55 protein-coding genes (2 of these 55 only partly in view) are annotated in these 56,796 nt (G+C 70.9%); 27 read left to right on the forward strand and 28 right to left on the reverse strand.

What is annotated here, in order from left to right:
- Nucleotides 1-61: the final stretch of a PspC domain-containing protein gene (locus QWU11_RS31510; protein ID WP_290118106.1), read on the forward strand. 1,796 nt of this gene lie to the left of the window's left edge; the window shows 61 of its 1,857 coding nt (coding positions 1,797-1,857); its start codon lies beyond the left edge, outside the window; its stop codon occupies nucleotides 59-61.
- Complete coding sequence (locus tag QWU11_RS31515) at nucleotides 48-242, forward strand: hypothetical protein (RefSeq protein WP_290118107.1); 195 nt, start codon at nucleotides 48-50, stop codon at nucleotides 240-242. Before QWU11_RS31510 ends, QWU11_RS31515 begins: the two co-directional genes overlap by 14 nt.
- On the opposite strand, the gene QWU11_RS31520 is transcribed toward QWU11_RS31515, so the two are convergent.
- The 3 genes from QWU11_RS31520 to QWU11_RS31530 form a co-directional block, all read right to left on the reverse strand.
- Nucleotides 196-1,629, reverse strand: a complete 1,434-nt coding sequence (locus QWU11_RS31520) for a hypothetical protein (RefSeq protein WP_290118108.1) — start codon at nucleotides 1,627-1,629, stop codon at nucleotides 196-198. The two genes, QWU11_RS31515 and QWU11_RS31520, sit on opposite strands and share 47 nt — an antisense overlap.
- A 65-nt stretch (nucleotides 1,630-1,694) precedes the next feature.
- The gene (locus tag QWU11_RS31525) at nucleotides 1,695-2,084 is read right to left on the reverse strand and encodes a cysteine dioxygenase (RefSeq protein WP_290118109.1); all 390 of its coding nucleotides are present in this window, start codon (nucleotides 2,082-2,084) and stop codon (nucleotides 1,695-1,697) included.
- A gap of 227 nt (nucleotides 2,085-2,311) precedes the next feature.
- Nucleotides 2,312-2,443 (reverse strand): hypothetical protein, encoded by a 132-nt coding sequence (locus QWU11_RS31530; RefSeq protein ID WP_290118110.1) that lies wholly within the window; start codon nucleotides 2,441-2,443, stop codon nucleotides 2,312-2,314.
- Between the two features lie 233 nt (nucleotides 2,444-2,676).
- Between QWU11_RS31530 and QWU11_RS31535 the strand changes: the two genes are divergently transcribed.
- The 5 genes from QWU11_RS31535 (at nucleotide 2,677) to QWU11_RS31555 (ending at nucleotide 9,430) form a co-directional block, all read left to right on the forward strand.
- Nucleotides 2,677-4,215: an alkaline phosphatase D family protein gene (locus QWU11_RS31535; protein ID WP_290118111.1), complete on the forward strand. Its 1,539-nt coding sequence runs from the start codon at nucleotides 2,677-2,679 to the stop codon at nucleotides 4,213-4,215.
- Between the two features lie 518 nt (nucleotides 4,216-4,733).
- Nucleotides 4,734-5,228 carry a (2Fe-2S)-binding protein gene (locus QWU11_RS31540; RefSeq protein WP_290118112.1) on the forward strand — a complete coding sequence of 165 codons (495 nt, stop codon included), beginning with the start codon at nucleotides 4,734-4,736 and terminating at the stop codon, nucleotides 5,226-5,228.
- A complete protein-coding gene (locus QWU11_RS31545) occupies nucleotides 5,225-7,654 on the forward strand; it encodes a xanthine dehydrogenase family protein molybdopterin-binding subunit (protein WP_290118113.1) in 2,430 nt (809 codons plus the stop codon). Before QWU11_RS31540 ends, QWU11_RS31545 begins: the two co-directional genes overlap by 4 nt.
- Nucleotides 7,651-8,496, forward strand: a complete 846-nt coding sequence (locus QWU11_RS31550) for a xanthine dehydrogenase family protein subunit M (RefSeq protein WP_290118114.1) — start codon at nucleotides 7,651-7,653, stop codon at nucleotides 8,494-8,496. Before QWU11_RS31545 ends, QWU11_RS31550 begins: the two co-directional genes overlap by 4 nt.
- A 121-nt stretch (nucleotides 8,497-8,617) precedes the next feature.
- Entirely contained in the window at nucleotides 8,618-9,430 is an 813-nt protein-coding gene (locus tag QWU11_RS31555; protein ID WP_290118115.1) for an SRPBCC domain-containing protein, read from the forward strand.
- Here the strand turns inward: QWU11_RS31555 and QWU11_RS31560 are convergent.
- A complete protein-coding gene (locus tag QWU11_RS31560) occupies nucleotides 9,419-9,991 on the reverse strand; it encodes a TetR/AcrR family transcriptional regulator (protein WP_290118116.1) in 573 nt (190 codons plus the stop codon). The two genes, QWU11_RS31555 and QWU11_RS31560, sit on opposite strands and share 12 nt — an antisense overlap.
- Nucleotides 9,992-10,062: 71 nt before the next feature.
- On the opposite strand from QWU11_RS31560, the gene QWU11_RS31565 reads away from it, so the two are divergent.
- Entirely contained in the window at nucleotides 10,063-10,869 is an 807-nt protein-coding gene (locus QWU11_RS31565) for an NAD(P)H-binding protein (protein ID WP_290118117.1), read from the forward strand.
- Between the two features lie 83 nt (nucleotides 10,870-10,952).
- Entirely contained in the window at nucleotides 10,953-12,203 is a 1,251-nt protein-coding gene (gene kynU / locus QWU11_RS31570) for a kynureninase (protein ID WP_290118118.1), read from the forward strand.
- 12 nt (nucleotides 12,204-12,215) lie between these two features.
- On the opposite strand, the gene guaA is transcribed toward kynU, so the two are convergent.
- The gene (gene guaA, locus QWU11_RS31575) at nucleotides 12,216-13,787 is read right to left on the reverse strand and encodes a glutamine-hydrolyzing GMP synthase (protein WP_290118119.1); all 1,572 of its coding nucleotides are present in this window, start codon (nucleotides 13,785-13,787) and stop codon (nucleotides 12,216-12,218) included.
- A gap of 87 nt (nucleotides 13,788-13,874) precedes the next feature.
- On the opposite strand from guaA, the gene QWU11_RS31580 reads away from it, so the two are divergent.
- A complete protein-coding gene (locus QWU11_RS31580) occupies nucleotides 13,875-14,576 on the forward strand; it encodes a DNA alkylation repair protein (protein ID WP_290118120.1) in 702 nt (233 codons plus the stop codon).
- Here the strand turns inward: QWU11_RS31580 and QWU11_RS31585 are convergent.
- From QWU11_RS31585 to QWU11_RS31595, 3 genes are all read right to left on the reverse strand, one after another.
- Nucleotides 14,561-15,739: an MFS transporter gene (locus QWU11_RS31585; protein ID WP_290118121.1), complete on the reverse strand. Its 1,179-nt coding sequence runs from the start codon at nucleotides 15,737-15,739 to the stop codon at nucleotides 14,561-14,563. The two genes, QWU11_RS31580 and QWU11_RS31585, sit on opposite strands and share 16 nt — an antisense overlap.
- Before the next feature lie 197 nt (nucleotides 15,740-15,936).
- The gene (locus QWU11_RS31590) at nucleotides 15,937-17,658 is read right to left on the reverse strand and encodes a GMC family oxidoreductase (RefSeq protein WP_290118122.1); all 1,722 of its coding nucleotides are present in this window, start codon (nucleotides 17,656-17,658) and stop codon (nucleotides 15,937-15,939) included.
- 8 nt (nucleotides 17,659-17,666) lie between these two features.
- A complete protein-coding gene (locus QWU11_RS31595) occupies nucleotides 17,667-19,241 on the reverse strand; it encodes a succinic semialdehyde dehydrogenase (RefSeq protein WP_290118123.1) in 1,575 nt (524 codons plus the stop codon).
- A 210-nt stretch (nucleotides 19,242-19,451) separates the two neighbouring features.
- Here QWU11_RS31595 and QWU11_RS31600 point away from each other — a divergent pair, with 210 nt between their 5' ends.
- Nucleotides 19,452-20,087, forward strand: coding sequence for a TetR/AcrR family transcriptional regulator (locus QWU11_RS31600; RefSeq protein ID WP_290118124.1), 636 nt, complete (start codon nucleotides 19,452-19,454; stop codon nucleotides 20,085-20,087).
- Between the two features lies 1 nt (nucleotide 20,088).
- On the opposite strand, the gene QWU11_RS31605 is transcribed toward QWU11_RS31600, so the two are convergent.
- The 4 genes from QWU11_RS31605 to guaB form a co-directional block, all read right to left on the reverse strand.
- Nucleotides 20,089-21,273, reverse strand: a complete 1,185-nt coding sequence (locus tag QWU11_RS31605; RefSeq protein WP_290118125.1) for a phospholipase D-like domain-containing protein — start codon at nucleotides 21,271-21,273, stop codon at nucleotides 20,089-20,091.
- 267 nt (nucleotides 21,274-21,540) lie between these two features.
- On the reverse strand, nucleotides 21,541-23,283 hold the full coding sequence (locus QWU11_RS31610) for a glycerol-3-phosphate dehydrogenase/oxidase (RefSeq protein ID WP_290118126.1): 1,743 nt from the start codon (nucleotides 23,281-23,283) through the stop codon (nucleotides 21,541-21,543).
- Between the two features lie 134 nt (nucleotides 23,284-23,417).
- A complete protein-coding gene (locus QWU11_RS31615; protein ID WP_290118127.1) occupies nucleotides 23,418-24,530 on the reverse strand; it encodes a GuaB3 family IMP dehydrogenase-related protein in 1,113 nt (370 codons plus the stop codon).
- A 60-nt stretch (nucleotides 24,531-24,590) separates the two neighbouring features.
- Nucleotides 24,591-26,087, reverse strand: coding sequence for an IMP dehydrogenase (gene guaB / locus QWU11_RS31620; protein WP_290118128.1), 1,497 nt, complete (start codon nucleotides 26,085-26,087; stop codon nucleotides 24,591-24,593).
- Between the two features lie 197 nt (nucleotides 26,088-26,284).
- Here guaB and QWU11_RS31625 point away from each other — a divergent pair, with 197 nt between their 5' ends.
- Nucleotides 26,285-26,671 (forward strand): DUF5319 domain-containing protein, encoded by a 387-nt coding sequence (locus tag QWU11_RS31625; protein ID WP_290118129.1) that lies wholly within the window; start codon nucleotides 26,285-26,287, stop codon nucleotides 26,669-26,671.
- 1,472 nt (nucleotides 26,672-28,143) lie between these two features.
- On the opposite strand, the gene QWU11_RS31630 is transcribed toward QWU11_RS31625, so the two are convergent.
- From QWU11_RS31630 to groES, 4 genes are all read right to left on the reverse strand, one after another.
- Nucleotides 28,144-28,809 carry a hypothetical protein gene (locus QWU11_RS31630; RefSeq protein WP_290118130.1) on the reverse strand — a complete coding sequence of 222 codons (666 nt, stop codon included), beginning with the start codon at nucleotides 28,807-28,809 and terminating at the stop codon, nucleotides 28,144-28,146.
- Nucleotides 28,806-29,387 carry a sigma-70 family RNA polymerase sigma factor gene (locus QWU11_RS31635; protein ID WP_290118131.1) on the reverse strand — a complete coding sequence of 194 codons (582 nt, stop codon included), beginning with the start codon at nucleotides 29,385-29,387 and terminating at the stop codon, nucleotides 28,806-28,808. The genes QWU11_RS31630 and QWU11_RS31635 overlap by 4 nt, the downstream gene beginning before the upstream one ends.
- Before the next feature lie 349 nt (nucleotides 29,388-29,736).
- Nucleotides 29,737-31,359, reverse strand: a complete 1,623-nt coding sequence (gene groL / locus QWU11_RS31640) for a chaperonin GroEL (protein WP_290118132.1) — start codon at nucleotides 31,357-31,359, stop codon at nucleotides 29,737-29,739.
- A 108-nt stretch (nucleotides 31,360-31,467) separates the two neighbouring features.
- Nucleotides 31,468-31,782, reverse strand: a complete 315-nt coding sequence (groES, locus tag QWU11_RS31645; protein WP_221640436.1) for a co-chaperone GroES — start codon at nucleotides 31,780-31,782, stop codon at nucleotides 31,468-31,470.
- Nucleotides 31,783-32,078: 296 nt separating this feature from the next.
- On the opposite strand from groES, the gene QWU11_RS31650 reads away from it, so the two are divergent.
- The 4 genes from QWU11_RS31650 (at nucleotide 32,079) to QWU11_RS31665 (ending at nucleotide 36,191) form a co-directional block, all read left to right on the forward strand.
- The gene (locus tag QWU11_RS31650; protein ID WP_290118133.1) at nucleotides 32,079-33,320 is read left to right on the forward strand and encodes an SAM-dependent methyltransferase; all 1,242 of its coding nucleotides are present in this window, start codon (nucleotides 32,079-32,081) and stop codon (nucleotides 33,318-33,320) included.
- 123 nt (nucleotides 33,321-33,443) lie between these two features.
- Complete coding sequence (locus QWU11_RS31655; protein WP_290118134.1) at nucleotides 33,444-33,659, forward strand: zf-TFIIB domain-containing protein; 216 nt, start codon at nucleotides 33,444-33,446, stop codon at nucleotides 33,657-33,659.
- 162 nt (nucleotides 33,660-33,821) lie between these two features.
- On the forward strand, nucleotides 33,822-35,066 hold the full coding sequence (locus tag QWU11_RS31660) for a hypothetical protein (RefSeq protein WP_290118135.1): 1,245 nt from the start codon (nucleotides 33,822-33,824) through the stop codon (nucleotides 35,064-35,066).
- A 201-nt stretch (nucleotides 35,067-35,267) separates the two neighbouring features.
- A complete protein-coding gene (locus QWU11_RS31665) occupies nucleotides 35,268-36,191 on the forward strand; it encodes an aminoglycoside phosphotransferase family protein (RefSeq protein WP_290118136.1) in 924 nt (307 codons plus the stop codon).
- A 4-nt stretch (nucleotides 36,192-36,195) separates the two neighbouring features.
- Here the strand turns inward: QWU11_RS31665 and tsaD are convergent, their stop codons facing one another.
- From tsaD to QWU11_RS31715, 10 genes are all read right to left on the reverse strand, one after another.
- Nucleotides 36,196-37,227 carry a tRNA (adenosine(37)-N6)-threonylcarbamoyltransferase complex transferase subunit TsaD gene (tsaD, locus tag QWU11_RS31670; protein ID WP_290118137.1) on the reverse strand — a complete coding sequence of 344 codons (1,032 nt, stop codon included), beginning with the start codon at nucleotides 37,225-37,227 and terminating at the stop codon, nucleotides 36,196-36,198.
- A gap of 4 nt (nucleotides 37,228-37,231) precedes the next feature.
- Nucleotides 37,232-37,678 carry a ribosomal protein S18-alanine N-acetyltransferase gene (rimI, locus tag QWU11_RS31675; RefSeq protein WP_290118138.1) on the reverse strand — a complete coding sequence of 149 codons (447 nt, stop codon included), beginning with the start codon at nucleotides 37,676-37,678 and terminating at the stop codon, nucleotides 37,232-37,234.
- A gap of 11 nt (nucleotides 37,679-37,689) precedes the next feature.
- Complete coding sequence (gene tsaB / locus QWU11_RS31680; protein WP_290118139.1) at nucleotides 37,690-38,352, reverse strand: tRNA (adenosine(37)-N6)-threonylcarbamoyltransferase complex dimerization subunit type 1 TsaB; 663 nt, start codon at nucleotides 38,350-38,352, stop codon at nucleotides 37,690-37,692.
- Nucleotides 38,353-38,387: 35 nt separating this feature from the next.
- On the reverse strand, nucleotides 38,388-39,113 hold the full coding sequence (locus QWU11_RS31685) for a hypothetical protein (RefSeq protein ID WP_290118140.1): 726 nt from the start codon (nucleotides 39,111-39,113) through the stop codon (nucleotides 38,388-38,390).
- Nucleotides 39,114-39,255: 142 nt separating this feature from the next.
- A complete protein-coding gene (gene tsaE / locus QWU11_RS31690) occupies nucleotides 39,256-39,702 on the reverse strand; it encodes a tRNA (adenosine(37)-N6)-threonylcarbamoyltransferase complex ATPase subunit type 1 TsaE (protein WP_290118141.1) in 447 nt (148 codons plus the stop codon).
- Nucleotides 39,699-40,769: an alpha/beta hydrolase gene (locus QWU11_RS31695; RefSeq protein ID WP_290118142.1), complete on the reverse strand. Its 1,071-nt coding sequence runs from the start codon at nucleotides 40,767-40,769 to the stop codon at nucleotides 39,699-39,701. The genes tsaE and QWU11_RS31695 overlap by 4 nt, the downstream gene beginning before the upstream one ends.
- Entirely contained in the window at nucleotides 40,766-41,899 is a 1,134-nt protein-coding gene (gene alr, locus QWU11_RS31700; protein ID WP_290118143.1) for an alanine racemase, read from the reverse strand. Before alr ends, QWU11_RS31695 begins: the two co-directional genes overlap by 4 nt.
- A gap of 46 nt (nucleotides 41,900-41,945) precedes the next feature.
- Nucleotides 41,946-43,490 carry an NAD(P)H-hydrate dehydratase gene (locus QWU11_RS31705; RefSeq protein WP_290118144.1) on the reverse strand — a complete coding sequence of 515 codons (1,545 nt, stop codon included), beginning with the start codon at nucleotides 43,488-43,490 and terminating at the stop codon, nucleotides 41,946-41,948.
- Nucleotides 43,491-43,504: 14 nt separating this feature from the next.
- Nucleotides 43,505-43,861, reverse strand: coding sequence for a holo-ACP synthase (locus QWU11_RS31710; RefSeq protein ID WP_290118145.1), 357 nt, complete (start codon nucleotides 43,859-43,861; stop codon nucleotides 43,505-43,507).
- A 41-nt stretch (nucleotides 43,862-43,902) separates the two neighbouring features.
- Complete coding sequence (locus tag QWU11_RS31715; RefSeq protein ID WP_290118146.1) at nucleotides 43,903-44,772, reverse strand: helix-turn-helix transcriptional regulator; 870 nt, start codon at nucleotides 44,770-44,772, stop codon at nucleotides 43,903-43,905.
- Between the two features lie 102 nt (nucleotides 44,773-44,874).
- On the opposite strand from QWU11_RS31715, the gene QWU11_RS31720 reads away from it, so the two are divergent.
- Nucleotides 44,875-46,260, forward strand: coding sequence for an MFS transporter (locus tag QWU11_RS31720; protein ID WP_290118147.1), 1,386 nt, complete (start codon nucleotides 44,875-44,877; stop codon nucleotides 46,258-46,260).
- Here QWU11_RS31720 and coaA read toward each other — a convergent pair.
- Nucleotides 46,257-47,195 carry a type I pantothenate kinase gene (gene coaA / locus QWU11_RS31725; RefSeq protein WP_290118148.1) on the reverse strand — a complete coding sequence of 313 codons (939 nt, stop codon included), beginning with the start codon at nucleotides 47,193-47,195 and terminating at the stop codon, nucleotides 46,257-46,259. The two genes, QWU11_RS31720 and coaA, sit on opposite strands and share 4 nt — an antisense overlap.
- Before the next feature lie 176 nt (nucleotides 47,196-47,371).
- Between coaA and glmS the strand changes: the two genes are divergently transcribed.
- The 6 genes from glmS (at nucleotide 47,372) to QWU11_RS31755 (ending at nucleotide 52,868) form a co-directional block, all read left to right on the forward strand.
- A complete protein-coding gene (gene glmS, locus QWU11_RS31730) occupies nucleotides 47,372-49,240 on the forward strand; it encodes a glutamine--fructose-6-phosphate transaminase (isomerizing) (protein ID WP_290118149.1) in 1,869 nt (622 codons plus the stop codon).
- A 4-nt stretch (nucleotides 49,241-49,244) separates the two neighbouring features.
- On the forward strand, nucleotides 49,245-49,775 hold the full coding sequence (locus tag QWU11_RS31735) for a DUF1697 domain-containing protein (protein WP_290118150.1): 531 nt from the start codon (nucleotides 49,245-49,247) through the stop codon (nucleotides 49,773-49,775).
- 240 nt (nucleotides 49,776-50,015) lie between these two features.
- Nucleotides 50,016-51,194 carry a poly-gamma-glutamate synthase PgsB gene (gene pgsB / locus QWU11_RS31740; RefSeq protein WP_290118151.1) on the forward strand — a complete coding sequence of 393 codons (1,179 nt, stop codon included), beginning with the start codon at nucleotides 50,016-50,018 and terminating at the stop codon, nucleotides 51,192-51,194.
- Nucleotides 51,195-51,204: 10 nt separating this feature from the next.
- Nucleotides 51,205-51,687, forward strand: a complete 483-nt coding sequence (locus tag QWU11_RS31745) for a poly-gamma-glutamate biosynthesis protein PgsC/CapC (RefSeq protein WP_290118152.1) — start codon at nucleotides 51,205-51,207, stop codon at nucleotides 51,685-51,687.
- The gene (locus tag QWU11_RS31750; RefSeq protein WP_290118153.1) at nucleotides 51,684-52,637 is read left to right on the forward strand and encodes an NlpC/P60 family protein; all 954 of its coding nucleotides are present in this window, start codon (nucleotides 51,684-51,686) and stop codon (nucleotides 52,635-52,637) included. Before QWU11_RS31745 ends, QWU11_RS31750 begins: the two co-directional genes overlap by 4 nt.
- An 87-nt stretch (nucleotides 52,638-52,724) precedes the next feature.
- A complete protein-coding gene (locus tag QWU11_RS31755) occupies nucleotides 52,725-52,868 on the forward strand; it encodes a hypothetical protein (protein ID WP_290118154.1) in 144 nt (47 codons plus the stop codon).
- A gap of 52 nt (nucleotides 52,869-52,920) precedes the next feature.
- On the opposite strand, the gene QWU11_RS31760 is transcribed toward QWU11_RS31755, so the two are convergent.
- Nucleotides 52,921-53,574, reverse strand: coding sequence for an HNH endonuclease family protein (locus QWU11_RS31760; protein ID WP_290118155.1), 654 nt, complete (start codon nucleotides 53,572-53,574; stop codon nucleotides 52,921-52,923).
- Between the two features lie 250 nt (nucleotides 53,575-53,824).
- Here QWU11_RS31760 and QWU11_RS31765 point away from each other — a divergent pair, with 250 nt between their 5' ends.
- The 4 genes in view from QWU11_RS31765 to QWU11_RS31780 are tightly spaced (at most 31 nt apart) and all read left to right on the forward strand, a layout consistent with a single transcriptional unit that may run on beyond the window.
- Nucleotides 53,825-54,727, forward strand: coding sequence for an ABC transporter ATP-binding protein (locus QWU11_RS31765; protein ID WP_290118156.1), 903 nt, complete (start codon nucleotides 53,825-53,827; stop codon nucleotides 54,725-54,727).
- Entirely contained in the window at nucleotides 54,724-55,614 is an 891-nt protein-coding gene (locus QWU11_RS31770; protein WP_290118157.1) for an ABC transporter permease, read from the forward strand. The genes QWU11_RS31765 and QWU11_RS31770 overlap by 4 nt, the downstream gene beginning before the upstream one ends.
- A 31-nt stretch (nucleotides 55,615-55,645) precedes the next feature.
- Nucleotides 55,646-56,557 (forward strand): ABC transporter ATP-binding protein, encoded by a 912-nt coding sequence (locus tag QWU11_RS31775; protein ID WP_290118158.1) that lies wholly within the window; start codon nucleotides 55,646-55,648, stop codon nucleotides 56,555-56,557.
- A protein-coding gene (locus tag QWU11_RS31780) for an ABC transporter permease (protein WP_290118159.1) crosses the window boundary here: on the forward strand, nucleotides 56,554-56,796 show its 5' portion. It continues 474 nt past the right edge of the window; the window shows 243 of its 717 coding nt (coding positions 1-243); its start codon is at nucleotides 56,554-56,556; its stop codon lies off the right edge, out of view. Before QWU11_RS31775 ends, QWU11_RS31780 begins: the two co-directional genes overlap by 4 nt.

Here is a 56,796-nt window from a genome sequence, read left to right on the forward strand (position 1 = left end):
GATCGTCCTGCACCTGCGGAGCAAGGTCGGCGACATGGAGGTCACGCGTGTACCGGCATAAGTTCGACCCGTCGTCGCTCGTCGCGGCGCTCGTGTTCCTCGGCGTCGCCATCCGCTATCTGGTCGAGGGCACCGGCGGCCACCGGGTCTCCTACGACTGGGCGATGCCCTCGGTCCTCGTCTCGATCGGCCTGATCATCGTTCTCCGGCTGGTCTTCCGCTCCCGCCGCCGCCCACGCTGACCAGGCCGGGGGCGGCGACGACAGGCGGCGTCGACCGCGGGCGCGAGCATCGCCACACCGCGACGACGAAGACGGCCAGCCAGGCGAGGTCGACCCAGCGCACGCCCAGGTGCTGGTACCCGCTCACCCGCACGCCGGGCAGCGTCATCACCCCCAGCACCACCCCTCGGATGACAACGAACCCGTCCAGCCGCTCGTACGGGACCAGCGCCAGCAGCGGCAGGAGCATCGCGTCGTACCAGGGGTACTGCAGCGGGGAGACCAGCGTCGTGCCGAACGCCACCGCCACGACCGGCAGCGGGCCGGCGGAGGCACGCTGCCAGATCGCGAACGGCAGGCCCGAACGCCACCACAGGAACGCCACCAGCGCGACCGCCAGCAACAGCATCCACACCCCGTAGAAGTGATTCAGGACGTAGTCCGGCACGGGCAGGTACCGATCCTCCTTCCGGCCCAGCCGGGTGCTCAGCGAGTGGATCGCCGACGGGCCCGCCAGCAGGTACCCGCCGCCCGCGACGAGCAGCACGCCGAGCGCCGCCGAGCCCGCCCGCCGTACGCGGGAAACGCCGAACCAGGCGACCAGCACCAGGGCGGCGGCCGGGAACAGGAACGACGCCTTGACCGCCGCGGCCGCGCCGCCGGACAGGCCGGCCAGGAACGCCGAGCGGCGCATCGCCCACAGCGCCAGCACCAGGAAGAAGACCGCGTACACGTCGGCGTGGCCGCTGCCCACCATCCAGAACAGCATGATCGGGTTCAGCGTCCAGAGCAGGCAGGCACGGACCCGGTGCCGAGCGCCCACCAGCCGGTCCAGGACCACGCCGGTGGCGACGAACGCGACGGCGTTGCCCCACTTCAGCAGGAACAGGATGTGCGCCATCGAGTTGCCGCCGAGGTGCGCGGCGCCCCACTGGACGGCCGTGGTGATCGGCCCGTACACGGTCGGGACGCGCTGCCAGCCGCTCGGCAGCAGGACGCCCACCGGGTCCCCCGTACGGGACAGCAGGAACGGAGTCGTGGAGTACGGGTCGCGCCCGAGATCGGTGATCCGCCCGTAGATCGCGTAGTTGAGCATGTCCACCGAGCCCGCCGGCGGCAGCAGCGCGAGAACGAGGGCCGCGACGGCGCCGGCGAGGAGCAGCCGGACGGGGCTCACGAAACGCTCGCGGCGCGCGGCGTGCAGGCCGGTCAGGGTGCCCGCCCCGCCGCTGATCGCCGCGAACCAGGTCAGGAAGACCACCGTCGCGTGGGACGGCGAGCCGCCGAAGGTCAGGAACGGGCTGGTCGAGCCGAAGTACGGGACGGCGTCCGAGGTACCGAGCACCATGGCAGCGCTCGTCGCGACGAGGCTCACACCCAGCATGACCAGGGAGAAGACGCGGGACATGTGATGCGACGCTACGGCGGGAGCCCCCGCTTCACGGGGCCTGTGACGCGGAGTTCACCCAACGATCACGCGGTGGTCGCGTGCAGGCTCAGCGCGTACCCGGGGCCGAGATTGACCACCTCACGGGGGTGATCGGCGCCGTACACCCGGATGCGGTTGGCCCGCAGCGTCCGCTCCGCGACCCCCTGGTCGGTGATCGTGCGCTCGGAGAGTTCGCCCGCGAGAACGGTGAGGACGCCCGGTCCGGCCGGTACGGCGCGGTGGCCCGGCGGCCAGCCCCACAGCCACAGGTCGTCCGCCACCGGGACCGGCGTGCCGTCGAAGCGCGCGAGGTGCCACCAGTACGCCGGGCGCGCGGCCATCTCGCGTACGACGCCGGCCAGGCGGCCGATCGTGACCGTCCCCGACTCGGGACGGGCCTGCAGCGTGATGTCGGGAATGACCGAGAAGTTCATTGAAAGGGTCCTTCGGACAGCGGCGAGGAGCGCCGCGGGCTGACGAGACGGGAAGGTCAGGTCAGCGACAACACGAAGGACACAGCACGATGACCGCGTGGCGGGAGTCCACGTCGGCGGGAAGCGTACGCGCTGGCATGGGAAGAAGTCTGCGGGCCGCGACTCCGCGCTGTCAAGCCGGACTAACGCCCCGACCAGCACTAAAGACCACAATCACCCCACGGGCTTCACCGGCGACGGCGCGCCACGAGGAGCCCCGCCCAGGCCAGGGCGGCGACGAGAAGCGGCATGAAGAGCAGCAAGGAATCCAGTCTTCCGATGACGACCATCGGACCGTCGTCGGCGATTCGCTTCGCCACGACGGCCGAGTCGCCGATCGCACAGGCCGGCACGCGCTCTCCGGCGAAGAAAGTGCCGAGTCTCCCGGACAGGTCACGGTGACGGCGGCGCCGCCGACCTGCCAGCTCGACCCGTCACAGGAGATGTCTCCCTCACCGCCGAGCAAGGAGTTCACCGGTTGGCCACTTTCGGGCCTGGTGCCGTACTTCACGGCACGCCACCATCGGTCCGGCTTACGAGACGGGAGTGGGACATGGGTCTGGACCGGCGTTCTTTCCTTCGCAACGGCCTTGTCGCGGGCGGGGGTGCCGCCCTGCTCGGCACCGGCCCGCACGCCGCGGCGCTCGTGCGTTCCGGACGTCCGCAGCTCACGCACGGCGTGCAGAGCGGTGACATGTCCGCGCGCGGCGCCGTCGTGTGGACGCGCGCCGACCGGCCGTCGCGGATGCTCGTCGACGTCAGCACCCGGCCCGACTTCCGGCGCTTCTCCACCGTGCGCGGCCCGCTGCTCACCCCGGACACGGACCTGACCGGTAAGGTACGGCTGGACGGGCTGCCGTCCGGCGAGCGCGTCTACTACCGCGTACGCGCCGCGGACCTCAACGACGCGTCCCTCGTTTCGGCGCCGGTGCCGGGCGGTTTCCGTACGGCCCCGCGGACGCGGCGCGACGTCGGCTTCGTGTGGTCGGGCGACCTCGCCGGGCAGGGCTTCGGCATCAACCCCGACATCGGCGGCTACCGGATCTTCAAGGCGATGCAGGCCGTCGACCCGGACTTCTTCCTGTGCAACGGCGACCACTGGTACGCCGACAACCCGATCCAGGCGACGGTCACGCTCCCGGACGGCCGGATCTACCGCAACCTCACCTCGCCGGAGAAGTCCAAGGTCGCCGAGACGCTCGCGGAGTACCGCGGGCAGCATCGGTACAACCTGATGGACGACAACCTGCGCGCCTTCGCCGCGGCCGTCCCGCAGATCAACCAGTGGGACGACCACGAGACCCACAACAACTGGTACCCCGGCGAGATCCTTGACGACGCGAACTACACCGAGAAGCGGACCGACGTGCTGTCCGCCCGCGCCAAGCAGGCGTTCTTCGAGTACCTGCCGATCACCCAGCAGCCCCACGACGACGGCCGGATCTACCGGAAGATCTCCTACGGCCCGCTGCTCGACGTGTTCGTGCTCGACATGCGGACCTATCGCAACGCCAACGGGCCCGACGACCAGACCACGGACCGGCAGGGCATCCTCGGCGCGCGGCAGGCCGAGTGGCTGAAGCGGTCCCTCGCCGCGTCCCGCGCCACCTGGAAGATCGTCGCCTCCGACATGCCGATCTCGCTGGTCGTGCCGGACGCCGACCGCATCGAGGCCGTCTCCCAGGGCGACAACGGCGGCCCGCTCGGCCGCGAGCTGCAGATCGCCGGCGTGCTGTCCTCGATCAAGAAGCACCGGGTGAGGAACGTCGTGTGGATCACCACCGACGTGCACTACACGGCCGCGCACCACTACGACCCGGCCAAGGCGGCGTTCCAGGACTTCGACCCGTTCTGGGAGTTCGTGTCCGGGCCACTCAACGCCGGCGCCTTCGGCCCCAACACGCTCGACCTGACCTACGGCCCGACGGTGCGGTTCCAGGCGGTCCCGCCGCGCGCCAACACCTCGCCGCTGGAGGGCTCCCAGTTCTTCGGTGAGATCGCGATCGACGGCCACTCCGGCGAACTCACCACCCGCCTGCGCGACTACAGCGGCAAGGTCCTCTACACCGTCGACCTTCCCGCCCAGCGCTGAGCCCCGCAGAAAAGAGGAAGAAGGGGCGAAAGGCCACGCTTCTGCGATGAGACCGGCCGCTTTCGGGTGGGCAAACACCCAGGTCGTACGGGTGGGGCCCCGCGTGACTCCAGAGGCGATCAGGTCTGGCCTCCCTGGGGCATTGAGGCTTACGTTGGCATCGAGCAGCCTCCTCGCAGGGAGATCGTGATGGCGCGCAGCCGCACCAAACGCATTCGCCGAGCATCCGCGCGGTTACGCCGTAAGCACCGCTCGGCTTTGCGTAGGACGCACAAAGTCGAAATGCCTGAAAAATCCGATAAGGGTTAATTTCAGATAAGCAGACGGAAGAGAGCGCACCAGAAATGGCTCTGGTGCGGCGATACGTCATGGGCGCAGCACGCCCACTCAGCCCACAGAGCCGCTTCCTTCGACGAAGAAGGCACCCCGATGTGGCCAGCGGAAGTTCTCTTCACGGTCCGCGGACCTCCCTGTGATCCGGCACGTTCCGATCCGCATCACCCCATCTGGGAGGACGAATGCCGCGTGTGTCCGTAGAGGTCGACGGAGTCAAGTACGACGATGACGTCGAGCCACGTCTTCTGCTCGCCCACTATCTGCGCGACCGTCTCGGCAAGGTGGGCACGCCCATCGGCTGCGACACGTCGAACTGCGGCGCCTGCACCGTCCTTCTGGACGGACTGAGCGTCAAGAGCTGTTCCGTCCTCGCCGTACAGGCCGATGGCAAGGACGTCACCACCATCGAGGGTCTCGGCGACGGGCAGGGGCTGCACCCGCTGCAGAAGGCGTTCCACGAGGAGCACGCCCTGCAGTGCGGCTACTGCACACCGGGCATGATCATGGCCTCGCTGGACCTGATCAGGGAGAACGCCGACCCGTCCGACGAGGAGATCCGCGAGGGCCTCGAAGGGAACCTGTGCCGCTGCACCGGTTACCAGAACATCGTGCGCGCCGTGCACCGGGCCGCCGGTGACATGCGGCAGAGCCCGGCGCACGAGGAGGCCACCCGATGACGGCCGCGCCGGAGATCGGCAGCGCACGGCTGCGCTCCGAGGACGCCCGGCTGATCACCGGGCAGACCAACTGGACCGACAACATCCAGCTCCCCGGCCTGCTGCACGCCGCGTTCCTGCGCAGCCCGGTCGGCCACGCCCGCATCACGAACGTCGACGCGAGCGCCGCCCGCGAGCGGCCCGGCGTGATCGCCGTCTTCACCGGCGCCGACCTCGCCGACGAGCAGGGCAGCCTGCCGTGCGCGTGGCCGGTCACCGAGGACATGGTGCTGCCGGACCACCCGCCGATCGCGGTCGAGGAGGTGCGCTACGCCGGCGAGCCGGTGGCCGTCGTCGTCGCCCGCGACCGGTACGCCGCCGCGGACGCGCTGGAGTTCATCGACGTCGACTACGACCCGCTGCCGCCCGTCCTCGACATGGAGGAGGCGATCAAGGAGGGCGCCGACCTGGTCCACTCCTCCAAGGGCACCAACACGTCCTATGAGTGGACCTTCGAGGGCGGCGACGTCGACGCCGCCTTCCGCGACGCCCCCGTCGTCATCGAGCGCCGGTACGTCCAGCAACGCCTCATCCCGACCGCGATGGAGCCCCGTGCGGTGGTCTGCTCCGTGGTGGGCGATGAGTTCACCATGTGGTCGGCCACGCAGATCCCGCACATCCTGCGGCTCATGCTCGCCACCGTGACCGGCATCCCCGAGCACCGGCTCCGCGTCATCGCGCCCGACGTGGGCGGCGGGTTCGGCTCGAAACTGCAGGTGTACGGAGAGGAGGTCGCCTGCCTGCTGATCACCAGGCGGCTCGGCCGGCCGGTCAAGTGGACCGAGTCGCGCAGCGAGGGCAACGCGTCCGTGCACCACGGCCGCGACCAGATCCAGCGGCTGTCCCTGGCCGCCGAGGCCGACGGCCGCATCCGGGGGCTCAAGGTCGACCTGCTCGCCGACATGGGCGCGTACCTCATGCTCGTCACGCCCGGCGTCCCGCTGCTCGGCGCGTTCATGTTCAACGGCATCTACAAGATGGACGCCTACCACTTCACGTGCGCCGGGATCTTCACCACCAAGACCCCGACCGACGCCTACCGCGGGGCCGGGCGTCCCGAGGCGACGTTCGGGATCGAGCGGCTGATGGACGAGCTGGCCGCCGAGCTGTCGCTGGACCCGCTGGAGGTGCGGCGCCGCAACTGGATCACTCATGAGGAGTTCCCCTACGACACGATCGCCGGGCTCACCTACGACTCGGGCAACTACGAGGCGGCGACCGAGAAGGCCCGTCAGCTCTTCGAGTACGACAAGCTGCGCGCCGAGCAGGCCGACCGGCGCGACCGCGGCGACCCCGTACAGCTCGGCATCGGCGTCTCGACCTTCACCGAGATGTGCGGCCTCGCGCCGTCGCGGGTGCTGGGCTCGCTGGCGTACGGCGCCGGCGGCTGGGAGCACGCGTCCGTACGGATGCTGCCGTCCGGCAAGGTCGAGGTGGTGACCGGTTCGTCCGCGCACGGGCAGGGCCACGAGACCGCGTGGGCGCAGATCACCGCCGACCGGCTCGGCGTGCCGTTCGAGGACGTACGCGTGCTGCACGGCGACACGAGCATCTCGCCCAAGGGCATGGACACCTACGGCTCGCGGTCGCTCGCGGTCGGCGGCGTGGCGCTCTACAACGCCTGCGACAAGGTCATCGACAAGGCCCGCCGGATGGCGGCGCACATGCTGGAGGCCGACGAGCAGGACGTGGAGTTCGCCAACGGCGCCTTCTCCGTACGCGGCGTGCCCGACCAGTCCCGGACGATCCAAGAGATCTCGACCGCCACGTTCGCGGCGCACGACCTGCCCGACGGCTTCGAGCCGTCGCTGGACTCCGACGCCACCCACGACCCGGACAACTTCTCCTTCCCGCACGGCACGCACCTGTGCGCCACGGAGGTGGACACCGAGACCGGGTTCGTGAAGATCCGCTCCTACGTCGCCGTGGACGACGTCGGCAAGGTCGTGAACCCGCTGATCGTCGAGGGCCAGGTGCACGGCGGTCTCGCCCAGGGCATCGCGCAGGCCCTGTACGAGGAGGCGGTCTACGACAGCGATGGCAACCTGACCACGACGACGATGGCCGACTACCTGGTGCCCTCGGCATCGGACCTGCCGACCTTCACCACCGACCGCACCGAGACGCCGGCCACCACCAACCCGCTGGGCGTCAAGGGCGTCGGCGAGGCGGGCACGATCGCCTCGACGCCGGCCGTGGTCAACGCGATCGTCGACGCGCTGCGGCCGTACGGCGTCGCCGACGTGCCCATGCCCTGCACGCCCGAGCGGGTGTGGCGGGCATGTCGTGCCGGAGGCGCGCAGGAAGCAGGGCGGGGCGGTGGGCCGGAACACTCTGCGCAGCCCGGAGCGGGCGGCGGGCTCGGCTCGGCCGGAGGTGAGGCATGATTCCCGGATCGTTCGACTACGTACGGCCGTCGTCGCTGGACGAGGCCGTCTCGGCGCTGCGCGACGCGGGCGACGAGGGCAAGGTGATCGCCGGTGGGCAGAGCCTGCTGCCGCTGCTGCGGCTCCGGCTCGCCTACCCGGAGACGCTGATCGACCTCGGCTCGCTGCCGGAGCTGCGCGGCGTACGCGACGAGGGCACCTCGCTGCTGGTGGGCGCCATGACCTCGCACTACGAGGTGCTGCGCGACCCGCTGATCCGCGAGTACGCCCCCCTGGTCGCGGCGGCCACCTCGACCGTCGCCGACCCGGCCGTACGCCACCGGGGCACGTTCGGCGGCGCCCTCGCGCACGCGGACCCGGCGGGCGACCTGCCGGCGGTCGCGCTCGCGATGGACGCGGTGTTCGTGACGTCGTCGCGGGAGATCCCGGCGAGTGAGTTCTTCGCCGACTACCTCACCTCGGCGCTCGAACCCGACGAGGTCCTCGTGGGCGTCCGCCTGCCCAAGGCGTACGCCGGCTGGGGCTTCCACTACGAGAAGTTCCACCGCACCGCGCAGGCCTGGGCGATCGTCGGGGTCGCCTGCCTCGTGAACCGCTCGAACGGAGAGATCACCGGCGCCCGGGTCGGGCTCACCAACATGGGCTCGGCCCCCGTACGCGCGTCGGCGGTGGAGGAGGCGGTCACGGGCGGCGCGGCCGACCGCGAGGCGTTCCGCGGCGCGGCGTCCCACGCCGCCGAGGGCACCAGCCCGCCCAGCGATCTGCACGGGTCCGCCGAGTACCGGCAGCACCTCGCGCAGGTCCTGACCGCTCGTGCCCTGGCCACGGCGGCGAGCGTGTAGGTCGATGTTCGCTTCGCCGACGCGGGGCGGGGAGGGCGTCTTGTGCCTTCCCCACTCCGCGTCGGCGGAGAACCCGGGTGCTTCGTATGCTGCTTCCTAAGGAGGCACCAAGAGGAGGGCCATGGAACTCGATCACGAATTCACCGTTCCGGTACCGGTCGACCAGGCGTGGCCGGTCCTGCTCGACGTCGAGCGGATCGCACCCTGCATGCCGGGCGCGACACTGGACTCGGTCGACGGCGACGAATTCACCGGCCGCCTCAAGGTGAAGCTCGGGGCGATGACGATCACGTACAAGGGCTCGGCCCGGATCGCCTCGCAGGACGCCGGTACCCACACCGTGTCCATCGAGGGCACCGGCAAGGAGGCACGCGGTTCGGGCACGGCCAGCGCGACCGTACAGGCGCAGATGCACGACGAGGGCGAGCGGACCCGCGTCACGGTGCACACGAAGCTCAACGTGACCGGCCGGCCCGCGCAGTTCGGGCGGAACATCATGTCCGAGGTGGGCGGCAAGCTGGTCAACCGGTTCGCCGGCAACCTCGCCGACGAGATCACCCGGCCGGTCGAACCGGCTCCTGAGGTCGCTCCCGAGGCGAGCGCGCCCGCGCCGCAGGCGACTCAGGCCGAGACCGCGGCTCCTGCTCCGGCACCCGCCGAGGCAGTGCCGGGCGGGGAGGGCGCTCCGCAGGCCGCGGAGGCCGTGACCGAGCCTCAGGTCGCGCCGGTGGAGGCCGAGCCCGCCGTCGAACCCGCACCTGAGGCCCCGCGGCGGCCCGCCACCGCTCGTCCCGCCGACGACGAGGCCATCGACCTGCTGGAGTTCGCGGGTCCCTCGATCGCCAAACGGCTGGCCCCGGTGGTCGCCGGGCTGGCGGCGGCGTGGATGCTCCGGCGTCTCGTCAGGCGGCGTGGCCGGCGCTCAGGCGAGTGAGTCGATCCAGCGTTCGAGGCGGCGTCCTTCTACGGCCATGAGCTCGGGGTCGCGGAAGGTGTTCGTGAGCAGGGAGATGCCCTGGTAGGCGGCGAACAGGGCGACCGCGAGCTCGCGTGAGTCGGCGCGGCCCATCGCCGCGAACTGCTCCTCGATCCAGTCGAGCAGGCGCCGCATCACCCCGGCGATCACCTGGTCGAGGCCGTCGTCGCGCTTGTCGAGCTCGGCGGCGAGAGTCCCGGTGGGACAGCCGTAGCGTGCGGTGACCTCGCTCTGGCCGACCCAGCCGCGTACGAGGGCCTTCAGCCGCTCCTGCGGCACGGGCAGCGCGCCGAGGGACTCGATCGTCTCCTGGAGGCCGCGCGCCTGGGTGTCGATCGCCGCCTCGACCAGCTGGTCCTTGGTCTTGAAGTAGTAGTAGACGTTGCCCACGGGAACGTCGGCCGCCTGCGCGATGTCCGCGAGCGTGGTCCTCTCGGCCCCCTGCTCGTGGAGCACCCGGGCGGCGGCGTCGGCCAGCCGCTCCCGTTTGCCGGCCTGCCGGACCTTCGAGTCAGTCACCCCACTAACTGTAGACGCGACTCCCTTGATCGGCTAGCGTCTTAGTTAGTCAACTAACTCGGGAGTGAGAAATGATCGTGGTGACAGGCGCGACCGGAAACGTCGGACGCGAGCTCGTACGGACGCTGACCGCCTCGGGCGAACGGGTACGGACGGTCTCACGGAACCCCGCGAAGGCGTCCGGGCACTGGGCGGCCGACCTCGCCGAACCCGCCGGACTGAAGACCGTTCTGGAAGGGGCCGACGCGCTGTTCCTGCTCGTCGCCGGGGAGGATCCACGCGGCGTGCTGGAGGTCGCCGCGCAGGCCGGAGTACGACGGGTGGTGCTGCTGTCCTCCCAGGGCGCGGGCTTCCGGCCGGCCGACTACCGCCACCCGGTGACCTTCGAGCAGGCCGTACGCGCGTCGGGCCTCGACTGGACGATCCTGCGTCCGGGCGGCTTCGCCTCGAACGCCTACCGCTGGGCCGAGACGATCCGCACGCACCGGACGGCCGCCGCACCGTTCGCGGACGTCGGCCTGCCGAGCGTCGACCCGGCCGACCTCGCCGAGGTCGCCGCCGCGGTCCTGCGGGAGCCGGGCCACACGGGCCGGACCTACGACCTGACCGGCCCGGCCGTGATCACCCCGCGCGAACAGGCGGCGGCGATCGGCGCGGCGCTGGGCGAGCCGGTGCGATTCGTCGAGCAGACCCGCGAGGAGGCGCGCACAGCGATGCTGCGCTTCATGCCCGAGCCGGTCGTCGAGGGCACGCTCGCCATCCTCGGCACCCCGACCCTCGCCGAACGGCAGATCAGCCCGGCCGTCGAGCAGATCCTCGGCCGCCCGCCCCGTACGTTCGCCACCTGGGCGGAACGCAGCGCCCCGGCGTTCCGCTGAGCCGGAGGACTCCCTCCCCCGGCCGCACCCTGACACCCCTGCGACCCGACCTGATCGCCGTGGTCTCGATCTAGAGTGAGCCCATGACCGACCTGTCCAGGGCGTACGCCGCCCTGCTCGACGCCGAGGATCCGATCGCCTCGCTGCGGGACGCCTTCGTGAACGACGACCCCGAGCTGATCTATCTCGACGGCAACTCGCTCGGGCGGCTGCCGAAGGCGACCACCGAGCGGGTCGCGCGGGTCGTACGGGAGGAGTGGGGCGCCGACCTGATCCGGTCGTGGGACCACTGGGTCGACCTGCCGGCCCGCGCCGGCGACCTGATCGGCGAGGCGCTCCTGGGCGCGGCGGCGGGTCAGGTCGCCGTCTCGGACTCGACCACGGTCAACCTCTACAAGCTGGCCGTCGCCGCCCTGGACGCCCGCCCGGACCGTACGGTGATCGTCACCGACGACGACAACTTTCCCACCGACCGGTACGTCCTCGAAGGGCTCGCGGCGCAGCGCGGCCTCGAACTCAGGGTCGTGCGCACCGACATCGACAAGGGCCTCGACCTGGACGTGCTGCGCGACGCCGTGGGCGAGGACACCGCGCTCGTCAGCCTCTCCCACGTCGCCTACCGCTCCGGGGCGCTGCTGGACATGGCGGCCGTCAATGAGATCGTCCACGGCGCGGGCGCGCTCGTGCTGTGGGACCTGTGCCACTCGGCCGGCGCCGTGCCCGTACGGCTCGACGCCACCGGCGCGGACCTGGCGATCGGCTGCACCTACAAGTATCTGGGCGGCGGGCCCGGCGCCCCCGCGTTCCTCTACGTACGCCAGGAGCTGCAAAGACGGCTGCGGCAGCCGATCTGGGGCTGGTTCGGGCAGCGCGACCAGTTCGCGATGGGACCCTCGTACGACCCGGTGCCCGGGATCGACCGCTTCCTCGTCGGCACGCCCGCGGTGCTGGGGATCGCGGCCGTCGAGGAGGGCGTGCGGCTGCTCGCCGAGGCGGGCATCGAGCGGCTGCGGGCCAAGGGCGTCGCCCTCACCGGCTACGTCATCGACCTGGCCCGGGAGTGGCTGCCGGAACTGGACCTCGCGACCCCGGCGGACCCGGAGCGGCGCGGCTCGCACGTGTCGCTGCGCCACCCCGAGGCCTGGCGTCTCACCCAGGCGCTGATCGCGGCGAAGGTGATCCCGGACTACCGGACCCCCGAACGGCTGCGCCTCGGGCCCGCGCCGATCAGCACGAGCTTCACCGACGTCTGGGACGGCCTCGACCGGCTGCGCCGCATCGTGGCGGACCGGTCCTACGAGGGCTTCTCCTCCGAGCCCTCGCGCGTCACCTGAGCCCGAGCGGGGTCACTCCCACTCGATCGTGCCCGGCGGCTTGCTCGTGATGTCGACGACCACGCGATTGACGTCGGCGACCTCGTTGGTGATGCGGGTGGAGATCCGCTGCAGGACGTCGTACGGGAGCCGCGCCCAGTCGGCGGTCATGGCGTCCTCGCTGGTCACCGGGCGCAGCACGATCGGATGCCCGTACGTGCGGCCGTCGCCCTGCACGCCGACCGAGCGTACGTCGGCGAGCAGCACGACCGGGAACTGCCAGATGTCGCGGTCGAGGCCGGCCCGGGTGAGCTCCTCGCGGGCGATCGCGTCGGCCTCGCGCAGCAGGTCGAGGCGGTCGCGCGTCACCGCGCCGATGATCCGGATGCCGAGGCCGGGCCCGGGGAACGGCTGGCGCCAGACGATCTCCGACGGGAGCCCGAGCTCCTCGCCCAGCCGGCGTACCTCATCCTTGAACAGCGTCCGCAACGGCTCGACCAGGGAGAACTGGAGATCGTCGGGCAGGCCGCCGACGTTGTGGTGGGACTTGATGTTGGCCGCGCCGGTGCCGCCGCCGGACTCGACCACGTCGGGGTAGAGCGTGCCCTGGACGAGGAACTCCACCGCGTCGCCGCGGGAGTCGACGATCTCGCGGGCCGCCTGCTCGAAGACCCGGATGAACTCTCGGCCGATGATCTTGCGCTTGGTCTCGGGGTCGGTGACGCCGTCGAGCGCCTCCAGGAACCGGTCGGCGGCGTCGACGACCTTGAGGTCGACGCCCGTCGCGGCGACGAAGTCCTTTTCGACCTGTTCGGCCTCGCCCTTGCGCAGCAGCCCGTGATCGACGAACACGCAGGTCAGCTGGCTTCCGATGGCGCGCTGGACGAGCGCGGCGGCCACCGCGGAGTCGACGCCACCGGACAGCCCGCAGATCGCGCGCTTGTCGCCGACCTGGGCGCGGACCGCCTCGACGGACTCCTCGGCGATGTTGACCATGGTCCAGGACGGACGGCAGCCGGCCGCGGTGAGGAAGTGGCGCAGCACGGCCAGGCCGTGCTCGGTGTGCATGACCTCGGGGTGGAACTGCACGCCGTACAGGCCGCGCTCGGTGTCCTCCATCGCGGCGACCGGGGCGCTCGCGGTGCTCGCGGTCACGACGAACCCGGCCGGCGGCACGCTGCAGGTGACCCGGTGCGACATCCACACCGACTGCTCGACGGGCAGCCCGGCGAGGAGCGCGCCCTCCTCGACCACGATCAGGTCCGTACGGCCGTACTCGGCGATGTCGGAGTCGGCGACCGTGCCGCCCAGCTCACGCGCCATCGCCTGGAACCCGTAGCAGATGCCCAGCGTCGGCACCCCGGCCTCGAACAGGCCGTCCGGCACCGCGGGCGCACCGGGTTCGTACACCGACGCGGGACCGCCGGACAAGATGATCGCCTTGGGCCGCTTGGCGAGCATCTCGGCGACCGGCATGGTCGAGGGCACGATCTCGCTGAACACGTGGCACTCGCGTACGCGACGGGCGATGAGCTGCGCGTACTGCGCCCCGAAGTCGACAACGAGGACCGTGTCGAAGGACTGCTCGACTGACTCGACGGACACCAAGAACGCCTTTCGGAGTCGCGGGATGGCCACAGTCTAGGGCCTGGCCGGGACGTGTTTTTCCTCGTGGGGGGCCATACTGATCCGGTGATCGCCGCGGACGACGTCGAGGCCCGGCTGGGTGAGCTGGCCGATCCGGAGCGCGCCGCGCAGGAGAAACGCTACCTGAAGAGCGATCTTCGCCATCTGGGCGTACGGCTTCCCGCGCTCCGCGAGGTCGCGATCGTCGCCGCCACGAGCCTGGATCGCGAGCAGACCCTCGCCCTGGTCGAGGAGCTCTGGCGCCCGCCGGTGCACGAACGCCGGATGGCCGCGATCGAGATCCTCATCCGCAACACCCCCCTGCTGACGGCCGATGATCTCGCCGTGGCCGAGCGCCTGATCCGCGCCTCGCACACGTGGGCGTACGTCGACGTGCTCGCGGAGAAGGTCGTCGGCGGGCTGATCCTCCGGTACCCGCCGCTCACCGCCACGCTCGACGCGTGGGTGCGTGACGAGGACTTCTGGATCCGCCGTACGACGCTGCTCGCCCTGCTGCCGGGCGTCCGCGCCGGCGATCCCGACCTGGCCCGCCTCACCGCGTACGGCGAGGCGCTCGTCGGAGAGCGGGAGTTCTTCATCCGCAAGGCGCTCGGCTGGGTCCTGCGCGAGCTGTCCAAGTCCGACCCCGCCTGGGTGACGGGCTGGGTCCGCGGGCATCTGCCGGTCGTGTCGGGCGTGACGTTCCGCGAGGCCGTACGCCATCTGCCCGATCGCGAGGACCTGCTCGCGGCCTACCGGACCCGCTGATCCGGTTCCGGTACGGCACGCCGGCGGTGGGCCAGGTGCCGGCCCAGCGCGAGCGCGGCCAGCACCGCCACGAGGCCGCAGACGCCCGTCCACCCGAGCCGGGTGTACGCGCGCGTGCCGAGCCAGGACCCGGCGCTGCCGCCGAGAAAGGCGCAGGTCATGTACGCGGTGTTCAGCCTGCTGCGCGCCTCGGGCCGCAGGGCGAAGATCCGTGCCTGGTTGGCGACCATCCCGGACTGCATCGCGACGTCCATCACCAGCGTGCCCAGCGTCAGGCCGGTCAGCCCCAGCGCGCCGCCGAGCGCGCCGGCCGTGAGGATCGCGGCCGAGACGATGGTCGCGATCATCGTGACGAGATTGACCGGGTCGGGCCCCCGGCGGTCCACCTGGCGGCCCGCGATCGGCGTGGCGAACATGGTCGCCGCGCTGACCAGGGCGATCAGCCCCACCGCCTGCGCGCCCAGCCCGTACCTCGGCCCGGTCACGAGGAGCGCGATGGCGGTCCAGACGGCGGAGAAGGCCGCGAAGATCGTCGCCTGGTAGAAGCATGACCGGCGCAGGTCCGGCTCGCTCCGCAGCAGGCGCAGGGCCTCGGCCAGCAGCGCCGGGTACCTCTGCCGGGAGGTCGGCTCCGTCTTCGGCACCACGAACCCCAGCGCGACCGCGGAGAGCAGCGCGCACACCGCCGCGACGAGGTACGGCGCCCGCCAGCCGAGCCACTCGCCGAGCGTGCCGCCGAACGTACGGGCCAGCAGGATGCCGCCGATCGCCCCGCTGAGCAGCGTGCCCACGACCGCCCCGCGGCGGTCCTCGGCCACCATCCCGGCCGTCATCGGCGTGATGATCTGCGCGACCACGGTCGTGACACCGACGAGGACGCTCGCGCCGACGAGCAGGCCGGGCCCGGGCGCGGCACCGGTCGCGAGCAGGCCGAGGCCGGTGACGCCGAGCAGGACGACGATCAGCGGCCGGTGCGGGAACCGGTCACCGAGCGGGACCAGCAGGAAGATCCCGGTCGCGTAGCCGAACTGCGCCGCGGTGACGACGAGCGCGGCCGAGCCGGGCGACACGTGCAGCCCGGCGGCGATCAGCGGACTGATCGCCTGGGGGAAGTAGAGATTGCCCACGGCGACGCCGCAGGTCACGGCCAGAAGCAGGATCACCCGGCGGCTGAGGGGCGCCGGGCCGGACTCGGACAGGCGGATGCACCTCGCAGGCGAGCGGTCGGGGGCCTCGATCCTCTCAGCCCGCCGGCTCGCCGTACGGCCGGGCCCCGCCGGCCTGCGACGACGTGACCCGGTGCCCGCCTCACGGAGGTCTACCCAGGCTCGCCGGCCGTCCTGAAGATCCGGCTGACGACTCAGACCGGGGAGATCGGCAGGCGCAGGGCGGCCGGGGCGTCGGCGGGGACGGCCGGGGACTTCGGTGACACCGGGCTCAGCCGCGCGTACCCCGTGCCGAGCGCCGGCCTCGGGTCCTCCTCGCCGAGGTTCGGCCAGAACGCCATCGCGCGCTCGGCCTGGGCCGTGATGGTCAGCGACGGGTTCACGCCGAGATTGGCCGAGACCGACGAGCCGTCCACGACATGCAGGCCCGGATGGCCGTACACCCGGTGGTACGGGTCGATCACGCCCTCCGACGGCGAGGAGCCGATCGTGCAGCCGCCGATGAAGTGCGCCGTCGTGGGGATGTTGAACAGGTCCAGCCAGGTGCCCCCGGCCATACCGCCCATCTCCTCGGCCAGCATCCGGACCACGCGGTGGGCCATCGGGATCCAGGTCGGGATCGGCTCGCCGTGGCCCGGGCGGGCCCGCATGCCACGGCCCGACGACGACGGGACGACGGTGATCGAGTTGTCGCGGGTCTGCATGACCAGGGCGACGATCGTACGGCGTGACCAGTCGCGGAGGTTGGGCAGCCGGACCAGGTCGTGCGGCCGGCGGACGGCCTCGCCCAGGAACTTGGCCCAGCGCGGCGTGCGGCCGCCGCCGTCGATCATCAGGGACCGCATCGCGCCCATGGCGTTCGAGCCCGGGCCGTACCTGGTCGGCTCGATGTGGGTGTGGTCGTCCGGGTGGAACGAGGAGGTGATCGCGACGCCGCGCGAGTGGTCGTCGCCCTTGCGGCCGAGCCGCTCGACGCCGAGGATCGCCTCGGAGTTGGTACGCGTGCGCACGCCGAGACGGTCCGACAGTCCCGGCAGGGCGCCGGTGGTCTTCATCCGGTGCAGCAGCCGCTGCGTGCCGTACGTCCCGCCCGCGAACACCACCTGATCGGCGGTGAGAGTGCGCCGCAGCCGCCGTACCGCCCGTCCCGTACGCCGGACCTCGACCGCGTAGCCGCCCTCCGCGCGCGGGCGTACGGCGGTCACCGTGGTCATCGGCAGCACCTCGGCGCCGGCGTGTTCGGCCAGGTAGAGGTAGTTCTCGGTGAGCATGTTCTTGGCCCCGGCGCGGCAGCCGGTCATGCACGACCCGCACTCGGTGCAGGTCGTACGGCGCGGGCCGGCCCCGCCGAAGTAGGGGTCCTCGACGCGCTCGCCCGGCCTGGACCCGAACAGGACGCCGACCGGGGTCCGGTGGAAGGTCTCCTCCCGGCCCATCCGTTCGGCGACCCGCTTGATCGCCTCGTCCGCGGGGGTCATGGTCGGGTTCGTACGGACGCCGAGCATCCGCCGCGCCTGGTCGTAGAAGGGAGCGAGCTCGGCCTTCCAGTCGGTGATGTGGCGCCACTGCGGATCGTCGAAGAACGGCGCCGGCGGTTCGTACAGCGTGTTGGCGTAGACGAGCGACCCGCCGCCGACACCCGCCCCGGCCAGGACCAGGACGCGCGAACCCTTCTCGCCGCGCAGCAGGTGCATGCGCTGGATGCCGGTCATGCCCAGCCCGGGCGCCCAGAGGTACTTGCGCGTGCGCCAGGAGGTCTTGGGCAGGTCGCGGTGCCGCTCGCCCGGCTCGCCGTCGGGCTCGTCGAAGCGCCGGCCGGCCTCGACCACGGCGACGCGGTACCCCTTCTCGGTGAGGCGCAGCGCCGTGACGCTGCCGCCGAACCCCGAGCCGACCACGATCACGTCGTAATCCATGCACGCTCCTACCTGAGGCGAAGGCGCTTCATCGTCTTCAGCCCGCGGCTGAGCATCGCAGCGTACTTCTCGTACGGCATGCCCATGACCGGCTCGAACCCGATCCAGTGCTGGCTGGCGACCGTCTGCCCCTCGGTGTACTTCAGCAGCCCCTCCGCCCCGTGCCGGCGCCCGACCCCGGATTCCTTCATACCGCCCATCGGGCCCGCGTAGGACGCGTACGCCGAGACGTACCCCTCGTTGATGTTGACCGTCCCGGACTTGATCCGCGCGGCGAGGCGGCGTCCGCGGCTCACGTCCCCGGTCCAGATGCTGGCGTTCAGCCCGTACGCGGAGTCGTTGGCGAGCTCGACGGCCTCGTCCTCGTCGGAGAACCGGTAGAGCGCCACGACCGGCCCGAACGTCTCGGACCGGCACAGCTCCATGTCCTCGCCGACGCCGGTGAGCACGGTCGGCTCGAAGAAGTACGGCCCGGCCTCGGGCCGCGGTTTCCCGCCGGCCAGGACCTGCGCGCCCTTCTCGACCGCCTCCCCGACGTGGCGGGTGACGGTGTCGAGCTGGCGCTGTGAGGTCAGCGAGCCCATGTCGGCGTCGTAGTCGTCGCCGAGCCGCATGTTGCGTACGCGGTGGGCGAAGCGCTCGGCGAACCGGTCGTAGATCGAGTCGTGGACGTAGAGCCGCTCGATCGAGAGGCAGAGCTGCCCGGCGTTGGCGAAGCAGGCGCGGATCGCGCCCTGCGCGGTCTTCTCGATGTCCGCGTCGTCCAGGACGATCATCGGGTTCTTCCCGCCGAGCTCCAGGGAGTACCCGATCAGGCGGCGCGCGGCCTTCTCCGCGATGGCCCGGCCGCCGCGGGTGGAGCCGGTGAACGAGACGTAGTCGGCCTCCTCGATCAGCGGGTCGCCGATCTCGGCCGGGTCACCGACCACGACCTGCCAGATGTCGGACGGCATCCCGCACTCGACCAGCAGGTCGATCGCCCACAACATGGACAGCGACGTCTGGGTGTCCGGCTTGTGGACGATCGTGTTGCCGGCCAGGAGCGCGGGTACGGCGTCGGGCACGCTCAGGGCGAGGGGGTAGTTCCACGGCGAGATCAACCCGATCACGCCCTTGGGCTGACGCAGCTCGATCGTGCGCGTCGCCAGCGGAAGGATGCCCTGCCGGTGCTGCGGCCGGAGCAGGCGCGGCGCGTGGCGCGCGTAGTAGAGCGCGCAGCCGGCCGTGTCCATGACCTCCTCAAATGCGTGGCGACGCGCCTTTCCAGTCTCCAGTTGGAGAATGTCGAGAATTTCTTCTCGGCGATCGAGGATCGCGTCGTGAAAACGGATGAACGGAGCGGCGCGCTCGGCGGGCGACAGCCCTGCCCAGGCACTTTGTGCCGCACGGGCGCGTTCGTACGCCGTCGCGACGTCCTTGGCGACGGAGACCGGGAGCTCGACGAGCGGCGCTCCGGTGAACGGCGTCGCGATCGCGGTGGTCGCCCCGCTGGACACGATACGGCCGGTCAGCCGCTCGATGATGGCCGGTACGGCCGGTCCGGTGACGCTTCCGGCAGTGGGTGCCGCTGCGGTGGAACTCATGGAAGGCAGCCTAGAACGTCGTTCGGGTCATGACTACCATCAGGTAACCCGAGAAGCCCGTTTTGAGAAGCCGGACACGCCGCAAACATCATTTCGGGTGGGTCGAGGAGGTCCTAGAAGTCACTCAAGTTTGGGTTCTACTGGTGCACATTGAAAAAACCTTGTATTCCGGTGTTGAAGGGCTGACCTACAGACGACGGAAGGGCAAGGATGATCTCCGACCCGCAGGAACGCGCCGTCCCCGAGGAAGAAAGACGGACGCCTCGTCAGGAGAAGCGCGCGCAGACGCGCGCCGCGCTCCTGGACGCCGCGGAGCGGCTGTGGGCCAAGCACGGCATACGGGGAGCATCCCTCGATGAGATCGCCGCGCAGGCGGGCATGACCAAGGGCGCGGTCTACTCCAACTTCGCCGGCAAGACCGACCTCATCCTGGCGTTGCTCGACCGCTACACCCAGGTCGAGCTCGGCCACCGCACCTCCTCTGCCCTGCGCGACACCGGCCGCGCGCCGGCCGACCGCTGCGCCGACGCGGGACGGCAGTACGCGACCAAGTTGTCCGCCGAGGAGACGCGCATGAAGGCGCTGCTGCTGATGGAGCTGTGGCTCTTCGGCATGCGTGACTTCTCGGCCGGCTGGCGGATCGCCGACTGGTACCAGAACCACCGCGAGGGTCTGGCCGCCGGCCTTGAGACGAACGGTGACGGCCTGTCGGCGGAGGACCGCGCGGCCCTGGCCATGGCGATCGAGTTCGGGCTCGCGCTCCAGCACCTGCTCGACCCCGACCGCGTCCCGGCCGAGCTGTACGGGCCGGGAATGAACCTCGTCCTCGGACCGGCGCTGCCCTGAGTCACTCGCCGCTGTGGTCGGCCTCGTCCGGATCCTCGGGCTCCAGCACGGCCTTGGGCAGCGAGTGCGGATCGGTGGGCTTCACGGCGTGGCCGTGGTCGAAGACCGCGTCGAAGTTGGCGGCGTACTCCGTCTCCAGCTGCGGGTCGGCGACGGTGATCATGGCCTCGTCGTGCCCGTGGAAGCCGACGGTCGTGTAGTTGTTGCTGCCGGTGAAGACGACCTTCTGCGGTCTGCCCTGGTACAGGCCGTCGATGAGCAGATACTTCGAGTGCGCGTACGTCGTGCGGCCGCCCTCGGTGAGGTAGCGGGTCTCGGGGTTGCCGCTCTTGCCGCCCTTCTGGGTGAGGGCGTCGATGGCGACCGGGCCGACGATGTCGAAGACCACCTGCACCCGGCAGCCGGCGCTGTCGAGCTTCCACAGCCGCCGGGCGATCGGCCCCCAGGTGAAGTGGCCGAGGCTGAGCCGCAGCCGCGTACCGCCCTCACACGAGACCTGGTCCAGCGCCTGGCTGATCGGGTCGCCCTTCGCCCAGGGGAAGAAGTCCAGCCGATACTTCCCGGCCTGCACGGTGCGGTGGTAGTCCGCCGTGTGGTGCTGGGCGACGAGATCACGGAAGTAGGCGAGGTAGCCGGCGTAGACGGCGGGATCCTGCAGGACGAGGGCGTCGTTCCACTGGGTGTCGCGGGCCCCGTCCGTGGCGTTGGCCGAGGTCTGCACGACCATGTTCCGCGTCCCGCGCGTCGTGGAGAACAGGAAGAACTTGTTGTGGTTGAACTCCGGCCCGATGCAGCCGCTCTCCTTGCCGCAGACGGTCACCCACGAGGCCTTCTTGGTGTTGCCGCCGAGCCCGCGCCGCAGCCGCTTGTACGCGGCGTAGGTCCGCGACTCGTCGTCGAGCACGACCTGCACGCTGACCTTGCGCTTGGCGGCCTTGATGAGCTGGGAGGCGGTGTCCAGGCTGGAGAAGTGGTACATCGCGATGGCGATCCGGCCGCCCTTGGGGGTACCGGTGATCATCTTGCCGATGCGGGCGGAGATGGCGTCCTGCCGGGCGGCGCCGCTGACCGGGGAGTTGAAGATCGGGCCGGTCCGGGGCACCGGCTCGGTGGTCGCTCGCGCGGCCGTACCCGTGCCCACGGCCAGCAGGCAGGCCATGAGGGCGGCCGGCATGGACTTTCGCACGCACGCTCCCGAACAGGACACAGAGCGACAAAGCGCTCAGAAAGGCTCTGAAGTGCGGAAAGCGTACATGACACACTGACGGCCGGAACAGTCCCATAGAGTCAAAAACAATCCCCGAACCCGCAGGTCAGGGCATCACGGGCATCCGAGGCGACGCGTACGGGGGCGCACCGGGCGGGCGGAATCACCGTGCGTACAACGGAATCCGAAGGCTCACCCGGTGCCGGGACCGGCTCAGGGCGTGTCCAAGGCCACACCCGAACAGCGTCAGGGGGTCTGGGTCGGGACGATGTCGGGGACGCCGCGACGGGTCGCGTCGGCCTCCTGGTCGCCCTCCTGCTCCTGGGAGATGCGCTCGGCCTCGACGCGCTTCTCGTAGTACTCGATCTCCCGCTCCGTCTGCTCCTTGGACCAGCCGAGCTCCGGCGCGAGCAGCTCCGCCACCTCACGCGCGACGCCGATACCGCGGTCCCACGTCTCGATCGAGATGCGCGTACGGCGGGCCAGGACGTCGTTCACGTGCCGCGCGCCCTCGTGGGTCGCGGCGTAGACGATCTCGGCACGGAGGTAGTCGTCGGCGCCCTCGATCGGCCGTCCGAGGTCGGGACGTTCCTTGATCAGGACGAGCAGGTCCTCGGCGAGCGTGCCGTAGCGGTGCAGGAGGTGCTCGATGCGGGCCACGTGCAGGCCGGAGGCCTCCGAGAGCCGGTGGCGGGAGTTCCACAGCGCCTGGAATCCCTCGCCGCCGACCAGGGCCACCTGGTCGGTGCACGAGCCGGGCACCTTGCCGTCCAGCCCGTGCGCGACCGCGTCCACGGCGTCCTTGGCCATCACGCGGTAGGTGGTGTACTTGCCGCCCGCGACGACGACCAGGCCCGGGACCGGGTGGGCCACGACGTGCTCGCGCGACAGCTTGGAGGTCTCGTCGGACTCGCCCGACAGCAGGGGGCGCAGTCCCGCGTACACGCCCTCGACGTCGTCGTGGGTCAGCGGCACGTTGAGCACGGCGTTGACGTGTTCGAGCACGTAGTCGATGTCGGCCTTGGAGGCCGCCGGATGGACCTTGTCGAGCGCCCACGGCGTGTCGGTGGTGCCGATGATCCAGTGCCGGCCCCACGGGATCACGAAGAGCACCGACTTCTCCGTACGGAGGATGATGCCGCTCGCGGAGTGGATGCGGTCCTTGGGCACGACCAGGTGCACGCCCTTGGAGGCGGTCACGTGGATCTGGCCCCGGCCGCCGACCAGCTCCTGGATGTCGTCGGTCCAGACGCCGGTGGCGTTGACGACCTGCTTGGCCCGTACCTCGATCTCCTGCTCGGCCTCCAGGTCGCGGATGCGTACGCCGGTGACGCGCTCGCCCTCGCGCAGGAAGCCCACGGCCTGCGTACGCGAGGCGATGCGCGCGCCGTACTCCGCCGCCGTACGCAGGAGCATCGTGACATAGCGGGCGTCGTCCACCTGGGCGTCCCAGTATTGGATCGCTCCCACGAACGAGGCGCGCTTCAGCGACGGCGCCACCCGCAGCGCCTGCGTACGGGTCAGGTGCCGGTGGCGGGGGACGCCCCGCGAGGTGCCCATCGACAGCGACAGGCCGTCGTAGAGGGCGACTCCGGCACCGATGTAGGCCCGCTCCCAGATGCGATGGGTCATCGGGAACAGGAACGGCACCGGGCGTACGAGGTGGGGCGCGATCCGGCTCAGCAGCAGGCCGCGCTCGGTCAGCGCCTCGCGTACGAGCTCGAAGTCGCGCTGTTCGAGATAGCGCAGGCCGCCGTGGATCAGCTTGGAGGAGCGCGAGGAGGTGCCCGAGGCGAAGTCGCGGGCCTCGATGAGGGCGACGGTGAGGCCGCGGGTGGCCGCGTCCAGCGCCACCCCCGCGCCCACGATGCCGCCGCCGACCACCACGACGTCGAACTCCTGGGTGCCCATCCGCTCGAGCGCCGTCGCTCGTTCGGCCGGGCCCAGACGCGAGTTTCCGAGTCCGTTCACCGAGTCCTCATTCGCCATTGCGCACTCCCTCGCGTCGTCTGCAGGCACCACGCTATGTCGCCGCAAGTCATGCCACAACGGCGGCCCGTACGGCCGCCGGACCCCGACTCGTCCGCTGACCAGCCGATTTGACCGAACGCTGAAAGAAGCGCCTAGTGCGGGGCGACCACTACCTGCACACGCTGGAATTCCTTCAGGTCGGAGTAGCCGGCGGTGGCCATGGCGCGGCGCAGGGCGCCGATGAGGTTCATCGAGCCGTCGGCCACATTTGACGGGCCGTACAGGATCTGTTCGAGAGTGCCGATCGCGCCGACCTTCAGCCGGGCCCCGCGCGGCAGCTCCTCGTGGTGGGCCTCACTGCCCCAGTGGAATCCGCGCCCCGGCGCCTCGGCGGCGCGGGCGAACGGCGAGCCGACCATCACCGCGTCCGCTCCGACGGCGAGCGCCTTGGCGATGTCGCCGGACTGCCGCATGCCGCCGTCGGCGATCACGTGGACGTAACGCCCGCCGGACTCGTCGAGGTAGTCGCGCCGCGCGGCGGCGACGTCGGAGACGGCGGTGGCCATCGGCACGGCGACGCCGAGGACCGTACGGGTCGTGTGCCCCGACCCTCCGCCGAAGCCGACGAGCACGCCCGCCGCGCCGGTGCGCATCAGGTGGAGCGCGGCGGTGTAGGTGGCGCAGCCGCCAACGATCACCGGGACGTCGAGGTCGTAGATGAACTGCTTGAGGTTGAGCGGCTCGGACCGGCCCGAGACGTGCTCGGCGCTGACCGTGGTGCCCCGGATGACGAAGAGATCGACTCCGGCGTCGATGACCGCCTTGTGGTATTGGGCCGTGCGCTGCGGCGACAGCCGGGCCGCGACGGTCACGCCCGCGTCGCGGATCTCCTTGATGCGCCGGCCGATCAGCTCTTCCTTGATCGGCTCGGCGTACAGCTCCTGCAGGCGGCGCGTCGCGGTGCCGTCCTCCAGCGAGGTGATCTCGGCCAGCAGCGACTCGGGGCTCTCGTACCGGGTCCAGAGCCCTTCGAGGTCGAGCACGCCGAGGCCGCCCAGCCGGCCGATCGCGATCGCGATGTCGGGGCTGACCACGCTGTCCATGGGAGCCACGACGAGCGGCATGTCGAACCGGTACGCGTCGATCTGCCAGGCGACGCTGACCTCTTCGGGGTCGCGCGTACGCCGGGACGGGACGATGCCGATCTCATCGAGCTCGTACGCCCTCCGGCCGCTCTTCCCGCGCCCGATCTCAACCTCAGCCATCTACGTCCCTTTCCATGGCTCGGCCGTGACCACGGTCGTGGTCACGGCCGGAAAAGTCTCTCAGCGGACCTGGTAGTTGGGCGCCTCGACCGTCATCTGGATGTCGTGCGGGTGGCTCTCGCGCAGGCCCGCACCGGTGATCGGCATGAGGACCGCGTCGTTCTGCAGGTCCGCGATCGTACGGGAGCCGGTGTACCACATGGCCTGGCGCAGTCCGCCGACGAGCTGGTGCGCGACGGCCGCGATCGGGCCGCGGTAGGGCACCTGGCCCTCGATGCCCTCGGGGATGAGCTTGTCCTCGCTGGCGACGCCGTCCTGGGAGTAGCGGTCCTTGCTGTAGGAGCCGCCGCGCTCGCGGTTTTTCATCGCGCCGAGCGAGCCCATGCCGCGGTAGGTCTTGTACTGCTTGCCGTTGATGAAGATCAGCTCGCCGGGGCTCTCCTCGCAGCCCGCCAGCAGCGAGCCCAGCATGACCGTGTCGGCGCCGGCCGCGATCGCCTTGGCGATGTCGCCGGAGTATTGGAGGCCGCCGTCGCCGATCACCGGCACCCCGGCCGGGCGGCAGGCCAGAGCGGCCTCATAGATCGCCGTCACCTGCGGCGCGCCGACCCCGGCCACGACCCGCGTCGTACAGATCGATCCGGGCCCCACACCGACCTTGACCGCGTCCACGCCCGCGTCGACCAGCGCCTGGGCACCCGCACGGGTGGCGACGTTGCCCGCGATGATGTCCGCGCGAGTGTTGGCCTTGAGCTTGGCCACCATGTCGAGCATGCCGCGCGAGTGGCCGTGCGCGGTGTCCACGACGATCACGTCCACCCCGGCGTCGACCAGCGCGCGTGCGCGCAGCTCGGCCTCCTCGCCGATCCCGACGCCCGCTCCGACCACGAGCCGGCCGGCGGCGTCCTTGGTGGAGTTGGGGTACTGCTCGCTCTTGGTGAAGTCCTTGACCGTGATCAGCCCGCGCAGCCGGTCGCCCGTGTCGACCAGCGGGAGCTTTTCCACCTTGTTGGCCCGCAGCCGCGCGAACGCCTCGTCCCTTGACACCCCGACCGGGGCCGTGACCAGCGGCATCTTGGTCATGACCTCGCGTACGGGCCGCCCGGCGTCGGTCTCGAAGCGCATGTCGCGATTGGTGACGATGCCGACCAGCACGCCGTCGGCGTCGGTCACCGGCACCCCGGAGATCCGGTAGTGCGCGCACAGCCGCTCGACGTCGGCGAGCGTGTCGTCGGGCGAGCACGTCACCGGATCGGTGACCATGCCGGCCTCGGACCGCTTGACCAGGTCGGCCTGCTGCGCCTGCTCCTCGATCGGCAGGTTGCGGTGCAGCACGCCGAGCCCGCCCTGACGGGCCATGGCCACGGCCATGCGGGCCTCGGTCACGGTGTCCATCGCCGCGGAGACCAGGGGTATCCGCAACGTCACCGAACGCGACAGACGCGTGGTCGTGTCGGCGTCGCCCGGCCCCAGATCGGAGTAGGCGGGCACGAGAAGCACGTCGTCGTACGTGTAGCCCTGCCGGGCGAACTTGGCGGACTCGGGCGCGGAAGTCATTGGCATCATCCGATGGGGTGCGATATCGGGCCAGGTCAGCGGAACCTGAATACATCCTAGGACCCGGTTCTCGCTGCGGTGACCCTTTGGCTATGCCATCGGCCTCCACGCCCGGCGTTTGGGGTGCCATGACCGGTTCGTCCTTGGGGTATGTCGTACGGGGCACCCCCACTTGCGCCGGGCAGTAGCGTGGGTTTGTGCACGATGACGCCCCGCTCGACCCCTTCGCGGACGATCCGGAAGACCCGGCCGCCGCCCTCGGCGACCTGGACGATGAGGCCGCACCGCTGAGCATGACGGAGCGTGAGGACGTGCTTGCGGACCTGTCCGACCTGGAGGTCTTCCGTGCCCTGCTGGAACCCTTGGGGATCAAGGGCCTGACGGTCGACTGTACGGACTGCGGCAAGCCGCACCACATCGACTGGGACCTGCTGTACGGCAACCTGCGCCATCTGCTCGACCACGGCCTGGCACGGGTACACGAGCCGGCCATCTCGGCGGAGCCGAGCGACTATGTGAGCTGGGAGTACGCCCGCGGCTACGTCGACGGCGTCATCGACAGCGAAGAGGGCCACAACAGCTGACCGGCGCCTTTGACCAGTTCGCCGGACCGGCCCGTTTACCGCGTTTGTCATGGAGTGCGCTCGTGCGGTGCCGGCGCGGTGCCGGGATGTGTCCGCCGACCTCGCTCGTCCTCATCCGCCTCGGCGAATCGTGGTCCGCCGACGGCATCGTGACGGTCATGACCTGCATGGTCCCGTCGTTGGCATGCTCTGGCCGACTTGAACAGGGCCCCGCGCGCCGCGCTTTTACGGGGTGGCCGGGGTGGGTTCCTGGCGGGAAGCGGCGGTGTTCCGCACCGGTCGCCGAAGAGCCGGCCGTAGGCCCGTATCGCTCGGTGAGAGGGCGCAGGTCCATTGACGACATGGCGATCACCAGTTCCGGGCGCCAGTCCGGGTTCCCGGGCTGCGGCCCGGTCACAGACCCCAGCCCGGTCACAGATCCCAGCCCGGCCACCCCCAACCCGGCCACAGACCCCAACCCGGGTCTCGGGCTGCGACCCGAGCACGGACGCCAGTTCCGGGTCGCGAAGCCGGTCCTGGGCACCAGCCTCCGGTCGCGAGTGGCTGTCCCGGGCACCAGTCCGAGTCGCGGGTAGCGGTCCCGGACCGCATGTGGCGTCCCAGGCGGGCAGACAGTGATCCCGGGCGACGGGCGGCGATCCCCGACCGGCACCCCGCGGTCGCCGGTCACCGGCTCCAGACGGCGGCCGGCGGTCCCCCGTCGGCGGTCCTCAGCACCGGCCCTCTACCCGGGCGGCAGGCGACGCCCCATCCGACGCTCCGCGATCACCAACCACCGACCTCGGAGCCAACGGTCCCCAGCACCGCTTCTCACTCCAGAAGGGCAGGCGACGCACCCCATCCGACGCCCCCACAGCCGCCGACCACCGGTCCCAGACGGCGGGCGCCCGCCCCAGAGCGGCGGACAGCGGCCCCGAACCGATGGTCTCCCCACCGTCGGTCCAGGACACCGTTCCCGGCCTCGAACGGCAAGCGACGCTCCCCGACCGACGCCCTGCGGTCGCCAATCGCCGGTCCAAGGCGGCGGACGGCGGCTCCGGGCGGCGGATAGCCGTCCCCGACCCAACCGTCCCCGCCGCCGGTCCCCGAACCCGGGCGGCGAACAGCGGTCACCGGGTGGGCCGCGCCGGCACGTTCGGTGGAATAGGGCGCTGCGGCCGACCGGCGCCGCCGGCGGTCGGCGCGGGTGGAGGACGCGAAGGCGGCCGACGCCGAGGCCCCGGCGTCTCGATGCGGTCGGAGCGCAACGGGCGATCTACAAACGCATCCCTACCTGCGCCGTCACGAGCATCCGTCGAAGGCGACGCCTAACGCTCCAGCGCGACAAGAGGCACCGCAACACGGGCAGATCCCGGCTCACTGCGGACGATCTGCAAACGCATCCCCACCTGCACCGTCACGAGCATCCGTCCAAGCCGATATCTAAGCGCTCCGGCGCGGCCACAGGCGTCACGACACGGGCAGAGCCCGGCTCACGGGGTGGCGGGGGTGGGCTCCGGGTGGGACGTGGGCGTGCTCCGGTCGTCGGAGGTCGACCGTGGGTCCGGGTGGTTCGGTGAGTGGTGCAGGTCGGCCGGTACGTGAGGGTATGTCCAGTGGCCTCGGTGGGCCCACGGCTGCTGCCCCTCAGGCGCGGGCTTCGTCTCGGCCTCCGCCGCGCGCGGGCTCGCGTCCGACGTCGGTGTCGTCCGGTGCTTCTCGGCAGGGCGTCTCACGGCCGGCCGCCGGCCGACGGTCCCCGTGATCGGGTCCTGGTGCTGGAGGTTCTCGTTGGAGCGTTCCGTACCCCTGGGGCGGGTGGGCGGATGGGCCATGCCCATCGCGCCGGTGCCGTCGCTTCCGCCCGCCGCCGCCGCTCCGGCCGACGTCATGACCAGCGCCGCCACTCCGAAGGTGACGACCGCCCTCGTGCCTCGGCGGCGGTTGCTCTGCCGGCCGCAGCCGACCCGGGCGGGCGCGGCGACCAGTGGCGGCGCGCCGCTGTCCACATCGGTGACGAGCGCGGTCAGGAGCGCGGCTGCCGGGTCGTCGGCGTGGTCGCCCAGGCGGCGTGCGGAGAGCGCGTCGAAGAGCTCATCGCTGCTGTTGACCGCGCTGAGGTCGAACGGATCAGGAGTGGCGGCACGACCACGAGTCAAGCGATCGACTCCTCACTTGCCATTGCTCTGAGCCGGGCGATCGCCCGATGCTGCGCGACGCGTACGGCCCCCGCTGACATACCGAGTACATTACCGGTCTCCTCCGCGGACAGACCGGCGACCACCCGGAGCAGCACGAGCTCCCGCTGATGGTCGGGCAGCCGGTCGAGCAGGTCACGGGCCCGCTCGGCCTCGATGTAGCGTACGACGGTCTCTTCTGGGCCCGGCCGCTCGTCAGGGCCGTCGGGCAGGTCCTCGGTCGGCACGGCGGCTCGTATGGCACTCCGCAGCGCGTCGGCGATCTTGTGGGACGCGATGCCGAAGACGAACGAGGCGAACGGACGTCCCATGTCGCGATAGCGGGGTAGCGCCCCTAGGACGGCGATGCACACCTCCTGCGCCACGTCGTCGGCGATGTGGTATTGCCCGGATACCCGTCCGAGGCGCGCACGGCAGTAACGGACGATCATCGGGCGAACACGCCCGATGAGAGACTCGACCGCCGCCGGGTCTCCCTGCACGGCAAGGCTCGTCAAGTCACGGAGATCGTTCTCGTCTCCCTTGGCCGGACGGCTCAACCGTAGATCGTCGGCAGCACCCCGATACGTGGCCCCGGCGATTGCTCCCTCGGTCACGAGAGCATGATGCCCACGGAGATCGTGCCTGTCTGCCTCGTTGATGACAACGGAATGGTCACAGTGCACGACAGAGCGGCAACTTCTCACTCAGAGTGACCGATCGACTGCCACACGTCAAGCTTCCGTGTCATTTGACACAGACAAAGCTGTTATCGCAGGCAAGGGGGAAATTATTGGCAACTCAGACAAGACGCGGTGGGAAACCACCAGCGACGACAACAGGAGGTCCCCACCGCGATGACGCGACGGGGACCTCCTGTGCGGATGACGCCGAAATCAGTGGCCGAAATCAGTGGCCGTGGCCGTGACCGTGACCGCCGGCCGCGCCGTCCGCCTCTTCCTCGGGCTTGTCCGCGACGAGCGCCTCGGTGGTGAGCAGCATGCCCGCGATCGACGCGGCGTTGGACACCGCGGACCGGGTCACCTTCACCGGGTCGATGACGCCCTGGGCGATCAGGTCGCCGTACTCCGCGGTGGCGGCGTTGAAGCCGTGCCCGGCGGAGAGCTCCTCGACCTTGGAGACGACGACGTAACCCTCGTTGCCGCCGTTCTCGGCGATCCAGCGCAGCGGCTCGACGAGCGACTTGCGCACGGCCTCCGCGCCGGTGGCCTCGTCGCCCGACAGCCCGAGCGCGTCGAAGCCGTTCTTGGCGACGTGCACGAGCGCGCTGCCGCCACCGGAGACGATGCCCTCCTCGATGGCCGCGCGGGTCGCCGAGATGGCGTCCTCGAGACGGTGCTTCTTCTCCTTGAGCTCCACCTCGGTGGCCGCGCCGACGCGCAGCACGCTGACGCCGCCGGCGAGCTTGGCCAGCCGCTCCTGCAGCTTCTCGCGGTCCCAGTCGGAGTCGCTGTTCTCGATCTCCTGGCGGATCTGACGGACCCGGTCCTGGATCGCGGGGGCCTCGCCGGCGCCGTCGACGACCGTGGTGGCGTCCTTCTTGACGCTCACGCGGCGCGCCTGGCCGAGCATGTCGATCTCGACGCCGTCCAGCTTGAGGCCGACGGCCTCGGTGATGACCTGGCCGCCGGTGAGAACGGCGATGTCCTCGAGCATGGCCTTACGACGGTCGCCGAAGCCCGGGGCCTTCACGGCGACGCTGACGAAGGTGCCGCGGATCTTGTTCTGCACCAGGAGCGCGAGGGCCTCGCCCTCGACGTCCTCGGCGACGATCAGCAGCGGCTTGCGGGTCTGGGCGACCTTCTCCGCGAGGGGCAGGAACTCGGTGACGTTGGAGATCTTGCCGTCGTGGATGAGGATGTAGGCGTCCTCGAGGACCGCCTCCATGCGCTCGGGGTCGGTCACCATGTACGGCGAGAGGTAGCCCTTGTCGAACTGGAGACCCTCGGTGAACTCCAGCTCCAGGCCCATCGTGTGGGCCTCTTCGACCGTGATGACGCCGTCCTTGCCCACCTTGTCGAAGGCCTCGGCGATCAGCTCGCCGATCTTCGGGTCCTTGGCGGAGATGGTGGCGACGTGCGCGATCGACTCCTTGTCGTCGACCTCGCGGGCCGACTTGAGCAGCTCGTTCGCCACGTACGCGGCGGCGGCGTCGATGCCGCGCTTGAGACCGATCGGCGACGCGCCGGCGGCCACGTTGCGCAGGCCCTCGCGGACCATCGCCTGGGCCAGCACCGTCGCGGTCGTGGTGCCGTCACCGGCGATGTCGTTGGTCTTGGTGGCGACCTCCTTCGCGAGCTGGGCCCCGAGGTTCTCGAACGGGTCCTCCAGGTCCACCTCCCGCGCGATGGTCACACCGTCGTTGGTGATGGTGGGGGCGCCCCACTTTTTGTCGATGACGACGTTGCGGCCGCGTGGGCCGATCGTCACCTTCACTGCGTCGGCGAGGGCGTTGACGCCGCGCTCGAGCGCGCGCCGTGCGTCCTCGTCGAAGTCCAGGATCTTCGGCATGAGAGAAGCTCCAAGTAAAGGGAAGTCAGGCAAAAGGGATGTCGTCAGACGCACACAGCCCCGGCCGCCCGTGGGGGCCGACCGGGGCGGTGCATCTCTGTTCAGTTGTTACTTCTCGACGACGGCGAGCACGTCGCGAGCGGACAACACGAGGTAGTCCTCGTTGTTGTACTTGACCTCGGTGCCGCCGTACTTGCTGTAAAGCACGACATCCCCGACCTTGACGTCGAGCGGCACGCGCTTCTCGCCCTTGTCGTCGAAGCGACCCGGGCCTACGGCAAGGACGGTCCCCTCCTGGGGCTTCTCCTTGGCGGTGTCCGGAATCACCAGACCTGATGCAGTTGTCTGCTCGGCCTCGAGGGGCTGGACGACGATGCGGTCCTCGAGCGGCTTGAGAACAACCTTGGTGGCGGTCGACACGATCTGACCTTCCCCTTCGATTGCGTATCCTCGGCCGACCGAAGCGGCCAGCCGCATGTTGGAGACGCGACCATGGTGGCCTGCCGTCGCGGGTGCCAGACCAGCCTGTCGCTTGATTGGCACTCGCATGATGAGAGTGCCAGTCATGGAGATTATGCCGTGGCCGGGTACCCGTCAACACGAGGGCCTCCGAGTCCCGTGACCTGGTCCTTCGACCTGATCTTGTCGACCGCCGCGACACGGGCCGCGGCCTCGTGCTCCCGGTACCAGGGGGTCGCGGGCATCGCTACCTTCAACGGGTGGACATCGCGGCTTTCGAAGGCCTGCTCACCCCCGGCGGCCAGGCGCTGCTCGGCGAGGTGGGCGCGGCCGACGTCTCCGAGAGTGCGCTGCTCGCGACGGCGTCACGGCTGCGCGCCCGCCACTCTCCCGAGCTGGTCGGCGCCGCTCTCACCCAGGTACGCCTGCGGGTGCGCGCACGCGCGAAGTTCGGGGCCGAGGCCGACCGCATGTACTTCACGCCTGCCGGGCTGGAGCAGGCCACCAGGGCGAGCGTCGCCCGGCACCGGGCCAGCCGCTACGCCGCCCACCTCGGCGATGACACGAACACCGTGCTCGACCTGGGCTGCGGGATCGGCGGCGACCTGGTCGCACGGGGGCGGGCCGGCTGCCGCGGCCTCGGCGTCGACCTCGACCCGCTGACCGCGGTCGTCGCCCGCGCGAACCTCGCGGCGTTCGGCCTGCAGGACTCGGCGTCCGTACGCGCCGGCGACGCGGTCGCCGAGGACCCACGGGGCCACGCCGCGGTCTTCGCCGACCCGGGACGGCGCACCGCGCGCGGCCGGGTGTTCGACCCCGAGGCGTACGAGCCCCCGCTCACCACGGTGCTCGGCCTCGCCGGCGCCGCCCCGGCGGCGTGCGTGAAGGTGGCCCCGGGCATCCCGCACGACGCGGTGCCGCCCGGCGCCGAGGCCGAGTGGATCTCCGACGGCGGAAACGTGAAGGAGGCCGCGCTCTGGCTCGGCGGCCTGTCCGGCGCGGGGCCGGACGCGACGCTGCGCCGGGCGACCGTGCTACGGGACGGCGCGGAACCGGCCACGATGGTGGCCGACGCCCGGTTCGAGACTCCGCCGGTGAGCGGCTGGCGGCGTTATCTGTACGAACCCGACGGCGCGGTCGTCCGCGCCCATCTCGTCGGCGAGGTCGCGGCGACGATCGAGGGCGCGCTGGCCGATCCTCGCATCGCCTACATCACCTCCGACTCGCTAGGTGTCACGCCTTTCGCGCGCGCCTATGAGATCCACGACGTGCTGCCCTTCTCGGTCAAACGACTGCGGGCCGCCCTGCGCGCGTACGACGCCGGCACCTTGACGATCAAGAAACGCGGTTTCGCCGCCGACATCGAACGGCTGCGGCGCGACCTACGTCCGGCCGGTTCGCGCGAGTGTGTCGTTGTTCTGACCCGGGTCGGCGACGCGCCGGTCGCACTCATCTGTTCGGGTCTCCGACACCATGTCACTGCAGAAGACACGCCACCCTAAGGCAAACACTGCGACTATTGCCGTATTGGGCTGACTACTCTTGGCAGCACGCGGAATCCGCGCCGGGGGCGCGTGGGTACGAGGCGCGCCCTGCCGGGCGCACGGGGGAAATGGGGAACGACGATGGCCGACGCCGTGCTGCAATGTCCCAAGTGCGGCGCCGGAATGGTCAGTTTCCAGCGCGGCGGCGTCGCGCTGCGGGAGTGCGCCGCCTGCCGTGGAGTGTTCCTCGGCCGTGGCGAGCTGGACCGTCTCATCGGACGCGGCACCTTGATGCCGGCCCCGATGAACGCGCATGCGATGCCGGCGCCATACGAAGGCCGCCACCGCCGCGACTAAAGCGGCATTCCGCTACTCCGGGATAAGGATCTCTTTTCCCTGAATTTCTTTGCTTAGCCCCGATGACCATGGTCGGCTCATTAGAGTGTCCCTTCGCGACGCACGCCACTGCCATTTTTCGCGCGCAGGCCGGCGACCCGGCAAAACGAAGGAGCTCCCCGGGTGGACACCAATCACAACTTCCTGCAGACAGGAGGTCAACCGGTCTCGGACCGAATGCGGGAATTGCTGGCCCGCGCTGCTCAAGATCATGTTTACGAGCAGCGCTCGACAGGTCAGGTCCTCGACGAGATCCATCAGCGGCTCGAAGGCATCGAGTGGCTGCTCCGCGAGGTACGGGAGCGCGAGCTCACCGGCCTGACGACCCAACTCGACTCGGTCCGTGGCCAGGTCGACGAGCTGTACGGCAAGCCTCCGGAATGGGCCGAGGGGCTGGCCGAGCACATCGAGTCCGTCGGCGAAAAGGTCAAACCGGTCGCCGAGCTGCCCTCACTCTGGGCCGACGTCGGCGTGATCGCAGAGAACGTCGACGAGGGTCTCTCCCGTATCCAGACCGTGCTCGACTCGAGCAAGAGCATCACCGACGCCACGCTGCGCGCCGCGCAGCAGATGGACGACCTGACCAAGCGCCTCGACCGGCTCGCGGGCACCATGGAGGCCGCGTCCGTACGCTTCAACCGACTCGACAAGACGCTCGCCGACCTGGGCCACCGGTCCGAGAAGCTCGAACACCAGATCAACGGCGTGGCCGGCAAGGTCGACCAGTCGCTCAGCGACATGGCCGAGCGCGTCGAGCAGGGCCTCGACGCGGTCAACGGCAGGGTCGAGGGCGTCGGGGGCCGCCTCGACGGCATCGACGGCCGCGTCGAGGGCCTGTCAGGCAAGCTCAAGGGCGTCGAGGGCCACTTCCAGGGGCTCGAGGCCAAGATCGAGGGGGTCGACGACCGCGTCGACGGCGTCAATCAGCGCATCGGCCAGCTTCCGGTCACCCTGGAGATAGGCGAGTTGCACCGTAAGCTCGCCGCCATCGGCGACCGGCCGTTCATCGATCCCACGGACCGCTTCGACGCTCTGGAGAAGCGGCTCGCCGAGGCCATCGACCCGCTCGTCGACGAGCTACGGGCCCGGCCCGACCGCGACGAGACCGAGGAGACCCTGTCGAAGATCATCGAGTCGTCCCGAGCCGACCTCACGAAGCACATCGAGATCCTGCGTGAGGACCTGTTGCGGCAGGTCGGCGGCGTACACGACGACGTCGGCAAGAAGGTCGACGGCGCGCAGCAGGAGATGACCAAGCGCATGTCCTCGGTCCACGAGGACCTCATGAAACGGCTCATCACGCTGGAGGAGACGATGCTCGCGCTCGCCGAAGCCCTCTTCCGGCCGCGCCGGGAGAGCAAGGAGTGATCGGGATGGCCGCTCCAAATGTCCTGGAGCGGCCATTTCCATGCGGTTTAAGTAGTACGTATGCTTAATCGTAATTTGCGGGGATTTATTGACCATGGAGATCCCAAGTAGATCGTCGCGCGGCAATGACATGCCGTTCAGGCGGGTCCGTATTGATAAAATCACTCCCGATACGGTTCGGAATCCGTTTGGATGGGTCCCGTGACGTTCCCCGGATTCTCCGAGCCGCCCAGCGATGCCACGCTGCGGTGGGTCGAAGAATGCCTCGGCCGGGGCAGTGAGGTGAAGATGGTGCGGCCGCTGCTCGGCGGGCTGTCCCACGTCAACCACGCGCTGCTCGCGGAAAGCCGGTCCGGCACCGTGCACCGGCTCGTTCTGCGCCGCTGGGCGTCGGCCGCGTGGCCGGACATCGACATCGAATTCTCCCCGGAGCGCGAGATCGCCGCGCTGACGCTGCTCGCCGGTTGTGAGATCCCCACCCCGTCACTGGTGGCCGCGGACCCCTCCGGAGCGCACTGCGAGACGCCCACCCTGCTGATCACACGGCTGCCGGGCCACCCGCCGCGGCCGGGCAACCACGAGCTGCCCGAATACCTCATCCAGCTCGCCGCCGCCCTGCTGTCGGTGCACGCGATCGGCGGCGGTGCGACCATGCCGCCCTACCGCCCCTACAACCATCTCGACGTGCGCCTGCCACCGCTCAACGCCCGGCGCACGACGCTCTGGGAGCGCGCCTTCGACATCGCCGCGGGCCCGGCGCCCGGCGCCACGCCGCGCTTCATCCATCGCGACTACCACCCGGACAACACGCTGTGGGCGTACGGCCGCCTCACCGGCATCGTCGACTGGTCGGGCGCCTCACACGGCCCGGTCGCCATCGACATCGCGCACATGCGGTGCAGCCTCACGCTGCGCTACGGTGTGAAGACCGCCGACGCGTTCCTGGGCGCGTTCGACCAGGTCTCCGGCGGTTATCGGCATAACCCCTACTGGGACCTGCGCACCGTGCTCGACCTGCTGCCCGAGCAGCCCGGCCGGCCGATCACGCCGGCCGAGGTGCCCGCGCTGGAAGACTTCCTGGAGCGTGCGCTCATCGAGCTGGGCGCGCCGAGCGTACGGTCCTGAGTCCTCAGACGAGGATCTCGGTGATCGGCAGCGACGAGTCGGCGGGCAGGTCGAGCGCCGAGGGCGCCAGGCCGGCGGCCACCAGCTCCGCGCCCAGCGCCGCCACCATCGCGCCGTTGTCGGTGCACAGCTTGGGCCGGGGCACCCGCAGCACGATGCCGGCGGCCTCGCAGCGCGCCTGAGCGAGCGCCCGCAGCCGTGAGTTGGCCGCCACGCCGCCGCCGACGAGCAGGTGGGAGACGCCGTTGTCCTTGCAGGCGGCGATGGCCTTCTTGGTGAGCACGTCGACCACCGACTCCTGGAACGCCGCCGCGACGTCGGCGACCGGAACCGGCTCGCCGGCGCGCTCGCGCGACTCGACCCAGCGGGCCACGGCGGTCTTCAGCCCGGAGAAGGAGAAGTCGTAGGTGCCGTCGTCGTACTTGCCGCGCGGGAAGAAGATCGAGCCGGGGTCGCCGGCCCGCGCGGCGCGGTCGATGTAGGGGCCACCGGGGAAGCCGAGCTCGAGCACGCGCGCGACCTTGTCGAACGCCTCTCCGGCCGCGTCGTCGACCGTGGCGCCCAGCGGGCGCACGTCGGCGGCGACGTCGGGCACGAGGAGCAGCGAGGAGTGGCCGCCGGAGACGAGCAGGGCCACGCACGGCTTGGGCAGCGGCCCGTGTTCGAGCTGGTCGACGGCCACGTGCGCGGCGAGGTGGTTGACGCCGTACAGCGGCTTGTCCAGGCCCAGGGAGTACGCCTTGGCGGCGGCGACGCCGACGAGCAGCGCCCCGGCGAGCCCGGGACCGGCCGTGACGGCGATCGCGTCGATGTCCTCAAGGGTCACCCCGGCCTCGCTCAGCGCGCGGTCCACGGTCGGCGTCATCGCCTCCAGGTGGGCGCGGGAGGCCACCTCCGGCACGACGCCGCCGAACCTGGCGTGCTCGTCGACGCTGGAGGCGATCGCGTCGGCGAGCAGCGTGTGGCCCCGGACTATGCCCACGCCGGTCTCGTCGCACGACGTCTCGATGCCGAGAACCAGCGGCTCGTGACTCATGTCCTCACTCCTCGCCGCGCGGGCGCGACTCGCGCATCATCACGATCGCGTCCGTTCCGGACGGCATGTAGTAGCGCTTGCGCACCCCGACGGCCGTGAAGCCGAACCGCTCGTAGAGCTGCCGCGCCCGGTCGTTGTCGGCGCGTACGTCGAGGAACACCTCGCCGCACTGGCGCACGGTGGCCTCGTCGAGCAGCGCGGTGAGCAGTAGCGAGCCGATCCCGCGCCCCTGCAGCTCCGGCCGTACGCCGATGGTCAGCACGTCGCCCTGGCCCCCGGCCGCGGCCAGCCCGGCCCAGCCGGCGAGGAGGTCGCCGTCCTCGGCGACGAGGTAATGCCGGGTGCCGCCGGTGTCGGCCAGCTCGATGCGATAGGTGTCCTCCGACCAGGCGTCGTCGGTGAACAGCCGGTTCTCGAGCTCCAGCACGCAGGGCAGGTCGTCGAGGGTCATCTGACGGACCTTCACGACGTCACCCGCTTACGCGGCCCGGGCTCGCGGGCGTCGGGTTGACGCAGGTAGAGCGGCTCGGGCGGCAGCAGCTCGGGGCCGGGGCCACCGGACAGGCGCGAGACGACCAGCTCGGCGATCGCGGCGGCCGACGGCGACGTCGGCGGCTCGCCCTTGAGCACGTCGGGGTAGATCAGCGCGCCCTCGCCGAGGGCCGGCAGGCCGGGTACGGCGGCCTCGGCGGGCTTGCCGACCGAAGGCCCGGAGATGCGGACCGTCGCGGAGTCGTACCGCGCCCAGTAGACCTCCTTGCGCCGCGCGTCGGTGGCCACTACGAACGGCTCGGTGCGCCGGGACTCCCAGGCGAGCGCGTCGAGGGTGCAGACGCCGTGCACCGGGATCTTCAGGACCGCGCCGAGCGAGCGCGCCGTCACGAGACCGACCCGCAGGCCGGTGTAGGGACCGGGACCCACGCCGACGGCGATCACGGACAGCTCCGCGCGGTCGACCTGCGCCTCGTTGAGCGCGGTGTCGATCGCCGGGATGAGGACCTCCGCGTGCCTGCGGCGGTCGACCACCTTGGACTCGGCGCGCAGGCGTGGCGAATGGCCCGGGGACCACTCGCTCAGCGCGACGGTGACCGCGGCGGTCGCGGTGTCGAAAGCCAAGACCAGCACGATCCCAGAGCGTAGCGCGCGACGGCCACTGCGAGTTACGAGTGCGACTCGAGTTTGGAGACCACGTCGCGTGCCGCCAGCAAGGCACCGTCCGTGGCCGCGCCTGAGGAAAGGGGCGTGCCCTTGGTGTCGCGGTGGTCGCCGCCGGAGTAGTGGACGGTGATGAGGACGTTGGCGAGTCGCGCGTTGGCGATCGCCTCGCCGACGCGGGCGCCGCTGTCGACCGTGTAGACGACGTAGGCCTGCTCGCCGACTCCGGTGACGCCTCGGCTGTCACGCACCTTGGCGCTGTCCGCGAGGTCGTTGCCCGCGCGGTCGGAGCGCCACTCGTCCTCGAACGTCTTGGTCGCCACGCCGGTGCCCGACGTGCCGTCGCCGGCCCCGATGGCACGCAGTTCGACGTTGAGCTGACGGCTACGGGACGCGCCGTACAGGCCCCAGGAGCACTCGCTGTGCTGGTCGGACTGGTTGGCGACGGTCGCGCTGCGGTCCGCGCCGGGGGCGAGCTTGTCGGCGACGCTCTTGCCGAGGGTGTCGCAGGCGCTGGGCACGACTTCCCGCTCGGAGCCCTGCAGCGTGCTCATCGGGGAGTTCTCGGCGCTCGCGGCACGGCTGGGTACCGCACTGGCGCGGTCGCGGCCGATGCCGGAGCCCCAGGCGATGGCGCCGAGCGCCACGACGAGGACGGCGGCCGCGCATCCGGCGGCGACGAAGCGGCCACGACGCCTGGCCGGGCGGGCGGCATGGCGATGAACGCTCACCGGATCTCCCTTCTGAAGGGAAAGTAGAGTGAAATGCCGGGAACATGAGGTTTAAGGGAAGAGGCTACGGCAAGATCGTCTACTGGATCGATCTAGGTCGGGCAAAAGAAATCCCGAGGTCACCCACGGCGACCGAACATGATCACAGGGTCGCCCACCGAGGTCCCACGCCGGTCAGCGTGACCGTACGTTCCTCCGTCTCTCCGCGCTCGATGACGATCTCGAGGCGGTCCTCCGAGAGCCCTTCGGCGATGCCACCGCCCCACTCGACCACGGTCACCGCGTCCTGCAGGTCGAGGTCGAGATCGTCGAGTTCGTCCAGGCCGCCGAGGCGGTACGCGTCCGCGTGCACGAGCGCCGGGCCGCCCGCCAGCGCGGGGTGCACCCTGGCGATGACGAAGGTCGGGGAGGTGATCGGGCCGCGTACTTCCAGGCCGTCGCCCAGGCCCTGGGTCAGCGTGGTCTTACCCGCGCCGAGCGGCCCCGACAGCAGCACTAGGTCGCCGGCGCGCAGTGTGCCGGCCAGCCGGCGACCCAGGTCGCGCATCGCCTCGCCGGTGGGGACCCTGATCTCCTCGGGAGCGTTCATGCCGACCGCTCCTCGGCGACGGGGCGGACCCGCTCGACCAGGCTCGCGAGCGCGTCCGTGACCAGGCCGGGGTGTTCGAGCATGACGACGTGGCCGCCGTCGGCGATCTCGATCAGCTCCGCGTCCGGCAGGGCCGCCGCGATGGCCCGCCCGTGGGCGGGCGGCGTCAGGCGGTCCGCGTCGCCGACCACGACCACGGCGGGCAACTCGCGCAGGACGTCGAGGGCGGCCAGCTTGTCGTGCGCGGCGAGGGTCGGGTAGAACTCCGCGATCACGTCCGTGGGGGTGGAGCCGATCATCCGCTCCAGGAACTCCACGATCGAGGGGCTCACCTCCTTGTCCGCGAACGCGATGCGGCGGGTGACGATGAACGCGATGTCCGCGCCGATCCGGCGGCCTTGATCGATGATCTTGCCGCTCCTGCGGATGCCGCGGACCACGCCGGGCACCGTGGCGCGGAAGACCTTGCCGAACGACTCCGGCAGGCCGAGCGTCAGCTCGGCGAGCCGGCCCGAGGAGGTGTTGACCAGGGCGACGCCGACGACCTGCTCGCCGAACAGCTCCGGGTGACGGTCGGCCAGGGCCATGATCGTCATGCCGCCCATCGAGTGGCCGACGAGCACGATCGGCCGGCCCGCCGGGACGGTCGCCTCGATCACCGCGAGGAGATCCTCGCCGCACTGGTCGATGGTGGCGTTGGCGTGGTCGCTGCGCCCGGACCTTCCGTGGCTGCGCTGGTCCCAGAAGACCATCCGCACACCGCCCTCGCGCGCCAGGTCCCGGCGCTGGTAGTGCCAGGAGTCCTGAGTGAGGGCGTAACCGTGGCTGAAGACCACGGTGAGGGGCGCGTCGTCCGGCCCGTCCACCTCGACGTGCAGCGGCACCCCGTCCGTCGCCACGACGGTCTGCGGGCGCCCCCGCAGCTCGCCGAACGGCTCTCCCCGGTCGGGGTCGGGCCGCAGCCGGTCACGGCCGACGGCGTATCTGCGCGCGGCCACCGCCGCGCCGACTCCGACGCCGACGGTACCGATCGCGGCACCGACGAGGCCGACTCGCTTCTTGTTCATTCCGTCTCTCCACCGTAAGTGCGCGGGATCCGGGCTCCGATCCTGGTGACGATCTCATATGAGATCGTGCCGAGCATCTCCGCCCAGTCCTGCGCGGTGGGTTCGCCCTGATCTCCCGGCCCGAAGAGGATCACCTCGTCGCCCGCCTCGACCGCGTCGTCGCCGACGTCGATGACGAACTGGTCCATGCAGACGGTGCCGGCGATACGCCGTCTCTTTCCGGCCGCCTGAACCTGGAGGAGGTTGGTCCCGAGGCGCGGGATGCCGTCGGCGTACCCGAGCGGCACGAGGCCGAGCGTCGTCTCCGCCGCTGTGGTGTAGCGATGGCCGTAGGACACGCCCGCACCCGCGCCGACCCGCTTGACCAGGGCCAGCCGCCCGGTGAGCGTCATGGCGGGGCGCAGGCCGAGCCGTCGCGCGGGCCCGAGGGCCGGGATGGGATCGAGGCCGTAGACCGCGATGCCGGGCCGTACGAGGTCGTACCGGGCCTCCGGCAGGGTCAGGGTGGCGGCGGAGTTGGAGATGTGGCGCACCTCCGGCCGTACGCCGGCCTTCTCGGCGAGCTCGACGGCGTCGTCGAACACCCCGAGCTGCGCCGGGATCGACGGGTGACCGGGCTCGTCCGCGCAGGCGAAGTGCGACCAGAGGCCGACGACGGTGGCGAGCCCCTCGGCCTGCGCGCGCAGAGCGGCGTCGACCAGCGCGGGCCAGTCGCCCGGGGTCGCGCCGCCGCGGGAGAGCCCGGTGTCGGCCTTGAGGTGCAGCCGGACCGGCCGGCCGGCGCGCCCGGCGGCCTGGGTGATCTCGGCGACCTGTCCGGCGGACGCCGCCGACAGGTCGACCCCGGCCGCGATGACGTCGTCGAACCGCTCTCCAGGCGCGTACAGCCAGCACAGGAGCGGGACGTCGATGCCCGCCCGGCGCAGGTTCCGCGCCTCGTCCAGCGTGGCCACGCCCAGCCAGGAGGCGCCGCCGGCGACCGCCGCGCGGGCGGCCGGGATGATGCCGTGGCCGTAGCCGTCCGCCTTGACGACGGCCATCAGGCCGGCGTCGCCGGCGCTCTCGCGCAGCGACGCGACGTTGTGCCGGATCGCCGCAAGATCGACCTGGACCGCCGTGGTAACGCTCATGAGTCAAGTGTGGCAGCGTCTGACCAGCCCCGGGGTCATTCGCGGCTCAGCCGCAGAGCGTGCGGAAGGCCTCCGGAAGCCCCTCGATCACGTCGTACGCGGTGATCGGCGCGTCGCGATCTCCGGATGCGTCGTCGCGGGCCGGCCCGGCGGTGGCGAGCCGCCCCGCGAGGCCGTGGAGGTACGCCCCGGCCGCGGCGGCGTCCATCGCGGGCACGCGCGCCGCCAGGAAGGCGCCGATCAGGCCGGACAGCACATCGCCGCTGCCCGCCGTCGCCAGCCGTGGCGTGCCGGTCGGGTTGACCCGGACCGCGCGTCCCACCTCGGCGATCACGGTGGTGGAGCCCTTGAGCAGCACGGTCGAGCCGAGCTCCTCGGCGGCCCGCCGTACGTGCTCCAGCCGCCGGGCCTCGACCTGGTCGGCGTCGGTGTCGTCCAGCAGCCGGGCCAGCTCCCCGGCGTGCGGGGTCAGCACGGTCGGCGCGTCACGCCACAGCAGATCGCGGCGGCGCGCCACGACGGTGAGGCCGTCGGCGTCGATGAGCACCGGCAGGTCGCTGCCGAGCACCTCGGCGAGCAGCGCCTCGGCGCGCTCGTCGGTGCCGAGGCCGGGCCCGGCGACCCAGGCGTTCACACGCCCGACCTCGCCGAGCGACTCGCCGACGACCGTGGTCACGGCCTCGGGCCAGCGGTGGCGGACCAGCTCGGCCGAGTGCTCGGCCGAGGCGAAGCGCACCATGCCGGCGCCGCCGTGCAGGGCTCCGCCGACCGACAGGACGGCGGCCCCGGTGAAGGTCTCACTGCCGGCCACGACGCCCGGCACGCCCCGGCGGTACTTGTTGGACTCTCTCTCCGGGCGCGGCACCCACAGGTCGACGTCGGCCGCCTGCGCCAGGCAGACGTCCGGATCGTCCAGGTACGGCCCGAGCCCGATGTCGACCAGCTCGACCACGCCCGCATGCGCGGCGCCCGGGTCCACGAACAGCCCCGGCTTGTACGTCCCGAAGGTGACCGTCACGTCGGCGCGCACGGCGGCGCCGGTCACCACGCCGGTGTCCGCGTCGACGCCGCTGGGCAGGTCGCAGGCCACGACGGTCGCGATCGCCCGCGCGGCGTGCCCGGCCAGGGTGGCGTGCGGCTCCCGCAGCCCACCGCGGCCGCCGATGCCGAGCATCCCGTCGATGATCAGGTCGGCCGCCTCGATCTCGGTGACGGCGCTCGTGCCGGTCACGTCGGCGGCGTCGGTCGCGTCGACGGACCGGCCGCCGGCCGCCCGCAGCGCGGCGAGCCCGCCCTCGTGGGTCTTCGAACCGGCGAGGAGCGCGGTCACCCGCGCCCCGCGCCGGGCGAGCGAGGCCCCGGCGTACAGCGCGTCGCCGCCGTTGTCACCGCCGCCCACGAGCAACGCCACCCGCGAGCCGTACACGCCCTCGCCGGGCCCGATCACCCCGGCCCGCCCGCTCACCAGCAGCCGGACGCACACCGAGGCGAGACCGGCCGCGGCCCGCCGCATGAGCGCGCCCTCGGGCAGCCGCGCCATCAGCTCCCGCTCCGCGGCGCGGACCTTGGCCACCTCGTGCGCGTTCCGCATGCTCGATCCCCTCGTCAGTCGATGTGCTCCGCGATCACGACGGCGACGGCGACGCCGCCGTCGTGGCTGAGCGAGATGTGCCAGGAGGTGACGCCGAGCCGTGCCGCCGCCGCGGCCACCGTGCCCTCGACGTGCAGGCTCGGCCGCCCGTCCGCGGCCTTGCGCACCTCCGCGTCGGTCCACTCCAGCCCGCCCGGCGCACCCAGCGCCTTCGCGAGCGCCTCCTTCGCCGCGAACCGGGCGGCGAGGGAGCGCGGATGGAGCCCGCGCTCGGTTTCGGTGAAGAGACGGACGGCCAGGCCGGGCGTACGTTCGAGAGATCGGGCGAACCGGGCGAGGTCCACGACGTCGATCCCCACTCCGACGATCACGAGTTCAGGTTAACGCCCGTGACCTGCGCGACGGGAGCGGCTCAGCAGGCGTGGGTGTGCGAGGGGTCGATGGCGGGCGCGTCGGGGTGTTCGATCAGCCAGTCCAGCCGCTCGCGGCTCTCCACGTCCGCCGGGGTGTAGACGGCCATGCGCGTCTCCGGGGTCGCCATGACCGCGAAGCTCACCACCGACATCCGCACCACACCGACGGCGGCGTGCCGGAAGACCTTCACTCTCGTCGTCGGGACCGCGACGTCGTGCGCCGCCCACATCTTCTCGAACGCCGGGCTGGCCGCGGACAGCCGCTGGACCAGCTCGCTCCACGCGGGCTCGCCGAGATGGCCGCCGAACGACGTGCGAAAGGTCGCGACCATCTGCGGCAGCTCCTGCTCGCAGTTGACGAACGTGCTGCAGCACCCGGGCGTGAGGAACATGGACCAGAGCAGGTTGGTGCCCCGCTTGCCCTGGCCGATCCGCGGCCACATCGCGGCGTACACGGCGTTCCACGCGAGGACGTCGTAGCGGCTGTTCATCACGGCGGCCGGAAGGTCGCGGATGGTGTCGAGGACGGTCTGGACCTCGGGTTCGAGCCGGTCGTGGGCGGCCGGCACGGTCACCGAAGGGATGCCGGCGAGGCGGAAGAGGTGCTCGTACTCGGCCTGGTCGAGCCGGAGGGTGCGGGCGATCGCCTCGAGCACCTGCACGCTCACGTTGATCGGCCGGCCCTGCTCCAGCCAGGTGTACCAGGTGATCCCGACCCCGGCGAGCTGGGCGACCTCCTCACGGCGCAGCCCCGGTGTGCGCCGCCGGGTGCCGCCGGGCATGCCGACGTCGGCGGGCGTGATGCGGCCGCGGCGGCTGCGCAGGAACGCGGCGAGCTCGGTACGGCGCTGGTGGGTGGTCACGGTCACGCTCTCATCCTCACCCGGACCGGGCCGGCGTGCCAGGTGCTGTCAACACCAGTATCAAGGGGCTCTCACCACGAGTACCCGCGCGGCCGCAGGCTCGTCGGCATGGCCCAGATCACCCTCGACGCACCCGCGTCCCGTACACCGGTCCGGCTAGGCCGGCTGCTCACGATCATTCTGGTCGGCCAGTTCATGGCGATCCTCGACGTCTCGGTCGTCAACGTCGCCGCGCCGACCATCCGTGCCGACCTGCACGCCTCAGGTGCCGGCCTCCAGCTCGTCATCGCCGGTTACACCATCGCCTACGCCATGCTCCTCATCACCGGGGCGCGCCTCGGTGACATCCTCGGGCACCGCGCCGCCTTCCAGGGCGGCCTGGCGCTCTTCACCGCGGCCTCGCTGGCCTGCGGCCTGGCCGGGTCGACCGGCCTGCTGATCGCCTTCCGCTTCATCCAGGGAGCGGGCGCGGCGCTGATGGTGCCGCAGGTCATGAGCCTCATCCAGCGCAACTTCACCGGCGCCGCGCGGGCCCGCGCGCTCAGCGTGTACGGGGCGGTACTGGCCGGCGGCGCGGTCGTCGGCCAGGTCGTCGGCGGCGTCCTGGTCAGCGCCGATCTCCTCGGCACCGGCTGGCGGCCCGTGTTCCTGGTGAACGTCCCGATCGGGCTGGTGCTGCTCGTCGCCGGGCGGCGTGCGCTGCCCGGCGACCGCGGCGAGCGCGGCCGCGGGCTCGACCTGCCGGGCCTGGTCAGCCTCTCGGCGGCCGTGCTGCTGTTCGTCGTGCCGCTCGTGCTCGGGCACGAGGAGGACTGGCCGGTGTGGGGCTGGGTGATGCTCGGGGCGAGCGTCGTCATCTTCGCGGTGTTCGCGGTCCTGCAGCGCCGGGCGGCCTCACCGCTGATCCCCGGCCGCGTGGCCGGCGCGCCGGGCATGCGCGCCGGGGTCGCGACGATCTTCCTGTGCATGTGCACCTTCGGCGGGTTCCTGTTCAGCCTCGCCCTTCACCTGCAGGGCGATCTCGGCTACACGCCGCTGCACGCCGGCCTGTTCTTCATCCCGGGGGCGGGCGGTTTCGCGCTGTCCAGCCTGAACTGGCGGCGCATGCCGGCCGCCTGGCACCGCCCCATGATCCCGCTCGCCATGATCGTGGCCGGCCTCGGCTATCTCGGCCTGGCGCGGTTCGAGTCCGGCGGCGTGTGGCTGGAGGTCGCGATGGGGGTCGCGGGCCTCGGCCTCGGCGCGGCGTTCAGCCCGCTGATCTCGATCGCCCTCACGCACGTGGCCGTGGAGGACGCGGCCGACGCCAGCGGCCTGCTGGTGATGACGAACCAGCTCGGCCAGGTGGTGGGCGTGGCGACCTTCGGGACGCTGTTCCTCAGCGTCGCGCCGCCGACCGGGCACGCCCTGACGATCACAAGTGAGGCGCTGGGGGCCACGGCCGCCCTCGCCGCCTGCTGCGCCGTACCCCTGCTGCGCCGGCGCTCGCTCTAGATCCGGCGCAGCCGTACGCGCTGGATGCGGTGGTCGCGGTCCTTGTTCAGCACGAGGGTGGCGCGGGCGCGGGTGGGCAGGATGTTGGCCACGAGGTTGACCTCGTTGATGTCCCGCCAGTACCTCTCCGCCTGGGCCGCCGCCTCTTCCTCGTCCACCTGCGCGTACGGGTGGAAGTAGGAGCGCTCGTCGGTGAAGATCGTACGGCGCAGGGCGAAGAAACGGTCGACGTACCACTGGCGGATGTCGTTCACCCGCGCGTCGACGTAGATCGAGAAGTCGAACAGATCCGAGAGCGCCAGGCCGCCCGGCTTGGCGCTCTGCAGGACGTTGAGGCCCTCGACGATCAGGATTTCGGGCCGCCGTACGAACTGCCGGGCGCCGGGCACGATGTCGTAGAGCAGCGGCTCGTACACGGGCATGGAGACCTCGGGAACGCCCGCCTTGACCTCCGAGACGAACTTCAGCAGCGCGCGCCGATCGTAGGACTCCGGAAAGCCCTTGCGCTGCATCAGCCCCCGCTCGTTGAGGACCGCGTTCGGATAGAGGAAGCCGTCCGTGCTGACCAGGTCGACCACCGGCCGCTCCGGCCCGCGCGCGAGCAGGGTCCGCAGCAGCCGGGAGACCGTGGACTTTCCCACCGCCACACTGCCGGCGATGCCGATGATGAACGGCGTCGGTGCGACGGTCTCGTCGAGGAATGCGCCGACCGTGTCGCGCAGCCGGCCGTCGCCGGCGACGAACAGCCGGAGCAGCCGCGCCAGCGGCAGGTAGACCTCCTCGACCTCGTCGATGTCGGTCGGGTCGAGCAGGCCGCGGATCTCGTCCAGGTCGTCGGAGGAGAGCGCCATTCGCGTGTCGGCCCGCAGCGCGCGCCACGCGTCACGGTCGAGCTCGACGTACGGGCTGGGCGTGCCGCCCGCGGTGCTCGTCATGACCAGGACCCTAGTCGGACGCCGCATTTTGCGGCGATTCATAAGGTTAATGACCGATAACGGATTGTCATCGGCACGGTCTCCCCCGACATCGCCCGAATGGGCACGGCGTACGGTCACGAGAGTGGGCGCGGCGGTGGTCTACCCGTTCACCTGGAGCCATTACTGTGGCCCGCATGTGCGGAATCGTAGGGTACGTCGGCTCGCAGTCGGCCCTGAACGTCGTGGTCGAGGGCCTCGCCAGGCTCGAATACCGGGGCTATGACTCGGCCGGTACGGCCGTCGCCTTCGACGGCAAGCTCTCGGTGACCAAGCGCGCCGGCAAGCTGGTCAATCTGAGGGACGCACTCGCGGGCACGCAACCTCCCGGCGGGGCGGACGACGAGGCGCACGGCGCCCATTCTGGTATCGGCCACACCCGCTGGGCCACCCACGGCCCGCCGAACGACCGCAACGCCCACCCGCACGTCGACTGCACCGGCGCCGTCGCGGTCGTGCACAACGGCATCATCGAGAACTTCGCCGCGCTCCGGCTCGAACTCGAACGCCGCGGCCACGAGCTGTCCTCCGACACCGACACCGAGGCCGTCGCCCACCTGCTGGAGGAGGAGGTGGCCAAGGGCGCCGGGCTGGCCGACGCGATGCGCAAGGTCTGCGTACGGCTGGAGGGTGCGTTCACCCTCGTGGCGATCTACTCCGGCGAGCCGGACCTCGTGGTCGGGGCACGCCGCAACTCACCGCTGGTCGTCGGCGTGGGCGACGGCGAGAACTTCCTGGCGAGCGACGTCGCGGCCTTCATCGCCCACACCCGCGACGCGATCGAGCTGGGCCAGGACCAGATCGTGGAGCTGCGCCCCGGCGGGGTGACGGTCACCGGGTTCGACGGCACGCCGGCGGAGGTGAAGGACTACCACGTCGACTGGGACGTCTCCGCCGCGGAGAAGGGCGGCCACGACTACTTCATGCTCAAGGAGATCGCCGAGCAGCCGAGCGCGGTCGCCGACACCCTCCTCGGCCGGATCGGCGCGGACGGCCGGCTCAGCCTGGACGAGATGCGGCTGACCGACGACGAGCTCCGCGACATCGACAAGATCATCATTGTGGCGTGCGGCACGGCGTACCACGCGGGAATGATCGCGAAATACGCCATCGAGCACTGGACACAGCTCCCCTGCGAGATCGAGCTGGCCAGCGAGTTCCGCTACCGCGACCCGATCCTGACGCGCTCCACGCTGGTCATCGCGATCTCCCAGTCCGGCGAGACGATGGACACGCTGATGGCCGTACGGCACGCCCGTGAGCAGCGCGCCAGCGTGCTCGGCATCTGCAACGTCAACGGCTCGACCATCCCACGCGAGTGCGATGGCGTGCTCTACACCCACGCCGGTCCCGAGATCGCGGTCGCCTCCACCAAGGCGTTCCTCACCCAGCTGATCGCCGTCTACCTGATCGCGCTCTACCTCGCGCAGGTACGCGGGACCAAGTGGGGCGACGAGGTGTTCGCCATGATCCAGCTCCTCGGCACGATGCCGCAGAAGGTGGAGCAGGTCCTGGAGACGATCGAGCCCGTACGCGAGCTGGCCCGGTCGCTCGCCGGCGAGCGCTGCGTGCTGTTCCTGGGCCGCCACGTGGGCTTCCCGGTGGCGCTGGAGGGCGCGCTGAAGCTCAAGGAGCTCGCGTACATGCACGCGGAGGGGTTCGCCGCCGGAGAGCTGAAGCACGGCCCGATCGCGCTGATCGAGGAGGGCCTGCCGGTCGTGGTCATCGTGCCGTCCCGCGCCCGGCCGATCCTCCACGACAAGATCGTCTCCAACATCCAGGAGATCCGGGCCCGCGGCGCGCGGACCATCGTGATCGCCGAGGACGGCGACGAGGCGGTCGCCCCGTACGCGGACACGCTCATCCGGGTGCCGGCCGTGCCGACGCTGCTGCAGCCGCTGGTGGCGACCGTGCCGCTCCAGGTCTTCGCCTGCGAGCTGGCCACCGCCAAGGGGCACGACGTCGACCAGCCGCGCAACCTCGCCAAGTCGGTCACGGTGGAGTGAGGCCGTGACGCGTTACGTGGCGCTGCTGCGCGCGGTGAACCTCGGCAGCCACAAGAAGGTCGCCATGCCCGCGCTGCGCGACCTCCTCGGCGGCATGGGGTACTCCGACGTCACGACCTACCTCCAGAGCGGCAACGCGGTCTTCACCGCCGGCGAGCCGCGGGCCGCACGCGTCGCCGCGGACGTCGAAGAACGGCTCGAAGCCGAGCTCGGGCTCACCACCGAGGTCATTCTGCGGACCGCCGACGAGCTGCGCGACGTGGTCGAACGCAACCCGATGCTGGTCGGCGACCCGGCGAAGTACACGGTGTTGTTCCTGCTCGAACCGCCCGCGCCGGACTGGCTGGGCGGGTTGGACCTCGCCGGTTTCGCGCCCGAGGAGATGCGGGCCGGCGAGCGCGAGCTCTATTTCGACCTGCCGAACGGCATCGGCCGCGCGAAACTGCCCGTGGCGCTCGGCCGCCGTCTCAAGGTGCCGGCCACGATGCGCAACTGGAAGACGGTCACCAGCCTGCTGGCGATGGCCGGCCGCTGAGCCTCGCGGCGCATCCCCGAATCCGGGGATGACGTAACGGTTCAAGCACGGCAAGTAACCACCCGCCGGACCCGCGCGTCCTACACACGGGCGGCCAGGGCCACCCAGGCCTGATCTCTCGGTGCTCCCCCGGGCTCACCCCTTGTCGAGCGGCGGGTGAACGCGGCCTGGACTCCGGCAAGTCCCTCATGCAAGTTCTCGTCGACCGCTCCCCGGCCACGGGGGCAAGGAGCGCCACGCATGTCCATCGTCTGGGTCTTCTATCTGCTGCTCGCGGCCGGTGTCCTCGCCGTGGTCGCCTGGCTCGTCGCCGAGCAGCTGCGCCATACCCGCAACCTCGATCGGATCCCGGTGCGGATCATGGTGAACGGAATCCGCGGCAAGAGCTCGGTCACCCGGCTGACCGCGGGCGCTCTGCGCACCCAGGGCCGTACGGTCGTCGCGAAGACCACCGGGTCCGCGGCGCGGTTCATCGCTCCGGACGCGACCGAGACGCCCATCGAGCGCAGGTTCGGAGTGGTGAACGTCATCGAGCAGGTCGGCGTCGTACGGCGTGCGGCCGAGCTCGACACGACGTTCCTGGTGGTCGAGTGCATGGCGGTCCAGCCGGACCTGCAGGAGCTCAACCAGAACAAGCTCATCCGCTCCACGATCGGCGTCATCACGAACGTCCGTGAGGACCACGTCGAGGAGATGGGCCCGACGCTGCCCGACATCGCGCGGTCGCTGTCGCGGTCGATGCCGCGGGGCGGGGTGTGCTTCACCACCGAGCGCGAGCACTTCGACGTCCTGGCGCACGAGGCGCTGCGGCGGAACTGCATGGTGGTCCAGGTCAACCCGGACAACGTCACCGACGCGGAGATGGCCGGCTTCGGGTGGGTGACGTTCAAGGAGAACGTCGTGCTCGCGCTCGCGGTGGCCGGCTACCTCGGCGTGCCCCGTCGTGAGGCGCTCGCCGGGATGTACGCCGCGCCGCCGGACCCGGGCGTGCTGCGCGTCGAGCGCCGCCGGATCGGCGGCGCCGAACTGGACGCGGTGAACCTGTTCGCCGCGAACGACCCCCAGTCCACCCTGATGAACGTCGACCTGCTGAACCTGGACGGCCGGGACGTCCAGGTCGTCATCAACTGCCGGCCCGACCGGATGGAGCGCAACGCGCAGATGGGCGAGATCGTCTCGACGATCGACCCGTCACAGGTGTACCTGATCGGCTCGCCGACCCGCTCGGCGCTCCGGGCGATCTCGCCGTCGCACCAGCCCCGCGTCGTCGACCTGGGCGGCGAGGACCACACCGGCCCGGCGCTGCTGGAACACATGGCCACGCGGCTGCGGCCGGCCACGACCCTGCTCATGATCGGCAATATCCACGGCCGGGGAGAGCACCTGCTCGACGCCCTCGGCATGGGTTCTGTGAACTAGGAGACCCCCGTTGACGCTCATACCCGCGGTCGGCATCGACGTCGGCCCGACCCTGTCCGTAGTGATCTTGGCGATGGGCCTGCTCGGTGCTCTGATCTGTTACCTGCTCACCAACCTGTCTCCGGGCGGCCTGATCGTCCCGGGCTGGCTCGCCCTCACGGTCGTCGAGTGGCCCAAGACCCTCATCATCGGCGTCCTCACGACCGCCGTCACGTACGCGGTGATGAAGGTGCTGCGGCGCCACGCGATCCTGTACGGCAAGCGCCTGTTCGCGGCGACCGTGCTGGTGGCGGTCCTGATCGAGGTCGCCCTGTTCCTCACCCTGCGCGGCCGGCTCCCCGGTTTCTTCCCGCACAACACCCTCGGCCTCGTCGTGCCGGGCCTGATCGCCTACCAGATCGACAAGCAGAGGGTCCTGCCCACGGTCGTGTCACTGGTCTCCGTCGCCGCGGCGACGTGCGTCATGCTCACCCTGGGGGTCGCGCTCTCGTGAGGAGGCTGATCATCGCGCTCGTGACGGTGGCCGGTGTGGCGGTCATCGCGCTGGTGCCGACGATGAACCACGCGATCGTCTCGGCGAAGGAGCGGCGCCACGTCGCGCAGTCGGCCCGCCCGCTGCTGCCCGGGTACCGCTACATCCGCTCCCGCCACCCGGATCGTACGGCCGTCTACGACGAGCGCGACCACCTGGTCGCCACGTTCACCGAGGGCGCCCGCACCGTGGTGTTCCGCGCCCGGACCCGGACGTTCACCGACCCGCAGGCCGCCGCGCCGGTCCGCACCGACGCCTGGGTCCGCCTGGCGCCGACGGCGTGGCGGTTCGGCCGGCAGGACGGCGCCGCGTTCCGCACCTGGTTCGCCCACGAGGTCGCCGACGCCTCACCGGACCTGCTGGCCGACGCGATGCGGTACGTCACCGGCGGCACGGACGAGGCGGGGTTCGGGCCGTACACCGAGGACGAGGAGCATCGGGTGCGCGGCGCGGACTGGAACGACTACCTCGGCGTCCCCTGGGGTGGCCTGCGGCCGGACCCGCGGCTGCGCCGTGACCTGGACTGCTCCGGATACGTACGGCTCGTCTACGGCCACGACATGGGCGTCCCGCTGTACGCCGACACCGAGCCGCACGCGGACGGCCTGGGCCGGTTCTCCCGCTCGATGGCCGCCGGCGCGCCGGGCGTCGTCATCGCGGACGGCGGGCCGGACCAGCTCACGGACCTGAGCGATCTGCAACCCGGTGACCTGGTGTTCTTCGCGCTGCACTCCCGTACCCGGATCGCTCACATGGGGTTCTACCTGGGCCGCGACGAAGAGGGACACCGCCGGTACGTGTCGTCTCGGATGCGCGCGGACGGACCGACGTTCGGCGACGCGGGCGGCGCGGCCGTCCTGGACGGCGACGGGTACTACGCCCGCCACCTGCGGGTCGCCCGGCGCCTCTGACATTCCGGGCGCCGCCCGGCCCCGGCCGCCGTGTAAAACCCGGACACCGGGTAGGGACAACTGCCACGGACAGTGAAGGAGAGTCTGATGGCGGGCCGCATCATCGCAGCACTTCGCGCGATCGTCGCCACGACGGTGAACGTTCTCGTCCTGCCCTTCCGGGTCTTCGCCCGTCTGCTCGGCCTTTCGAACAAGGGCCGGCCGGGGGCGGGACGGCGTTCGGACGACTGACGACCGACGAAAAAGGGGCGCCCCGAAGCCGGGGCGCCCCTTTTTCACGCGCTCAGCAGGTGTCGAGCATGTCGCCCAGCTCGGTGTGGTCCGCGTGGGTCACCGACAGGTGGTACTCATCGGCCACCCCGATGAACTTCTCCGCGTACGTGCACTCGAACGCCTTGGGCGGCTGCCATTCCGACGGGCCCTTGTCGCTCTTCTGCTCGTTCGGCCGGGACGAGACGGCCAGCAGGTTGTCGCGGTCGTTGGCGAGCTGGCTGCGCTTGTCCTCGGTCCAGTCCTTGGCGCCCATTCTCCAGGCGAGGCCGAGCGGGAAGACGTGGTCGATCTGCACGTCGATCGCGTGCGCCTTGGCGAAGGTGATGTCCTTACCGGTGTACGGGTCGTCCAGCCTGCCGGAGATCACCGTGCACTTGTCGCGCTTCTTCACGTCGGTGAGGTCCCGGGAGAGGATGTCGTCCCGGGTGTCGCAGCCGTTGTGGTCGACGTCCTTCCAGGCCGGCCCGAACTCATCTCGGCTGTAGCCGCTCATCGACCCCCCGGCGGACTCCTTGAGCCCGGACAGCTCTTTGCGCGCCGTTCCCTCGTTGCCCTTGCCCGCTTTCTTCGACGACGACTTTCCCGAGTGAGAACTCGACGGGTCATCCCCGTTCAGTGACACGTTGCCGGCACATCCAGCGGCCACGAAGACCGAAACGAGCACCGAGGTGACCTTGACGCTTACTCGCCGCGGTACTGGCATATCCCCACCGTCCAAGATTTTTTGGCGCTGCCATGCCCGTTATATACGGATCTATGCATGCAAAGCGCTCATCTCGGAAGACACGCCGCAACGCGGTCACGGTGCCTCAGGTCGGATAGCCGAACGGACGCACCATTTCTCATCCCTAAGGGGGGTGCGTCTACTGCTCTGGAGTGACGACCCGCCCGCTGGGGTCCACTAAGTTCGGCGCATGTCCATCATCGCCACGCGGGGACTCGGCAAGCGGTTCCCCGGCGTGCTCGCCCTGGACGAGCTCACCATCGACATCGAGCCCGGTGTCGTCGGGCTGGTCGGGGCCAACGGCGCGGGCAAGTCGACGCTGATCAAGATCCTGCTCGGGCTCCTCCCGCCGACGAGCGGCCAGGCGAGCGTGCTCGGGCACGACGCGGTTCGCGAGTCCATGAAGATCCGCGAGCTGGTCGGCTACATGCCCGAGAACGACTGCCTCCCCCCGGACGTCTCCGCCACCGAGTTCATCGTGCACGTGGCGCGCGTGTCCGGGCTGCCGCCCACCGCCGCCCGCGAGCGCGCCGCCGACACCCTGCGCCATGTCGGCCTGTACGAGGAGCGGTACCGGCCGATCGGCGGCTACTCCACCGGTATGCGCCAGCGCGTCAAACTCGCCCAGGCCCTCGTCCACGACCCCAAGCTCGTCTTTCTCGACGAACCCACCAACGGCCTGGACCCGGCGGGCCGTGACGAGATGCTCGCGCTCATCCGCCGCATCGGCGGCGAGTTCGGCATCAGCGTCCTCGTCACCTCCCATCTGCTCGGCGAGCTCGAACGCGTCGCCGACCACCTGGTGATCATCGACGGCGGCCGGCTGCTGCGCTCCCAGGCCGTCACCGACTTCACGCAGGTCAGCGGGGTGCTCGCGGTCGAGATCGGGGACGACCCGGCCCAGCGCGACCAGCTCGGCAACCGGCTCGCCGAGACCGGGCTCCGCGTCCACCCCGACGGGCGCCTCCTGCTCATCGACATCGCCGACGAGACCACGTACGACCTCGTACGCGACTCCGTCGCCGATCTCGGCCTGGCCCTGGTGCGCATGGAGAACCGCCGCCACCGGATCGAAGAGGTCTTCTCCTCATGACGAGCGTCATCCACGACATCGGCTACCGCCACTACGACGGCCCGCGCCTCGGCCGCGCGTACTCCGTCCGCTCTCTCTTCCTGCACAACCTGCGCGCGGCGTACGGGCTCGGCCGGCCGGCCAAGGCCAAGATCATGCCGTTCCTGCTGTTCACGATCATGCTCCTGCCGGCGGCGATCAGCGTGGCGATCACCGCGCTGGCCTCGAAGATCGGCAACGGCACGGCGATCAACCTGATCCGCTACGAGTCGTACGCCATCTACCTGCAGCCGCTGATCGCGATCTTCCTGGCGGCCCAGTCGCCGGTGCTCGCCTCGCGCGACCTGCGCTTCCACGTCACGCCGCTGTACTTCTCCCGGCCGCTGGGCCGGATGGACTACGTGCTGGCCAAGTACGGCGCGCTGACGACGGCCCTGTTCATCCTCCTGGTCACCCCGGTCACGCTCCTGTTCGTCGGCGCCCTCGCCACCAAGCAGAAGCACCTGGGCACCCACACGCTGCACTTCGCGGCCGCGCTCGGAGGCTGCCTGATCCTCGCCCTCGTGCTCGCGGCGATCGGCCTGGTCGTGGCCGCGTTCACCCCGCGCCGCGGCTTCGGTGTGACCGCGGTGATGGCGGTCTACCTCATCAGCACGGCCGCGGTCGGGGCGATCCAGGGGATCGCCGAGGACCACACCAAGTTCACCGTCGCCCGCTGGGCCGGCATGTTCACGCCGTTCAACCTCGTGGACGGGGTGCAGGTGTGGGCGCTGCGAACCAAGGTGTCCGCGGCGGAGCCCCCGCCGTCCGGCATCGGCGGACCCGTGTTCACGCTCGTGTGCGCGGCCATCATCGCCGGCGCGCTGGCCATCCTGTTTCTGCGGTTCCGGAAGGTAGGCGCGAAGTGACCTGTTCGCGAGCGGACGATCGGGAGGCGCCGTGAGTGTTCTCGAACTCCGGGACGTGTCCCGGTGGTACGGCAACGTGGTGGCGGTCAACGGAGTCACGATGACCGTCGGTCCGGGCGTCACCGGGCTGCTCGGCCCGAACGGCGCCGGCAAGTCGACGCTCATCCACATGATGGGCGGGTTCCTCTCCCCCTCGAACGGCCAGGTCGGCATCGACGGGCAGCGGATCTGGAAGAACCCCTCGGTCTTTCGCAACATCGGCCTGGTGCCCGAGCGCGAGGCGGCCTACGACTTCCTCACCGGGCGGCAGTTCGTCCGCTCGATGGCGAAGCTGCACAAGCTGCCTGACCCGGGCGCGGCGGCCGAGCGCGCGCTCGGCATGGTCGAGATGATCGACCCGGCCGACCGCGCCATCGGCACCTACTCCAAGGGCATGAAGCAGCGGGTCAAGATGGCCTCGGCCCTGGTGCACGACCCGGCGGTGCTGCTGCTCGACGAGCCGTTCAACGGCATGGACCCGCGCCAGCGGCTCCAGCTGATGGACCTGATCCGCAAGATGGCCGCCGAGGGCCGTACGGTCCTGTTCAGCTCGCACATCCTCGAAGAGGTCGAGCGGCTGGCCCACCACATCGAAGTGATCATCGCGGGGCGGCACGCAGCGTCGGGCGACTTCCGCGCGATCCGCCGGCTGATGACCGACCGGCCGCACATGTTCGCGATCCGCTCCAGCGACGACCGGCGCCTCGCCGCCGCGCTCATCGCCGACGGCTCGACCCGCGGGGTCGAGCTCACCTCCGCCGGGCTCGCCGTGGAGGCCGTGGACTTCCAGCGCTTCACCCTGCTGCTGCCCCAGGCGGCCCGTACGGCCGGCATCCGGCTGCTTGAGGTCTCCCCGGCCGACGAATCCCTCGAAAGCGTCTTCTCCTACCTGGTGTCCTCATGAATCCCACCATCGCGTACATCACGTTCCGCGGGATGCTCGGTCGCCGGCGGGCGCTCCTGCTATTCCTCCTCCCGGCCGTCCTGCTGCTGCTGAGCATCGGCCTGCGGGTCACCGGCAACAGCGACCTCGACACGTCCGCGGCGCTGCTGACGCAGTTCGGGCTGGGCGCGCTGCTGCCGCTGCTGGCCCTGCTCGCCGGCACCGGCGTGATCGCCCCGGAGATAGACGACGGCCAGATC

The sequence above is a fragment of the Actinomadura sp. DC4 genome (assembly GCF_030406325.1).
GTDB lineage: Bacteria > Actinomycetota > Actinomycetes > Streptosporangiales > Streptosporangiaceae > Actinoallomurus.

Coding starts and splice junctions, on each gene's coding strand:
- QWU11_RS31520 (WP_290118108.1), bottom strand. CDS start 1,629: ATGTCCCGCGTCTTCTCCCTGGTCATGCTGGGTGTGAGCCTCGTCGCG.
- QWU11_RS31525 (WP_290118109.1), bottom strand. CDS start 2,084: ATGAACTTCTCGGTCATTCCCGACATCACGCTGCAGGCCCGTCCCGAG.
- QWU11_RS31535 (WP_290118111.1), top strand. CDS start 2,677: ATGGGTCTGGACCGGCGTTCTTTCCTTCGCAACGGCCTTGTCGCGGGC.
- QWU11_RS31540 (WP_290118112.1), top strand. CDS start 4,734: ATGCCGCGTGTGTCCGTAGAGGTCGACGGAGTCAAGTACGACGATGAC.
- QWU11_RS31545 (WP_290118113.1), top strand. CDS start 5,225: ATGACGGCCGCGCCGGAGATCGGCAGCGCACGGCTGCGCTCCGAGGAC.
- QWU11_RS31550 (WP_290118114.1), top strand. CDS start 7,651: ATGATTCCCGGATCGTTCGACTACGTACGGCCGTCGTCGCTGGACGAG.
- QWU11_RS31555 (WP_290118115.1), top strand. CDS start 8,618: ATGGAACTCGATCACGAATTCACCGTTCCGGTACCGGTCGACCAGGCG.
- QWU11_RS31565 (WP_290118117.1), top strand. CDS start 10,063: ATGATCGTGGTGACAGGCGCGACCGGAAACGTCGGACGCGAGCTCGTA.
- kynU (WP_290118118.1), top strand. CDS start 10,953: ATGACCGACCTGTCCAGGGCGTACGCCGCCCTGCTCGACGCCGAGGAT.
- QWU11_RS31590 (WP_290118122.1), bottom strand. CDS start 17,658: ATGGATTACGACGTGATCGTGGTCGGCTCGGGGTTCGGCGGCAGCGTC.
- QWU11_RS31595 (WP_290118123.1), bottom strand. CDS start 19,241: ATGAGTTCCACCGCAGCGGCACCCACTGCCGGAAGCGTCACCGGACCG.
- QWU11_RS31600 (WP_290118124.1), top strand. CDS start 19,452: ATGATCTCCGACCCGCAGGAACGCGCCGTCCCCGAGGAAGAAAGACGG.
- QWU11_RS31610 (WP_290118126.1), bottom strand. CDS start 23,283: ATGGCGAATGAGGACTCGGTGAACGGACTCGGAAACTCGCGTCTGGGC.
- QWU11_RS31615 (WP_290118127.1), bottom strand. CDS start 24,530: ATGGCTGAGGTTGAGATCGGGCGCGGGAAGAGCGGCCGGAGGGCGTAC.
- guaB (WP_290118128.1), bottom strand. CDS start 26,087: ATGACTTCCGCGCCCGAGTCCGCCAAGTTCGCCCGGCAGGGCTACACG.
- groL (WP_290118132.1), bottom strand. CDS start 31,359: ATGCCGAAGATCCTGGACTTCGACGAGGACGCACGGCGCGCGCTCGAG.
- QWU11_RS31655 (WP_290118134.1), top strand. CDS start 33,444: ATGGCCGACGCCGTGCTGCAATGTCCCAAGTGCGGCGCCGGAATGGTC.
- tsaD (WP_290118137.1), bottom strand. CDS start 37,227: ATGAGTCACGAGCCGCTGGTTCTCGGCATCGAGACGTCGTGCGACGAG.
- rimI (WP_290118138.1), bottom strand. CDS start 37,678: ATGACCCTCGACGACCTGCCCTGCGTGCTGGAGCTCGAGAACCGGCTG.
- tsaE (WP_290118141.1), bottom strand. CDS start 39,702: ATGAACGCTCCCGAGGAGATCAGGGTCCCCACCGGCGAGGCGATGCGC.
- QWU11_RS31695 (WP_290118142.1), bottom strand. CDS start 40,769: ATGAACAAGAAGCGAGTCGGCCTCGTCGGTGCCGCGATCGGTACCGTC.
- alr (WP_290118143.1), bottom strand. CDS start 41,899: ATGAGCGTTACCACGGCGGTCCAGGTCGATCTTGCGGCGATCCGGCAC.
- QWU11_RS31705 (WP_290118144.1), bottom strand. CDS start 43,490: ATGCGGAACGCGCACGAGGTGGCCAAGGTCCGCGCCGCGGAGCGGGAG.
- QWU11_RS31720 (WP_290118147.1), top strand. CDS start 44,875: ATGGCCCAGATCACCCTCGACGCACCCGCGTCCCGTACACCGGTCCGG.
- coaA (WP_290118148.1), bottom strand. CDS start 47,195: ATGACGAGCACCGCGGGCGGCACGCCCAGCCCGTACGTCGAGCTCGAC.
- glmS (WP_290118149.1), top strand. CDS start 47,372: ATGTGCGGAATCGTAGGGTACGTCGGCTCGCAGTCGGCCCTGAACGTC.
- pgsB (WP_290118151.1), top strand. CDS start 50,016: ATGTCCATCGTCTGGGTCTTCTATCTGCTGCTCGCGGCCGGTGTCCTC.
- QWU11_RS31755 (WP_290118154.1), top strand. CDS start 52,725: ATGGCGGGCCGCATCATCGCAGCACTTCGCGCGATCGTCGCCACGACG.
- QWU11_RS31765 (WP_290118156.1), top strand. CDS start 53,825: ATGTCCATCATCGCCACGCGGGGACTCGGCAAGCGGTTCCCCGGCGTG.
- QWU11_RS31770 (WP_290118157.1), top strand. CDS start 54,724: ATGACGAGCGTCATCCACGACATCGGCTACCGCCACTACGACGGCCCG.